45 protein-coding genes, 1 tRNA gene, 2 pseudogenes and 1 riboswitch (1 of these 49 cut by a window edge) are annotated in these 43,891 nt (G+C 50.3%); of the genes and pseudogenes, 29 read left to right on the forward strand and 19 right to left on the reverse strand.

Annotated features, from left to right (window positions below; translation table 11 throughout):
- From CV945_RS05545 to CV945_RS05565, 5 genes are all read right to left on the reverse strand, one after another.
- On the reverse strand, positions 1–665 hold the 5' end (the start) of the coding sequence (locus CV945_RS05545; RefSeq protein WP_100659308.1) for a glycosyltransferase family 4 protein. 949 nt of this gene lie to the left of the window's left edge; only the first 665 of its 1,614 coding nucleotides appear in the window; the start codon lies at positions 663–665; the stop codon falls past the left edge of the window.
- The gene (locus tag CV945_RS05550) at positions 662–1,762 is read right to left on the reverse strand and encodes a CotS family spore coat protein (protein WP_100659309.1); all 1,101 of its coding nucleotides are present in this window, start codon (positions 1,760–1,762) and stop codon (positions 662–664) included. Before CV945_RS05550 ends, CV945_RS05545 begins: the two co-directional genes overlap by 4 nt.
- 264 nt (positions 1,763–2,026) lie before the next feature.
- The gene (locus CV945_RS05555) at positions 2,027–3,181 is read right to left on the reverse strand and encodes a glycosyltransferase family 4 protein (RefSeq protein ID WP_100659310.1); all 1,155 of its coding nucleotides are present in this window, start codon (positions 3,179–3,181) and stop codon (positions 2,027–2,029) included.
- Entirely contained in the window at positions 3,178–4,134 is a 957-nt protein-coding gene (locus CV945_RS05560; protein ID WP_100659311.1) for an NAD-dependent epimerase/dehydratase family protein, read from the reverse strand. The genes CV945_RS05555 and CV945_RS05560 overlap by 4 nt, the downstream gene beginning before the upstream one ends.
- Positions 4,131–5,414 (reverse strand): UDP-glucose dehydrogenase family protein, encoded by a 1,284-nt coding sequence (locus CV945_RS05565; protein ID WP_100659312.1) that lies wholly within the window; start codon positions 5,412–5,414, stop codon positions 4,131–4,133. The genes CV945_RS05560 and CV945_RS05565 overlap by 4 nt, the downstream gene beginning before the upstream one ends.
- A 183-nt stretch (positions 5,415–5,597) precedes the next feature.
- Between CV945_RS05565 and CV945_RS05570 the strand changes: the two are divergent.
- Positions 5,598–6,026: pseudogene (locus CV945_RS05570) on the forward strand (sugar phosphate nucleotidyltransferase); the annotation flags it as partial.
- A gap of 72 nt (positions 6,027–6,098) precedes the next feature.
- Here CV945_RS05570 and CV945_RS05575 read toward each other — a convergent pair.
- The 3 genes from CV945_RS05575 to CV945_RS05585 all read right to left on the reverse strand — a co-directional run bounded on the left by CV945_RS05575 (position 6,099) and on the right by CV945_RS05585 (position 8,673).
- On the reverse strand, positions 6,099–7,214 hold the full coding sequence (locus tag CV945_RS05575) for a glycosyltransferase (protein WP_100659314.1): 1,116 nt from the start codon (positions 7,212–7,214) through the stop codon (positions 6,099–6,101).
- Positions 7,211–8,215, reverse strand: a complete 1,005-nt coding sequence (locus tag CV945_RS05580; RefSeq protein ID WP_100659315.1) for a phosphotransferase — start codon at positions 8,213–8,215, stop codon at positions 7,211–7,213. Before CV945_RS05580 ends, CV945_RS05575 begins: the two co-directional genes overlap by 4 nt.
- A gap of 155 nt (positions 8,216–8,370) precedes the next feature.
- Positions 8,371–8,673: a hypothetical protein gene (locus tag CV945_RS05585; RefSeq protein ID WP_100659316.1), complete on the reverse strand. Its 303-nt coding sequence runs from the start codon at positions 8,671–8,673 to the stop codon at positions 8,371–8,373.
- Positions 8,674–8,852: 179 nt separating this feature from the next.
- On the opposite strand from CV945_RS05585, the gene CV945_RS05590 reads away from it, so the two are divergent.
- Positions 8,853–9,203 (forward strand): DUF1360 domain-containing protein, encoded by a 351-nt coding sequence (locus CV945_RS05590; protein ID WP_033015715.1) that lies wholly within the window; start codon positions 8,853–8,855, stop codon positions 9,201–9,203.
- A 411-nt stretch (positions 9,204–9,614) separates the two neighbouring features.
- On the opposite strand, the gene CV945_RS05595 is transcribed toward CV945_RS05590, so the two are convergent.
- Together CV945_RS05595 and CV945_RS05600 are read right to left on the reverse strand one after the other, a co-directional pair.
- Positions 9,615–10,382 (reverse strand): tropomyosin, encoded by a 768-nt coding sequence (locus tag CV945_RS05595; protein WP_033015674.1) that lies wholly within the window; start codon positions 10,380–10,382, stop codon positions 9,615–9,617.
- A 102-nt stretch (positions 10,383–10,484) separates the two neighbouring features.
- On the reverse strand, positions 10,485–11,201 hold the full coding sequence (locus tag CV945_RS05600; RefSeq protein WP_094239721.1) for a BMQ_0737 family morphogenetic spore coat protein: 717 nt from the start codon (positions 11,199–11,201) through the stop codon (positions 10,485–10,487).
- 154 nt (positions 11,202–11,355) lie between these two features.
- On the opposite strand from CV945_RS05600, the gene CV945_RS05605 reads away from it, so the two are divergent.
- The 11 genes from CV945_RS05605 to CV945_RS17215 all read left to right on the forward strand — a co-directional run bounded on the left by CV945_RS05605 (position 11,356) and on the right by CV945_RS17215 (position 16,500).
- Positions 11,356–11,685 carry a spore coat protein regulator protein YlbO gene (locus CV945_RS05605; protein ID WP_047817949.1) on the forward strand — a complete coding sequence of 110 codons (330 nt, stop codon included), beginning with the start codon at positions 11,356–11,358 and terminating at the stop codon, positions 11,683–11,685.
- Positions 11,686–11,959: 274 nt separating this feature from the next.
- A complete protein-coding gene (locus CV945_RS05610; RefSeq protein ID WP_047817950.1) occupies positions 11,960–12,184 on the forward strand; it encodes a hypothetical protein in 225 nt (74 codons plus the stop codon).
- Positions 12,185–12,211: 27 nt separating this feature from the next.
- Positions 12,212–12,415, forward strand: a complete 204-nt coding sequence (locus CV945_RS05615; RefSeq protein ID WP_100659317.1) for a holin — start codon at positions 12,212–12,214, stop codon at positions 12,413–12,415.
- A 160-nt stretch (positions 12,416–12,575) separates the two neighbouring features.
- Positions 12,576–12,782 (forward strand): DUF1657 domain-containing protein, encoded by a 207-nt coding sequence (locus CV945_RS05620; protein WP_033010468.1) that lies wholly within the window; start codon positions 12,576–12,578, stop codon positions 12,780–12,782.
- A 102-nt stretch (positions 12,783–12,884) separates the two neighbouring features.
- Positions 12,885–13,355, forward strand: coding sequence for a YhcN/YlaJ family sporulation lipoprotein (locus CV945_RS05625; RefSeq protein WP_232722021.1), 471 nt, complete (start codon positions 12,885–12,887; stop codon positions 13,353–13,355).
- A gap of 11 nt (positions 13,356–13,366) precedes the next feature.
- On the forward strand, positions 13,367–13,846 hold the full coding sequence (spoVAC, locus tag CV945_RS05630) for a stage V sporulation protein AC (RefSeq protein ID WP_033010470.1): 480 nt from the start codon (positions 13,367–13,369) through the stop codon (positions 13,844–13,846).
- Complete coding sequence (gene spoVAD, locus CV945_RS05635) at positions 13,846–14,859, forward strand: stage V sporulation protein AD (RefSeq protein WP_100659319.1); 1,014 nt, start codon at positions 13,846–13,848, stop codon at positions 14,857–14,859. The genes spoVAC and spoVAD overlap by 1 nt, the downstream gene beginning before the upstream one ends.
- 1 nt (position 14,860) lies before the next feature.
- Positions 14,861–15,217 (forward strand): stage V sporulation protein AE, encoded by a 357-nt coding sequence (gene spoVAE, locus CV945_RS05640; protein WP_100659320.1) that lies wholly within the window; start codon positions 14,861–14,863, stop codon positions 15,215–15,217.
- Positions 15,218–15,229: 12 nt separating this feature from the next.
- Positions 15,230–15,436: a DUF1657 domain-containing protein gene (locus tag CV945_RS05645; RefSeq protein WP_100659321.1), complete on the forward strand. Its 207-nt coding sequence runs from the start codon at positions 15,230–15,232 to the stop codon at positions 15,434–15,436.
- 12 nt (positions 15,437–15,448) lie between these two features.
- Positions 15,449–16,309: a DUF421 domain-containing protein gene (locus CV945_RS05650; RefSeq protein WP_100659322.1), complete on the forward strand. Its 861-nt coding sequence runs from the start codon at positions 15,449–15,451 to the stop codon at positions 16,307–16,309.
- A 20-nt stretch (positions 16,310–16,329) separates the two neighbouring features.
- Entirely contained in the window at positions 16,330–16,500 is a 171-nt protein-coding gene (locus tag CV945_RS17215; RefSeq protein ID WP_193443533.1) for a hypothetical protein, read from the forward strand.
- A gap of 138 nt (positions 16,501–16,638) precedes the next feature.
- Here the strand turns inward: CV945_RS17215 and CV945_RS05655 are convergent.
- A pseudogene (locus CV945_RS05655) lies at positions 16,639–16,974 on the reverse strand (thioredoxin family protein); the annotation flags it as partial.
- Between the two features lie 113 nt (positions 16,975–17,087).
- Between CV945_RS05655 and CV945_RS05660 the strand changes: the two are divergent.
- The 3 genes from CV945_RS05660 (at position 17,088) to spoVIF (ending at position 17,913) form a co-directional block, all read left to right on the forward strand.
- Positions 17,088–17,324 (forward strand): hypothetical protein, encoded by a 237-nt coding sequence (locus CV945_RS05660; RefSeq protein ID WP_015374185.1) that lies wholly within the window; start codon positions 17,088–17,090, stop codon positions 17,322–17,324.
- 76 nt (positions 17,325–17,400) lie between these two features.
- Positions 17,401–17,529: a YjcZ family sporulation protein gene (locus CV945_RS05665; protein ID WP_013146038.1), complete on the forward strand. Its 129-nt coding sequence runs from the start codon at positions 17,401–17,403 to the stop codon at positions 17,527–17,529.
- A 126-nt stretch (positions 17,530–17,655) separates the two neighbouring features.
- A complete protein-coding gene (gene spoVIF, locus CV945_RS05670) occupies positions 17,656–17,913 on the forward strand; it encodes a sporulation-specific transcription regulator SpoVIF (RefSeq protein ID WP_033015693.1) in 258 nt (85 codons plus the stop codon).
- A gap of 117 nt (positions 17,914–18,030) precedes the next feature.
- On the opposite strand, the gene CV945_RS05675 is transcribed toward spoVIF, so the two are convergent.
- From CV945_RS05675 to CV945_RS05685, 3 genes are read right to left on the reverse strand one after another with little or no spacing between them, the layout of a single operon-like run.
- Positions 18,031–18,465, reverse strand: a complete 435-nt coding sequence (locus CV945_RS05675; protein ID WP_100659323.1) for a GNAT family N-acetyltransferase — start codon at positions 18,463–18,465, stop codon at positions 18,031–18,033.
- Positions 18,462–18,986: a YjcG family protein gene (locus CV945_RS05680; RefSeq protein ID WP_033010483.1), complete on the reverse strand. Its 525-nt coding sequence runs from the start codon at positions 18,984–18,986 to the stop codon at positions 18,462–18,464. The genes CV945_RS05675 and CV945_RS05680 overlap by 4 nt, the downstream gene beginning before the upstream one ends.
- Before the next feature lie 38 nt (positions 18,987–19,024).
- Positions 19,025–19,753 carry an alpha/beta hydrolase gene (locus CV945_RS05685; protein ID WP_100659324.1) on the reverse strand — a complete coding sequence of 243 codons (729 nt, stop codon included), beginning with the start codon at positions 19,751–19,753 and terminating at the stop codon, positions 19,025–19,027.
- A gap of 192 nt (positions 19,754–19,945) precedes the next feature.
- Positions 19,946–20,056: riboswitch (SAM riboswitch) on the forward strand.
- 199 nt (positions 20,057–20,255) lie between these two features.
- On the opposite strand from CV945_RS05685, the gene CV945_RS05690 reads away from it, so the two are divergent.
- The gene (locus tag CV945_RS05690; RefSeq protein ID WP_100659325.1) at positions 20,256–21,359 is read left to right on the forward strand and encodes a methionine biosynthesis PLP-dependent protein; all 1,104 of its coding nucleotides are present in this window, start codon (positions 20,256–20,258) and stop codon (positions 21,357–21,359) included.
- 3 nt (positions 21,360–21,362) lie between these two features.
- A complete protein-coding gene (gene metC / locus CV945_RS05695; protein ID WP_100659326.1) occupies positions 21,363–22,541 on the forward strand; it encodes a cystathionine beta-lyase in 1,179 nt (392 codons plus the stop codon).
- Positions 22,542–22,579: 38 nt separating this feature from the next.
- Here the strand turns inward: metC and CV945_RS05700 are convergent, their stop codons facing one another.
- A complete protein-coding gene (locus CV945_RS05700; protein WP_232722023.1) occupies positions 22,580–23,584 on the reverse strand; it encodes an HD-GYP domain-containing protein in 1,005 nt (334 codons plus the stop codon).
- A 192-nt stretch (positions 23,585–23,776) separates the two neighbouring features.
- On the opposite strand from CV945_RS05700, the gene CV945_RS05705 reads away from it, so the two are divergent.
- The 5 genes from CV945_RS05705 to CV945_RS05725 all read left to right on the forward strand — a co-directional run bounded on the left by CV945_RS05705 (position 23,777) and on the right by CV945_RS05725 (position 31,060).
- A tRNA-Val gene (locus tag CV945_RS05705) sits at positions 23,777–23,849 on the forward strand.
- A gap of 278 nt (positions 23,850–24,127) precedes the next feature.
- Entirely contained in the window at positions 24,128–24,673 is a 546-nt protein-coding gene (locus CV945_RS05710; protein WP_014195200.1) for a P-loop nucleotide/nucleoside kinase family protein, read from the forward strand.
- Between the two features lie 206 nt (positions 24,674–24,879).
- A complete protein-coding gene (gene hsdR, locus CV945_RS05715) occupies positions 24,880–28,122 on the forward strand; it encodes a type I restriction-modification system endonuclease (RefSeq protein WP_100659328.1) in 3,243 nt (1,080 codons plus the stop codon).
- Positions 28,123–28,124: 2 nt separating this feature from the next.
- The gene (locus tag CV945_RS05720; RefSeq protein WP_033010489.1) at positions 28,125–29,606 is read left to right on the forward strand and encodes a class I SAM-dependent DNA methyltransferase; all 1,482 of its coding nucleotides are present in this window, start codon (positions 28,125–28,127) and stop codon (positions 29,604–29,606) included.
- Positions 29,603–31,060 (forward strand): restriction endonuclease subunit S, encoded by a 1,458-nt coding sequence (locus CV945_RS05725; RefSeq protein ID WP_033027996.1) that lies wholly within the window; start codon positions 29,603–29,605, stop codon positions 31,058–31,060. Before CV945_RS05720 ends, CV945_RS05725 begins: the two co-directional genes overlap by 4 nt.
- A gap of 331 nt (positions 31,061–31,391) precedes the next feature.
- On the opposite strand, the gene CV945_RS05730 is transcribed toward CV945_RS05725, so the two are convergent.
- On the reverse strand, positions 31,392–33,110 hold the full coding sequence (locus CV945_RS05730) for a methyl-accepting chemotaxis protein (protein WP_100659329.1): 1,719 nt from the start codon (positions 33,108–33,110) through the stop codon (positions 31,392–31,394).
- 264 nt (positions 33,111–33,374) lie between these two features.
- On the opposite strand from CV945_RS05730, the gene CV945_RS05735 reads away from it, so the two are divergent.
- The 6 genes from CV945_RS05735 (at position 33,375) to CV945_RS05760 (ending at position 40,706) form a co-directional block, all read left to right on the forward strand.
- Positions 33,375–34,367: a galactan degradation operon transcriptional regulator GanR gene (locus CV945_RS05735; protein ID WP_157807511.1), complete on the forward strand. Its 993-nt coding sequence runs from the start codon at positions 33,375–33,377 to the stop codon at positions 34,365–34,367.
- Positions 34,368–34,494: 127 nt separating this feature from the next.
- Complete coding sequence (gene ganS, locus CV945_RS05740; RefSeq protein ID WP_100659335.1) at positions 34,495–35,781, forward strand: arabinogalactan oligomer ABC transporter substrate-binding protein GanS; 1,287 nt, start codon at positions 34,495–34,497, stop codon at positions 35,779–35,781.
- 145 nt (positions 35,782–35,926) lie between these two features.
- Complete coding sequence (ganP, locus tag CV945_RS05745) at positions 35,927–37,183, forward strand: carbohydrate ABC transporter permease (protein ID WP_014195207.1); 1,257 nt, start codon at positions 35,927–35,929, stop codon at positions 37,181–37,183.
- A 3-nt stretch (positions 37,184–37,186) separates the two neighbouring features.
- A complete protein-coding gene (ganQ, locus tag CV945_RS05750) occupies positions 37,187–38,038 on the forward strand; it encodes a galactooligosaccharide ABC transporter permease GanQ (RefSeq protein ID WP_060788551.1) in 852 nt (283 codons plus the stop codon).
- Between the two features lie 19 nt (positions 38,039–38,057).
- The gene (locus CV945_RS05755) at positions 38,058–40,121 is read left to right on the forward strand and encodes a beta-galactosidase GanA (RefSeq protein ID WP_100659336.1); all 2,064 of its coding nucleotides are present in this window, start codon (positions 38,058–38,060) and stop codon (positions 40,119–40,121) included.
- Between the two features lie 42 nt (positions 40,122–40,163).
- Entirely contained in the window at positions 40,164–40,706 is a 543-nt protein-coding gene (locus CV945_RS05760) for a hypothetical protein (protein ID WP_232722027.1), read from the forward strand.
- Between the two features lie 125 nt (positions 40,707–40,831).
- Here the strand turns inward: CV945_RS05760 and CV945_RS05765 are convergent, their stop codons facing one another.
- The 3 genes from CV945_RS05765 to CV945_RS05780 all read right to left on the reverse strand — a co-directional run bounded on the left by CV945_RS05765 (position 40,832) and on the right by CV945_RS05780 (position 43,655).
- Complete coding sequence (locus CV945_RS05765; protein WP_014195211.1) at positions 40,832–41,086, reverse strand: GlsB/YeaQ/YmgE family stress response membrane protein; 255 nt, start codon at positions 41,084–41,086, stop codon at positions 40,832–40,834.
- A gap of 322 nt (positions 41,087–41,408) precedes the next feature.
- Complete coding sequence (locus tag CV945_RS05770; RefSeq protein WP_100659331.1) at positions 41,409–41,690, reverse strand: hypothetical protein; 282 nt, start codon at positions 41,688–41,690, stop codon at positions 41,409–41,411.
- A 744-nt stretch (positions 41,691–42,434) separates the two neighbouring features.
- The gene (locus CV945_RS05780) at positions 42,435–43,655 is read right to left on the reverse strand and encodes an IS110 family RNA-guided transposase (protein ID WP_049624520.1); all 1,221 of its coding nucleotides are present in this window, start codon (positions 43,653–43,655) and stop codon (positions 42,435–42,437) included.
- Between the last annotated feature and the right edge of the window lie 236 nt (positions 43,656–43,891).

Consider the following 43,891-nt stretch of genomic DNA (forward strand, 5'->3'; position numbering starts at 1 on the left):
TTTTTGGCCAGCTCCGGCAATGCCAAAACGAGTTTGTCGACTCCCTTATTGCGCGACAGGCGGCCGGCGAACAAAATGACCGTTTTGTTTTCGAGTCCATACGCCCGTCGGATGTCGCTGCGGATTTTTTGCATTTTGGGATGGTTCCCCGGCAAAAATCGTTCACTGTCCACCCCTGAATAAATCGTGCGCAATTTTGGCGATGCCTGCGGGTATAGGCTGCGGATGACATGGCCGATATAATCGCTGACCGTTACGATGGAGGCTGCTTCTGCGATGGCTGCCGCTGCCTCATCCGGGTCGATTTTTTCCGGATGAAACATATCGTTGTGCATGCTTAACGTAATTTTGGCGTAAGGAGCCGCCTGCCGGATCGGAAGGACAAGGCGGGGGCGGTTAAAGATGTGGATGAGATCGAACTCGTTCGCTTCCACATAACGAACAACGTTTTCCCGGTATATTTCAAATACTTTGCCCGGTACGCGCACGTAATGAACCCCGTTGATCGTTTCCTCTTCGGGTAGCGATGAATCGCTGATGCCCAAAATGGTGATATCATGGAAGCGGCTTACATGTGGGAGAATGCCGGCAATATACGTTTGGATCGCCCCGCCGAGCACAGGGGGAACGGGGAGTTTTTCTGTGCAAACCATCAAAATCTTCACGTTGGCCCCACTCCTTTCCAGTCTTTTTCGATCTCCGCCAATACGGGCCATTTTGACTGGTCAGTTTCGACGATTGTTCGAGTTAATTGCGCTGTTTGTTCATTGAGGAAGATTTCGGGCTCGTAGACCATTTCTTTGATGTTTTTGTAAAATTCGTTTGGCATGGCCAAGTCAATCATCAAAATCTCGTACAATTCAGGCGTGATCGGGTTCGCTTCATGGTACGCGAGAATCATTTCCCGAACCCATTTTGCATCCCACCGGTATAAATCCGCCATGGTGCCGCTGATGAGTTTTCGCAAATCGCGAATGGGAAGGTCAAACGCCACTCCATCAAGGTCAATAATCCACATTCCGTCCGCTCCCATTTGGCCGTTGGACCAACCATAGTCTTGATGAGCCAATCCCCAACCAGTCGTCCCTTGTCCGACTAGCTCCCAATATTTCGATTGACGGAATCGTTCCATGCCTTTTCGCGCCTGTTCTTCAAATTGATCGATGACCTCCAGCAATGGCGAGCTTGCCGGCATTTCACGGTAACAGTGGGCAATGTTCCGAAACCAGCTCATTTTGGTGATCATCTTTTCATAGTTTTTTGGCCATTTGTGTAGCCGTGAGGCCATTTCTGCCTTCTGCGGAGGGATGTATCCTTTGCTTAGGCGATGGAATTCGCCAAGGGCGTAACAAAGCTGCTTGGCCCCTTCCAAATCTTTTGTGACTGGCGTCAACGGTTCAATCCATTCGGCCACAAACCACAGTTTTCCGCCTGCTTCCACATAATTGTTCCCGCTCTTCGTTTTGACAATCGGCGGCACTCTCGCCTTGCGCACCTCTGCCAGGTATTCTTGCGCTCCCAAGCTGAATAAGCTTCTTGTTGGCCTTCGGTGCAGCAGTTTCAAACTTTTCGGGCCAGATTTTGTTTCGAGTTTCCAAATCGCCCCCCCTTTATCCGGTTTGGTTGTGACGATTTGCATATTTTGAACGGATAAATCGTAGTGTTTCAGCACCTCTTCTGCCAGCTGGATAATATAATCAGGGACAAAAAATTCATGGGTCGTTTCATCAACAGGCCACGGTTCAATGACGATCGGCTTCACGCTATCCCTCCTGCCGGGTATTTCAGATGGTTTCCTCAAAAGATGAGGGATTGCTACTAGGGTATGTATGTAGAAGGAAATTGGATTGGGTAAGCTCATTACTGTAAGGATATTTCTTCTATGCCTCGGTTGCGGCTGCTGACGCCGGATGCGGCGGGAGGTCATTAACGGGGGCGGCGACGGCCAAAAAAGCGGTGTGGCCGGTTTTGCCGAAGCGGGCTGGGGACAAAAGAAAAGACCGCCTTAAAAAACCATTAGGCAGCCTTATTGGTCTGAAAAAAGAGAGGAGTGTGCTTCCGTATAAACAGTTTCAAACCGCTGGGCCACATGTTCGAATTGAAATTGCTCTTCAACGAGCTTTCGTGCGTTTTTTGCCATGGTTTCCGCCTCCTGTTTGTTTGAAAGGATGTAATCGATCGCCTCCAAAAAAGCGTGCGGGTTTGGATAGTCGTCGATGACTAGTCCGGTTTCGCCATGGCGGACGATTTCGGCGTTGCCGCCGCGGTTGGTCGTGATGACCGGAATGCCGGCGGCCATCGCCTCGTAATGAACGCGGGCGAGCGGCTCGTGCCATTGCGAGCTGCACACAAACACGTCGGCCATTAAGAACAGTTTCGGAATGCGACTGTGCGGGATGTAGTTTGTGAAGATGACGTGCTCCACAAACGGTGCCGCCAGCTCATGCAGCCAGTCGATATATTCGCTTCGGCTGTTGTCGCTAAACCACTTCCCGCCGGCAATGACGAGCACTGTTTCCGGATGGCGGGCCAACAGGGACGGCAAGCATTGCAGAAGCAAATGCGGTCCTTTTGTTTTGCTGAGCCGGCCGAGAAACAGGATGACTGGTTGGTCGGCAAGCCCGTACGCTTGCCGTTCGGCCCGGCGGATGCGCTTTCCTTCTTCCGTCCAGGCAGGAACGTATGGCGCCAGATCGACTCCGGAATAAATGACCTTGACTTTCCGAGGATCGACTTGGTAACGGCCGGTTACCGTCCGTTTGATGTATTCGCTGACAGCCGTCAGCAAGGTGCAGGCGTTGAGCGCCCGCTCTGCCTGCTCTGCTGTGATTTTCAGAGGCGAAAACATATCGTTATGGAGGCTCAATACAAAGGCGCTGTGCGGCGCCGCGGCGTGGTAATCGGCGAGCGCAACGGGCCGGTTGAAGACGTGGACGACATCAAACTTGCACGCCGAAAGCGCACGGGCTACGTCTGTTTCATAAGTGGCCTTTGGAAAACGGATGTAGCGGATGCGTCCGTTTGTCTCTTCTGACGGCAAAAGCGGATCATCAATGGAAAAAATCGTCAGATCATGGCGGCGGGCGATCAAGGGGGCAATCCCGTCGATCATCACTTGAATGGCCCCGCCCCGCACCGCCGGGGCAGGCAGTTTTTCTGTGCAAACGTAAGCGATGTTCATGAACGTTCATCCCCATACAATGAACGGATGTATTCGATTTCTTTTTGCAGGCCGTTCTCAAGTGTCACAACCGGCTTGTACCCGAGCAGCTGCTCCGCTTTCGTTAAGTCGGCCCACGTTTGTTTCGGCTCCCCGCGGGCGGCCGGCGCATAGTGGATGGTCGCCTGTTTTCCCGTCAGCGACTCCAGCAGGTGAATCACGTCATGAACCGATGCCCGTTCTTTCCCTCCGATATTGATCGTTTGCCCGACAGCTTCCTTGCGCTCGAGGGCGGCTGCCGTTCCGGAAATGCAGTCGGAAATATACGTAAAATCGCGCGATTGCGTTCCGTCGCCAAAGACGGTCAATGGCTGGCCGGCCAGCAGCTGGCGGATAAAGCGGTGGAATGACATGTCCGGGCGCTGGCGCGGGCCATAGACGGTGAAATAGCGCAAAATGACGATCGGTACGGCGAACTCGCGAAAATAGACGCGGCATAAATGCTCGCCGGTCAGCTTTGTAATGCCGTACGGGGAGAGCGGAAGCGGTTCGAGAGATTCTGACAGCCTGCCGCTCTGCTCGCCGTAAACAGACGAGGTCGAAGCATAGATGAACCGCTCAAGCGGTAAGTCTTTGCACGCTTCAAGCAGCCGCTGGGTGGCGGAAATGTTATGGACGGCATAGGCGGCAAAGTCTGTTCCCCAGCTCGTACGCACACCGGGCATGCCGGCTAGGTGGTACACCGCATCCACCCCTTGCAGCAGCGCCGGCAAATCGGCAGTCAGCAAATCGGCTTCAACTAACGCAAACCGCGGATGGGCTTGCAGGCCGGCGATGTTTTTCGCCTTGAGCGGCGCCGGCGTTGGTCCGATGAAGCTGTCAACGCCGATCACCTGGTGTTGGCCATCTTCGAGCAATTTTTCACATAAATGGGAGCCGATAAACCCGGCTGCCCCGGTGACGAGAATGTTCATCCGCGCCCCACCCCCATATAGCATAAACCGCTTTGTTCGACAGCGCGGCGGTCCAAACAATTTCGGCCATCAAACACGAGCGTCCCGTTCATCATCGTTTTCACTTGCGACCAGTCAAGCGTTCGGAATTCGTCCCAATCGGTGGCGATCACTAAACCATCCGCTTCCCGAACCGCTTCGTAAACAGACTTTGCCTGTTTGACATTGGCGGGGGGAGCCGTGAGCTTTGCCTTCGGATCATAGGCGGCGACCGTGCACCCGCTTTCGCTTAAGCGGCGGATGAGCGATTCGGCGGGGGAAAACCGCGTATCATCCGTATTGGGCTTAAAGGCGATGCCAAGCACGGCGATTTTTTTGCCGGCCAGTGGGGCGAGCTGCTCATGCAGCTTCTGAAGACATAGATCGAGTTGGGTGGTGTTGACGGTCTGCACGGCCTTCAGTAAATGAGGTTCCACTTGCCGTGAACGCGCTGCATGTTCGAGCGCTTTCACATCTTTTGGAAAACAGGAGCCGCCGTAACCGAGTCCGGCTTGCAAAAAGTGCGGGCTGATGCGAGGATCCAAGCCGATCCCATAGGCGACGTCGTTGACATCGACCGCAAACGCGTCACAAATGCGCGCCATTTCGTTAATAAATGAGATTTTCATTGCTAGAAAGGCGTTGGCGGCGTATTTGATCAGTTCAGCGCCGGTCAAACTCGTTGTGACGTACGGGGCGTTGATGCCGGCATACATTCCTTGAATGACGGCGAGCGATCGGTCATCGTCCGGTTCGAGCCCGACGACGATTTTATCGGGGTGAAACATATCATAAACGGCTGATCCTTCCCGCAAAAACTCCGGATTGGACACGATGCGAAACAAATGCGGCGCCGTTCCTTTTCCGATGAGCTCCGCCCGCATCCATTCGTTTGTTCCCGGAGGGACCGTGCTTTTCGTGACGATCGTTTTGTACGATTCTACTGTCGCCGCTAGGCGGTCGAGCACGGCTTCAATATAGCGCAAATCGGTGCTGCCGTCCGGCCGCGGCGGGGTGCCGACGCAAATGACAATGACGGCTGCCCGTTTGATGTAGTCCCAGCGGCCGCTGAATGTTAAATAATTAGAGTTTTTGGTGATCAGTTCCTCCAATCCTGGCTCATAAAACGGGATCTTTCCGTCATTGAGCAGGCGGATTTTCTGTTCGTCATGATCGATGCAATGCACCTCATGCCCCAGTTCGGCAAGGACGGCTGCAGTGGTCAGTCCGACGTAGCCAGCACCGATGATGCAAATGTTCATGACTTATAGACCTCCTTCGCGAAATGTCCGGCTTTTATAGCGTATTAATGGACAAGCTTTGTTTGCCATATGGCAAGCGCCTAAAACGCTGGAAATGACATGGCCTATTTTCGCCGGACAACCTTCCCTGCCATTCGAAAGCGAATACGATAAGGTATAAAAAGAAGACAAGGGGGGACAACGATGGTCAAAAAAGCGATCATCCCCGCGGCCGGATATGGGACAAGAAGCTTGCCGGTGACGAAAGTGATTCCGAAAGAGATGTTTCCAATCGGCGCCAAACCGGCGATCCAATACATTGTCGAAGAGGCGTTTGCCTCCGGAATCGAAGAGCTGCTCATGATCGTATCGAGGACGAAAAATTTAATTGTCGACTATTTTGACCGCTCCTTGGAGCTTGAAGCGTTTTTAGAGCGGCAAAACAAAGCGCACTTGCTAAAAGATGAGTTCGTTCCGCCAGGACGGCTGTATTATACGCGCCAGCCATACGCGAGAGGATTGGGAGATGCAATCCGGCTTGACAAGTCATTTGTCGGGAGCGAACCGTTGGCCGTACTGTTGCCTGACGACATCGTGCTGCCTAACGGCGTTCCAGCCATTCGGCAGCTGATCGAGTCCCTTCGTTCCGAAGGTGTCCGTTCTAACCAGATTTTATCCTATTCGTTGGCTAACGCCAACCGACATTCATCTCCCACTTTCACTTCGCTTAGAAGTGGGAGACTTCTTTCGGGAAGATATTAAATCATACAGCCGCTCTTGTTCCTTCATTTGCTTAGCAAGGTTAAACCGTTGTTCGATCACCTTGCGCGCCTGTTTGGTAAACAAGGGGGCTTGCTCCGGATGTTCGAGGAAAAAGCAGATGCCGTTCGCGAGCTCTTTGTCGTCTTTTTCTGGGGCGAGGTAGCCGGTGCGTCTGTGTTCGATCAATTCAGGGATGCCGGCATGGTTGGTTGAGACAACGGGCAGCCCGCTTGCCATCGCTTCTTTCAGGACGTTCGGAATGCCTTCGATGTCTCCGTCCGGAGCTGTCTCGCTTGCCAAGCAAAACAGATGGGCGCGGTCCATTTCTTGGGCAATGGCGGCGGCATCCATAGCGCCGGGCAATTCGACAAACGGAGCGAGACCGAGCTCATTGACAAGCCGGCGGATGTTTTCTTCCTCTTTTCCGGCGCCGATAATGCGGAGACGGCAGCGCGGGTGTTTCGCCCGCACGCGCCAAAAGGCGCGCACGAGCGTTAAAAACCCTTTTTTCTCGACGAGCCGGCCGATTGAGAGAATGATGATATCCCCGCTTGCTGGAATGGTCCGTTCGCGGTACGGAAATAAATCAAGCTCAATGCCGCCGTAGAGGACATGGATTTTTTCTGGGGGAAATCCTAACGTAACGAGTTCGTCAGCCAGGTAACGGCAAACGGGAAGAAAGAGCGCTCCGTGCTCTTTAAGCAGGCTGTACCGCTTTTGGTTGCGCCGGAAGCTGTTATATTTCGCCGACCCGTCGCGGCCGCGGATGCTGACAATAAGGGGAATGCCATGGGCAACACAAAGCGGAAGAATTTCAACGGCGTGTTTTCCATGATGGGCGTGAATGGCGACGATGTTTTGCTTTTTGGCGAAGCGGCCGAAATGGCCAATATCGTTAAGATGGTAATAATTGACAAGCGGAAACGGATGGCTGCCGTCATCGGCGAACGATCCGATAATGATCGGCCGGTATTTTTTCAAACGAACCATTTGGTTGTAAATAAACCGTTGGTTAATTTTCATTTTTTCATGGATAAAATGGGCGATCGTTCGTTTCATGTTCTTGATCCCTCGCTTTTCGACAAGTCGGACAAAAAAGCGAACTTTTTCCTTTCCTGCTCAGCGAGGCGGATGAGCAAGTCCAACGGCGGCTGGCTGCCTGTCGCCCGCTTTCGCGTCTCTTGGCCGATGATTTCGCTGTAAAACACATGCGGAAACATGGCATCAGCTAAGTAGACGCTTTGATACGAAGCGTAGAGCGGACAAATGGAGAAATAGATTTCAAATAATGACCGAAGTCTTTTGACCACGTTGTTTTTCGGGTTTCTTGTTAAGGAAATGAGCAAAAAGCGAAAATCATCGAGCGGGAGGCCGTAGTAAGCGCGGTCAAAATCAATCATCATCACGTTATTGTTTTCGGCCAATAAAAGATTGTTGCTGTTATAATCCCCATGGCAAATGGCTTTCCGTTTCGCCGCTTCACGGCAAAAGTCAGCGACATCGCTTTTTTCAAGCAGCGCATAGCTTTTGGCCGCAAGCTGGGCCATCTGTTTCATTATATGAGAAAGAGAGGTCCCATTATTAACGGTCTCTGCCTGTTTCTGTAAATACGCCGTCTTTTCCTGGTGTGCATCCAGTATGTCGGTCGGTTCGGGGAAGGACGGCGGATGGGGATCGATCCAATCGTCGAATAGGCTGTGTTTGTGAAAACGGGCCAACCATTCAATCCGTTGCTGGAATGAGGGCTTGCTTCCGCTTGAGGGAACGTACTCCATCAAGTAGTAATAGTGGTTTTTTCGTTGAACGTAAAGTTGCTTTGTTTTTGTCCGGATCATTTTTGGGACGTGAAATCCAGTTTCATACAGTTTGGAATGAAGCAAAATCGGGAAAGGTGTTTTATCCTCATTCAGCCGTTTTAGTACGCACCGCTCACCCGTTTTTTTGTTTTGCAGAAGCCATACTTTTTCCTTTTTTAGCTCGCCGGCGATATCCACCTCGGTTTCCGACAGGCCGTAGCTGTGCAACACTTCAAACAACAAGCGGGATCGTTTTGAGGCCACGATCAGTTCCTCCTAGCGCCAATGGTCGGTTAATAAGAGTGTATGTAAAGGGAAACGAGTTGGTATAGACAGGTGCACTAGGCCATGGCGAAAAGGGGCGGCAAAAAATAAGGCCGACCGCGCTCTTTGGCGCTGGCCGGCAAGGCTTTTCTTGATTATTCTTCCTCGTCCTCGAGCTGTTTTTGTGAATCGGAACGCATGGAAGCGGGGAGATCGATCGAGGTGATGGCGGCCGCATTGATGGCCAGCGTGCGCCCTCCCTCTTCATAAAAGCGGTCAACAAGCAGCGAAACAGTGTTGGTTCGCGGTTTAAAACCGAGAAAAACTGCATTGTAGTATGTTTCCTTGACCGTGTGCACGTTCACTTCTGTGTTGGGCGGGAGCGCCGTCAGCTGGTCGTACAGGGCGCGGGAAAGGCGGGGGCGGGTCGGCCGCCGCTCAAAAAAGACACGGTACATTGTGTCGCCTCCTTTCTTGTCTCTTGTGTTAAAAACCTATACTCCATCATATGATTGGCGTAGGAGAGCGTTTGGGTAAACGTCCGCACCGGAGCAGGTTCGCCTGCTGCCGGGCCGAGGAGGCGGAAAAAGCGCACGCCTCCTTTTGCGGCCGCGGCGAGCGGAAAGGGGAGAGGAACGTGGATGACCCGTTTTCCTTTATTCTTCTTTGTTTAGCCAGCTTTCGCCTGACGAGGCTCATCGTATACGATACGATCACCGCCTGGCTTCGCCGGCCTTTCCATGAATGGGTGGAGGAGGAGCTTCCGGACGGAAGAAAAGAAGTATTTCTCATTTTGAAGGGCAGCGGATTGCGGCGCTGGATCGGCGAACTGCTAAGTTGCTACTGGTGCACCGGGATATGGTGTGCAGCGTTTTGTTATATTGGGGTTGTTGCTTGGCCGGCCGTTTTCCAGCCGCTGATCGTGCTGCTCGCAGTCGCCGGCGGGGCGGCGCTGATTGAAACGGTTGTCAGCAAGTGGCTATCGTAAGGGGAGAGACGCTATATAGATGCAACAAAGAAGTTTAACATATCCTTGACAGAAAAGTGGTTTGCCCATTTTCGACTGTCGAAGGCAAGCGTGTGGCTTGCCTCCGTCACGCGGCGTTGTTCGGTCACTCGACAGTCGGATGCAATGACCGGCAAAGACGAAAAATGTTAAAGCTTTAAATTGCATCTATATAGCTTGCGTCATCCGGACCGGCTGCAGCGGAAAGCTGCCGCCTGGATGGCTGGCCGACGGCTTCCGCCGGCGGGAGATTGTCTTTCGGTTGGTCTTGGACACTTGAAGCATCATGCCCCCGCTGCTGCTGTCAAGCAAAGATCGTTGCTGCCGACAAGACGAGGCCGGCTGAAGCCGGCCGGGAAAAGCAGCCGCTCCATTGGATGGGGCGGGCTCCGTTTACCATTGGACGGCGATGCGGTTGGCCGCGGCGGCGCCTTTGGGCAGTTCAGCGCCATATACGAAGCCGTCGACTGTCAGGGAGCGGACGTTGCCGGACGGTCGAACCGCAATCTCAAACTGGGAAAAGCGCCGTTCTTCACCTGGTTCAATGGGGACGCCATGGAGCGGGGCAATCCAATATTCGCCGTTTTGCCGCACTTTTTCCCGCCAGTTTTCTTGGATGAACGTCCAACCTTCGGCGCCGCTGTCAGCCAGCCCCTCCTGTGCGGCGCGCCCGCTTTGGGGGAGCGCAATTTTTCCGCTCAGCACCGCTGCTTTCGGCGGCGAGATGCGGAGGCAGACGACCGGATGGTGAAGCGGCGCGGTTCCGCTGTTGCGGATGATGAAGTCGCCAATCACGACAATTTCTTCTTCATCAAGGTGCGTCGGGATCATAACCGAGTAATGAAACAGCGCCAGCACGGAAGCGGCTGGATCGGCGCCGGTGGTTTGTTGCGGTCCGGAGACGCGATGCTCTGCCTCTTCGAGCGCGATTTCATACAACAAAAGCTGGCGCTCCAAGGCCGCGATCTTTTTCTTGTACATTTCGGCGTTGACTGTTTCGGCTTCACGCAATTTTTCTTTTAGATAGGCGCTGCGCATTTTTTCTTTTTCCAGTTCGGCCTCAAGCTGCTTGATCTGTTGCCTGCACGAGGCGGCTTCAGACCGGTAGTGAATAATTTGCTGCTGCAGGCGGAGGTGCCGGTCATCATTCGCATTTTTCACTCGTTTTCCACCCCTTCCATTTTTATCTTATGTATACGCGGAAGGCAAATGCCATATAAAAAAGGCTGTTGTTGAGAACAACAGCCTAAGCGGTGCGGGACGTTACATTGCTGGGAATACGTCCGGGCATTGTGGCGGGAATTTGGTTGTCGGGCACAGCGCAGCTTCGGCAAGTTCTTCGCGCGGTTGGCAGAAGCGGGCTTCAACTTCGATTTTGACGTCAGCTTCCACTTGGACTTCAAGGCATAAGGTGATGGAAACGTCGAGTTGAGTGAAGTTGTCCGTGCAAACTAAGCTTGTATCGCATTCAAAGAAGGAAATATGGCAATTGAGCTGCGTGCCTTCCGGAGCGCATAAGATGAATGTTTGCGCCGTGGCAAACGGAATCGGCGCCGATTGGCTAATCACCGTGCCGGTCGGGCTGACAATTTGCACAACGACGTGTCCTTTGACGAGCGCTTTGACTTTTTGCAATGTCACGGTCTCCCCGGAAGGAAGGGTGACGTTGACGGGCTGCCGGCCGTTTGGCTGCATGATTTCTTGGCAAATCAGCGCATCCTGGTCAACAACCGGATCGATTGGATTTCCGGCAGCGTCTGTCAAGAAACAACGAATGGCAAAGTTTTGCGGGTCCATGTTTTGCGCCGCCAAAAAGTCGCAAATCGTCCCGTCTCCCGGACAAGTGTCCGATGGGAAAATCGTTTCCAAATCATCGCCGCTGAAGCTTTTTAATGGCACGTCGATTTGCCGCGTCACCCAGTCATAAATTTTGCGTGTTCTGATGCATACCCTTTCCGTATCGCGACGGTAATGGCCCATTTTCTCGTTCCTCCTATCGTTCATTTGTTCCCCAACGCCTAATGGTTTGGGACTACTGTATACTATGAATGATATAGGTAAATGTGTTGGGACAGATGCGGATTTTTTGTCGGCAGGCGTCTGCCGGACGATGAAATAAAGGGGGAGATGACGAATGAGAGAACAACGGGGAGCGGCGAAGGCAGGAACAAAAGGGATAGATGAACGGCGGCTGGCTGAGCGGATTGCTGAGCTGGAGCGCCGGCTCGAAGAAGCAGAGGCAGAAAATGTAGTGTTAAGGGAACTGGCTTACCAAAGCAAGCAACGTTATGAGCAAATAAAGCAGCTGATGAAACAAAACGACGAACTTCGCCGCCAGCTGCAGCAGCTGCAAGGAGAGACGGGAGGAGTACGTGACGAAGAACGGCCGGACAGCTGGTTTTTCCGTACGCTGCGCCAAGAAAACGCGATTGTGCCCCACCCGGACGAGCGCAAGGAAAAATGAGGCGCACCCTTGGCCGATAGGGCCATACAATAGCAGTAGCCATACATTTTTTTCATCTGGAGGGATGAGGCCATGACGAAACCAATCTCGCCCAAACCGACGGCTTGGGCGCTCACTTCAACAACCCAGCCAGTGCGGCGCCCGAGAGGCTGCGGCTGCGGCCGGCCGCCGGTCGTAAAGAAATAGCACAAATCCGTGAGAAGCGCCTATACTCCGCTTCCTCTCCTTGCATAGTCTAACAGTGCAACGTAGGCGAAAGGAAGGGGGGATGGGCATGTCGGATCGAAAAAAAGCAAAAGTCATTCATGTCGACAAGCTGATCATTCACGCTGATGATGTTGTGATTGCGCCGCGCGGACGAATCCGCGACCCATGGCTGTTCCCGCATCGCATGGACGATGAGGACGAAGCGGTCGAAGATGTGCGGGATGAAGAAAAGCATCATGAAGAAGGCCATGACCGGGACGAAGGGGAGCGGAGACCATTCTCATGGATTTAGCCATGGAGCAAGTGGGGGACAGAAACGGTGGAGCGTTTTAAAAACTACGGGCTTTGGCTCGGGATCGGGTCGTTTGTCGTACTGGCGCTGGAGACGTTTGGCGTCGACATCGACCTTGGCAAGTACGAACATCTGTATCATGCGTTGTTAAGCATTTTGGTGATGGCCGGCATTTTAAACAACCCGTCGCTCGGCCGCGGTTATTTTGATAAAATCGATAAAAAATCATGAACGATCAGGGCGCCTCGAGCAAAGGCGCCCTTTTTGCGCTTAAAGGAGCAGGAAACATGACTGGTTGTTTTACAGAAAATTACAATTATAATTCAGCGGCAAAAAAAACATTCTAATGATTGTCACCAACAATTCCACACCATTAAGGAGGACATAAGTCATGACTGTTGCTACACAAGTGAAACAAACGTTAGCGGGATTAAAAGCCGCTCAAGCCAGCTTTGAAACGTTTGCGTTGCAAACGGAAAACCAAGCCGCTAAACAGCTTTACCAACAAGCTGCTCAACAAACGCAAGCCGTCATCGATTTAGTGAACTCACGCGTGCAAGAAATTCAAAACGAAGAGCCACAATATAAACAACAATAACATTTGCTGAGGCGGATGTTATGTTGGGGGCGGGAAGGTTGGCAGCACGCCAACCTTTTCCCCCGCTTCAAGGAAATACATAAAACGAATGGGTTGATGGCGATGAAAACATGGTGGTTGGTCGTTGTCGCCGTGGTGATCGCGGTCAGCGGCTGCGCAAAAGAGGAAACCGAACAAAAGCAATCGCTGCAAGGGGCAAACTTGCTTCGGGCGCACACATCCGGGACGACGAAGAACGCCGAGCTTGACCAAGGGCCGGCCGAGCGGGCCGCCTCCTATTTGCGCCAACGCGACGACGTCCGGGATGTTGTCGCGGTCAACACGGGCGAGAAGTTGCTCGTTGCTTATCAAATTCCGCATTTGCAGCGGTGGAATCGAAAGAAGATTGAAAAGGACGTCGATAGCCGATTGCGCAACATGTTTCCTGGTTATGACATCATTTCTTCCAGTGATTTGAAAATTTTTTGGAAAACGAAGGAGTTAAAAGCGAACATGGGGAAACGGCATTGGGATGGGCGAAAAGTCAACCGCGAAATCGGGCGCATTAAGGCGCTGAGCAAAGAGCAAACATAAGAGGTGTCGTTATGGCGAATGAAAAGCGAAAAAAATTGACTCCAGTCCAACAAGAGTATCACTTATTTGAAAAAGAGCGGGAAACGAAGCGCCCGATCGTCCGCAACTGCGCCTGCGCGTTTCTCGTCGGCGGCATCATTTGCGTGATTGGACAGGCGATTTCTTATTTTTACATGTACTTTTTTGACTTCACCGAACAAACAGCAGGGAACCCAACGGTTGCGACGATGGTGTTTTTGTCAATGATTTTAACTGGCCTCGGCGTCTATGACCGGATCGCTCAATTCGCCGGGGCGGGGAGCGCTGTGCCGGTGACGGGATTTGGCAACGCCGTCATTTCCGCTGCTATTGAGCATCGGACAGAAGGGTTTGTGCTCGGCGTCGGGTCGAACATGTTTAAACTGGCCGGCTCGGTCATTTTGTTCGGCACGTTTGCCGCGTTTGTCATCGCCCTTGTCAAAACGATTGCGACCCAGTGGGGGGGATTGTAATGCTCAAAGGGCACCGAACATGGGTGTTTGCCAACAAGCCGGCGATTATCGCGACCGCTGCCGTCGGCGGGCCGTTTGAAGCGAACGGCCGCCTCGCTGATGATTTCGATCTTTTGCATGAAGATTTATGGCTTGGCGAGGAATCGTATGAGAAGGCGCACCGCGTGTTGCTTGAGGAGGCGGCGTTTCAGGCGATGGAAAAGGCCGGATTAGAGAAGGAAAACGTGCAGTTTCTCATCGCCGGCGATTTGATCAACCAGATGACGCCGACAAGTTTTGCCGCCCGGACGCTCGGCATGCCGTATCTTGGCATTTTTGGCGCCTGCTCAACCTCCATGGAAGGGCTTGCGCTCAGCGCTTTTATTACCAACTATGGCGGGGCAGACTATATCTTAACCGGTGCGTCAAGCCATAACACCGCTGTCGAAAAGCAGTTCCGCTATCCAACCGAATACGGCGGGCAAAAGCCGCCGACAGCGCAGTGGACGGTAACGGGAGCTGGCGTGGCGATCGTCAGCCCGAAAGGGGACGGGCCGCGCGTGACGGCAGCGACGATCGGCCGCGTTGTGGATATGGGGCTTGCCGACCCGTTCAACATGGGCGGGGCGATGGCGCCGGCGGCGGTCGATACGATTGAGGCGCATTTGCGCGACATGCAAATCGATGCATCGTATTACGATTTGATCGTCACCGGCGATCTAGGGCGAATCGGACGCCAAGTCTCCCTTGACTTGCTGCGTCAGCACGGCATTGACATCGATGAAGAGCGCTACCAAGATTGCGGACTTCTCATTTACCGTGACGGACAGCCGGTTTTATCCGGAGCGAGCGGGGCGGCTTGTTCCGCTGTCGTCGTTTACGGGCATCTCATCAAACGGATGCGCCGCGGCGAACTGAAGCGCATTTTGGCGGTGGCGACAGGGGCGCTGTTGTCGCCATTGTCGTTTCAGCAAAACGAAACGATCCCGTGCATCGCCCATGCGGTGGCGATCGAGTACGGAGGTGAGGCGTAGCGTGTTGGCCATGTTTTTTTGGGCGTTTGTCGTCGGCGGGCTGATTTGCGTGATCGGGCAAATTTTGATGGATGTGTTTAAACTGACACCTGCGCATACGTTGACGAGTCTCGTCGTCGTCGGGGCGATTTTGGATGGATTCGGTTTGTATGAGCCGCTCATTGATTTTGCCGGCGCCGGGGCGACGATTCCGATTACAAGCTTCGGCAACGCGCTCGTTCACGGCGCGATGCAAGAGGCGGAAAAACACGGCATTGTCGGCGTGTTGACCGGCATGTTTGAAGTGACAAGCGCCGGCATTTCCGCCGCTATTGTGTTCGGGTTTATCGGAGCGCTCTTGTTCCGCCCGAAAGGATAAGGAGGGACGCGGATGACTGTTGCCTCGCAAGTGAAACAAACGTTGGCGAGCCTAAAAGGCATTCACGCTGGGCTGCAACAGCTGGCGCTCACTTCCCAGGATGAAACGGCGCAGCGGACGTTTCATGAGGCGATGCTTTCCACTGAGGAGATCATCGCCGAACTGAAAGACCGGATCGGCCGGCTCGAGTTCGAGGAGCCGCAATATCACGGAAAGTAAGGAGCATGATCGATGCCTATATGGTTAGAAACCGCCATTCGTTCGATTTGCATTTTAATCGGGTTGTTTGTGATCACCCGCATTCTCGGCAAAAAGCAATTATCAAAATTGTCGTTTTTTGAATACATCGTCGGCATTACCGTCGGCGATATCGCTGGAACGATGTCGGTCGACTTAGGAATTTCGCTGCAAGAAGGCATCACCAGCATTTTGATTTGGTCGCTGTTTCCAGTGGCTGTCGCTCGACTCTCGCTGCGCAACAAGAAATTTCGCGATTTTGTCGAGGGCAACTCCACGGTTTTTATTAAAAACGGCAAAATTTTAGAGGAAAATTTGAAACGGGAGAAATATACGGTTGACGAGCTGCTCGAACAGCTGCGCAAAAAAGATGTGTTTCGCGTCGCCGACGTCGAGTTTGCGGTGCTTGAGCCGAACGGCGACTTGAACGTGTTGCTGAAGCGGGAAAAGCAGCCGCTCACTGTCGGCGACGTGTTCCCAAACCCGCCGCGGGAAAAAGAGCCGCAGACGGTCATCATGGACGGCATGATTTTGGATGAGCCGCTCGCTACGATGGGGCTTGGCCGCGGCTGGCTGAAGGAACAGCTTGACAAGCAAGGAGTGGCAGTGGAAAACGTCTTTCTTGCCCAAGTGGATTCGTATGGGCAGCTGACGGTCGATTTGTATGACGACAAAATTCAAGTGGCGGAACCGCAAGAGAAAAAGCTGCTGTTGGCTGCGATGAAAAAAGTGCAAGCTGATTTCGAATTGTACGCACTGCAAACCGATTCGCAAGAGGCAAAAGTGCTCTATGAAAAACAGGCGGCAAAAATGACGGAGCTCATTCAAAAAGTCCAGCCGCTGCTGCGAAACTAACGTTGAGGAGGACAAAAACAATGGAAAACAAACGAACGAAAACAACCGATGAGGAAATCCAAATCCAATTAAAAACGAACGGCCGTCCGGAGCGAACGCGGACGACCGATGAGGAAATTTCGATTGAATTTATGTTTGATAATCCGCAATTGACGCGCCAGCCGAAAGATTACGACGAGATTGAATACTAAGTCTGCCGTCTGGATGTGTACGGGCACGTGTGGAAAATACAATCAAATACGCTCTGGAGTGAAAACCGCCGCCCGAAGCGTGGGCGGCGGTTTTCATGCCGTGCCTTAGGCAGAGCCGTGGGAGGCGCGGCAGGGCTATCAAGCCGGCAGCGATTGCAAAAAGGCGCGCACTTCTTCCGGCGTTTTCGCATCGGCGCTATGCAGATGGGCGATTTTTTCCCCGTTTCGGAACACAAGAAGACTTGGAATGCCAAGCACTTGGTACTTCTCACCAAGATCTGGAAACTGGTCTCGGTCGATTTCGAACCAGTCGTACTGCCCGTAATCGCGGATGATGTCATCGATGAACATGTTCAGGCGCACGCAGTCTGGACACCAAGTTGTGTAAAACTTCATAATCGCTGGCTTATCGCCGGAAATGGCCGCCTCGAATTGCTCAACTGTTTCAATTTGTCTCACATTCGTTCCCTCCCTTTCATGTTGCCGTTCATCTTTACTTTACCATATGGCAAGGCAAAAAAAGAACGGGGACGCCTTCACCTCGGGCAGTCGTTTTTGCATACAACAGTAAGAAAGGAGGGGAAAGTGTGAGCAAAGAGTTGGAAAAAGCGCTCGAAAATTGGGTTGCGTCGCGCAAAGAAGGGCATGAAACGTTCATCCGCCTGTTTGAACAATGGGGAAAGGACTTTAACAAACAGCTGCAAGAAATCGAAAAATTGAACAATGGATTTTTAAAAAGTGTACAAGGCAACTTGGACTACATCGAGCAATGGTTTGCGAAGAAGGAGCGGGAATTTGCCGAGCTGTTCCGCCGATTTGGATGACAAAATGGCCTTTGCGCCCATACGCTCCGCTAAGCCGGTGAATACGATACAGTAAACGGAGAAGGAGGTGCACATTATGATGGGCTTCTGCGGTTATGGTTATCCTTACGGCTACGGCTATGGCGGTGGCTATGGCGGTGGCTTTGTGCTGATTGTCGTGTTGTTCATCTTGTTGATTATTGTCGGCGCGGCATTTGTCGCCTAACGGAAAAAGCGAATGGGATACGGGCCGTTTCGGCGCCACGGAGCGGCTCGTATTTTTCTTTCCCTAATTTGATGCACGCCGAGGCGGGAGCATCATACGATATAGCAGGGAGAAGGAGGCGGAACGATGGATCAGCAATTTTTTAAAAACATCGAACAGAAAACAGGTGTCAATATGAAAGACGTTTTTGAGCTCGCCAACTCGCTGCAAAACGCCAATTTCAGCGATGAAAAAACGGTGCGCCAAGTGGTGAAGCGGGTGGCGCAAATTGCCAACCGGAAAGTGCCAAAAGAACTTGAGGATCAAATCGTCAAGGCGATCGTCCATAACGGCAAACAAATTGATTTGAACACGATCGCCAATATGTTGAACAACAAAAAGTAAGCAAAAGGGAGCTTGCGTGCGCAAAGCTCCCTTTTGCTCTGCTTGGCTCAGGAGAGCGAAACGATGTTCGATGATCCCAAGCCTTGGATCAGTGTAGACGAGGCTGTTCTATGGCCATCATTCGAGCGATTTCACCATCGTGACATGTGGGATGCCGGCGTCCATAAACACGCCGGATATCGTCTCATAGCCGAGCTTCTTATAAAACGGTTCGGCGTGCGTCTGGGCGTTCAGCTTCACTTTTTTCGCCCCTTTTGTTTTCGCAAGCTGCTCCAACGCCTCCATCACCATCCGGCCGACGCCGCGGCCGCGGTAAGCCGGCAAAACGCAGATGCGCTCCGCTTTGCCAACCCCTTCATCGACCAGGCGAAACCGGCCGGCTGCGATTGCTTGTTCGCCATCGTATAGGACGAGATGGAACGATTCATGTTCAAATACATCGATTTCTTCTTCTTCCGGCACGTTTTGCTCTTCGATGAATACAATCCGACGGACGCGCAACGCGTCTTCATACAACGCGCGGTCTTCCGTTGTTCCAATGGCGACGTTCATTCTCCCGTTTCCTTTCCTCCAACGATAAAGGTTTCATAGACAGTCCATGATCCGTTCTCGAGCTGGTAAAGAAGGTGGAACCGGTCGACCGTCTCTTCAAAATGGACGTTTTGCAGCCGCAGTTGGCTGTAGACGTCAGCGTATTCCGCATTCGGCAAATCGCGGCCGATTGTAATGTGCGGCACGAACACGAATTCCGGCTCCCCGGCAAACAAGCCGCTGTGCAGCTGCTCGTGCAACCGTTCCAGCACTTCGTTTGGCTCGACTTTCAAATAAATGATGTGGCTTGTCGGGTAAAACGAGCTGAATTTCGTCACTTTGATCGGAATCGGCTCCGTTTCCGCTGCGATGCGGCGCAGCTCTTTCGTCATTTCTTTGATTTGCTCCTCATCCGCCTCAAACGGGTATTTCAATGTAATGTGCGGCGGGATGAGGGCGTAATGGCTGTCGTACCGCTTCCGGTACGAGTTGGCGAAGTCTTGAATCCGCTTTGGCGGAAAAATGACAATGCCGTACTTCATTCCGCTTTCCCTCCTTTAGATGGTTCGTTTGCCGTTATTTACAGCGACAAAATGGCCGATACCGCCCGGGGCACATCCGGCTGCCAATACGTCCATGCATGCCCGCCGGCAAATTCATGGTACGTGTAGGGAAACCGCTTTTCGATCAATAAGTCCCGTGCGGCCCGGTTCGGGGTGATAAAATCGCGTACATGGCCGTCCGTCGTTTTGACCGCCATTTCTTCTGCGCCGACGGAATGGTAAAGGGAAAGAAGCGACGGGTCGCGGAACGCGCGGATGCGTTCGAGCACCGAGTCGTCAATGTAAGGAGACTGCATGGCGATTTTTCCAAATGTATGCGGATACAACAGCCCGGCTAGAAGCGAAACGGTTCCTCCCAGCGAATCGCCAATCAGCGCTCGTCCTTTGCCCATTTGATACGTCGGCAGCTCGCGATCCAAAAACGGCGCGAGCTCATGGGCCAAAAAGCGGATATAGGCTTCGTTTTTTCGACCGGCCGGGTGGTATTTCTCGTAGCGGTCGCTGACGTTCCGGTACGGGATGCCGACAACGATCGTTCGGTCGATCGTTCCTTCGTCCATGAGCGTCTCGATCACGGTTTTGATTTTTCCGTACATAAAATAATCCTTGCCGTCTTGCGCGATTAATAAAGAATATTTATGCAACGGAGAAAAATTGCTTGGCAAGTAGACAAGCAACCCGATTTCTTCTTGCAGCTCCCTGCTGTAAAGCGTATAATCGCGCATCGTTCCTGTTGCTGTCGCCATGATCATCCTCCATGAAAGCGCAAGTTCACTTGTTATTGTAACATATTTAGGCAAAAAGATGTTAACGAAGGGCTCGAATTTTTCGTGAACTTGCCGAACATTGGCGCCGGCAAAAAAATGACTTGCAAAAATGGCCGGAATGCGTTACATTTTTTAATAAATTAACAATTAACAAAATTAAATACGCAGCGGTTCTTATCAAGAGAAGCGGAGGGAACTGGCCCAATGAAGCTTCAGCAACCAGCCGCCCGACGGCCAGGTGCTAAATCCAGCGAATTGAGCATTCAATTCGGCAGATAAGAAGAAGCATGACCATGTGCGTATGGAAAAGTCTTCTTCTTAGAAGACTTTTTTTATTTGCTCAAGCGGCTGCTCCCTCAACCGAGAGGCGTCGAGGATCAAGGCCCTCAGCCGCTGCTTGACCAACAGCGGCGCTTCGTTGGGCGTTAAGTGGTTGGCTGTTGATCCATGATGGAATTTTCAACAGAAGGAGAGAGATGAGATGGAGAAACTAGAGACGCTGTTAGCGCAAATTGGCAACCGGAGCGAAACGGTGACGGGGACGGTCAACCCGCCAGTTTATTTTTCCACCGCCTACCGCCATGCCGGCATCGGGGAGTCGACCGGGTTTGACTATATCCGCACCGGCAACCCGACGCGCAAAATCGTCGAAGAAGCGATCGCGAGACTGGAAGGCGGCGACCAAGGCTATGCGTTCAGCTCCGGCATGGCCGCCATTCAGACAGTGCTCGCCTTGTTTGAGAGCGGAGACGAGTTTCTCGTATCGGCCGACCTTTACGGCGGGACGTACCGCCTGTTTGAGCGCGGCTGGCGCAAGTACGGTCTCGGCTTTCATTACGTCGATTTTGCCGATCTTGATGCTGTGGAAGAAAAAATCACGGAAAAAACGAAAGCCATCTTTTTGGAAACGCCGACGAACCCATTGATGCAGGAGGCGGATATTTCGGCGGTCGCCAAGCTCGCCAAACGGCATGGGCTGCTGCTGATCGTCGATAACACGTTTTACACGCCGGTGCTCCAACGCCCGATCGAACAAGGCGCCGATATTGTCATCCACAGCGCCACGAAATATTTAGGCGGCCATAACGACGTGTTGGCTGGCCTTGTCGTCGCCAAGGGCGAGGAGCTCTGTCAACGCCTGGCCGAGTATCAGAACGCCATCGGCGCGGTTTTGTCGCCGTTTGATTCGTGGCTGTTGATTCGCGGGATGAAAACGCTGGCGCTAAGGATGCGCCAGCATGAAGAAAACGCCAAGCGCATCAGCGCCTTTTTGCGCGAACATGAAGATGTTACAGACGTCTTATATCCAGGAAGAGGCGGGATGCTGTCGTTCCGGATTGCCGATGAAAAGTGGGTGAACGGGTTTTTAAAAAGCTTGCGCCTCATTACATTCGCGGAAAGCTTAGGCGGAGTCGAAAGCTTCATCACGTACCCGGCGACGCAGACGCACGCCGACATTCCGGAAGAAATCCGCATCCAAAACGGCGTCTGCAACCGACTGCTCCGCTTCTCGGTCGGCATCGAACATGCGGATGATTTAATCGCCGACTTGGCGCAAGCGTTCAAACACATGAAAGAGGTGTAAGCGATGGAACGGGAATGGTCGTTTTCAACGAAACTGCTCCATAATGAATGGAAAGTCGATCGCGAAACGGGGGCGGTGAGCGTGCCGATCCAGCACGCCTCCACGTTCCATCAGTTCGATTTCGATTCATTCGGCAAATACGACTACAGCCGCTCCGGCAACCCGACGCGCGAGGCGCTTGAGGAAACGATCGCGGCGTTAGAAGGCGGAACGCGCGGGTTTGCGTTCGCTTCTGGCATGGCGGCTATTTCAACGGCGTTTTTGCTTCTCTCAAAAGGCGACCACGTCCTCGTGACCGAAGACGTCTACGGCGGCACGTACCGGATGATTACGGAGGTGCTCGGCCGCTTTGGCATTGAATATACGTTTGTCGATATGACCGATTTAAACGCAGTGGCGGAAAACATCCGGCCGAACACGAAAGTCATTTATATGGAAACGCCGTCCAACCCATTGTTAAAAGTGACCGACATTCAAGGCGTCGTCAAGCTGGCGAAGGCGCATGGCTGTTTGACGTTCTTGGATAATACGTTCATGACGCCGGCGTTGCAGCGGCCGCTTGATCTTGGAGTCGATGTCATCCTTCACAGCGCCACGAAATTTTTAGCCGGCCATAGCGACGTCGTCGCCGGGCTGGCGGTCGTGAAAGACGAGGAATTGGGAAAAGAATTGTACAAACTGCAAAACGCGTTTGGCGCCGTCCTTGGCGTCCAAGATGCGTGGCTTGTGCTGCGGGGATTAAAAACGCTCCACGTTCGGCTGAAGCAGTCGTCCGAATCCGCCCTGGCCATCGCTGAGTATTTGGCGCGCCATCCGAAAGTGGAAGATGTGTATTATCCAGGGCTTTCGCACCACCCAGGCCATGACATCCAGCGCCATCAGGCGGCCGGGTTTGGCGCTGTGCTGTCGTTCCGCCTAGCCGATGAAGAAGCGGCTCGGACGTTCGTCCGAAACGTCCGCCTGCCGGTGTTTGCTGTCAGCCTTGGGGCGGTCGAGTCAATTTTATCGCACCCAGCGAAAATGTCGCATGCGGCGATGCCAAAAGAAGAGAGGCTCCGGCGCGGCATTACCGACGGCTTGTTGCGGCTGAGCGTCGGGCTTGAGGATGTCAACGATTTGATCGCCGATTTCGAGCGGGCGCTGTCGTTTGTGAAAGAGCGGCCGTCAGTTTCAACGCCATAGCAATCAGCCCGCCAAGCCTTCAAAGCTTGGCGGGCGGGTCAAGATGCCGCTGAGGTTGACAACAGCTTCTCCTCTTGTAAGTGTTTCAAAAAGAGGTCGACGAGTTCGCTGTCCCACTGCGTTCCCTTTCCTTTTCTCAAGATGTCCGCCGCTTGACGAATATCCATGCCTTTTCGGTACGGGCGATCGGAAGTCATGGCGTCAAACGCATCGGCCACGGCGATGATTTTGCCAAACAACGGAATCTCGTCGCCTGCTAAGCCATCCGGATATCCCTTGCCATCGATGCGTTCGTGATGGGAGCGAATTCCAGCTAGCAGCGGCTCAATCGGTTCGATTGGCCTAACCTCGCGCAAAATGGCTTCTCCAAGGGCGGGGTGTTTTTTGATCCAGGCAAATTCATCATCGCTTAGCTTTCCCTCTTTAAGCAAAATGGCATCGGGGACGCCGATCTTTCCGATGTCATGCAGCAGAGCGGAACGATACAAGGCATCAAGCTGTTCATTCGGCAGAGAAAGCTGCTTGCCGATCGCCAGCGCGTAGCGGGCCACGCGCAGCGAGTGCCCCGCTGTATAAGGATCGCGGGCGTCAAGCGCCGCTGTCAGGACAGTGATGAAACTGTTGAGCAGCTCTTTGTTCGTTCGATCGCGCCGATGCACAGCATCGATCATATGATTGAATCCGCGAAGCAAATACGCAAATTCGTCCGTATAGACATTGTGAGCGATCAGCTCATACATTTCGTTTTCCGCCCGTTTCATATGACTTAACAGCACACTGACCGGCTCATGGATCTCATCGACCAACAAGCGGGTCAAAAAAACGGAGAAGGCGGTCGAAAACAACAAAATCACGGCTGCCCAGGGCCAATACGACCAGTGGGATGCACTCGGTCCGGCGAGCGACCATTTGATTTCCATCGCTAAGCTGAACAATAAAACAGGAAATGTGCTGCTGAACAAGACCGTCAGCTGCAGTTTCATTTTGAGCGGCACCGGAAGCGGCGGGCGTTTTTCATCAATTCCGCCAGCCTTTGCAAGCAAATTCCCGTTTGATAGAACAATCAGAATGTAGAAAAAATACGATGTCGAACCGTTCCAACACGCATTATTCCTTTCGGGGAAGTCACCTTTCCTTTTTTCATCATGAACAGCGATTTTTTTAAAAAAGTTGTTGACAAACAACTTGCCCGTTTATATAATTAAAAATGTGTTCGATAGCGGACAATAAAATATGATTCCGTAGCTCAGCTGGGAGAGCGCCACCTTGACAGGGTGGAGGTCGCTGGTTCGAGCCCAGTCGGAATCATCGAGTGAAATCCCTTGAGCTAGAAGGCTTCAAGGGATTTTTTGTTTATCCCGAATCTGTGACAGAAGTGTATCCAAAATGCTGGGAAGCCCAATCGTGCCGAGACTTCGACTCCATTTCGAATGTTCACCTATTAGGTGAAAAACCCCGAGTGCAATATTTTGTTGATTGATCCAGTTTTCTTGGCAGCTTTGAACGCGTCTTTATCACGGATTCAGGTTTATGTTGTCGTTTTTATTACCACGGGTAATAAAACTATATTGAGCAGGTAAAAAGGGATGCATATGAAAAATCATCAAACAAGAACAGTCTATGTCATATCAGGCCCCGCTGGAGTTGGCAAATCAACAATTTCAACAGCATTGGCGAACAAGTTGGAGCGTAGTGCGTATATTTCCGGCGATGACATCAGCCATATGCATATCAATGGACGGAAAAAACCGTGGGAAAGTAAAGAAGAGCTTTCATTAATTTGGGATAATATTCTAAGTCTTGCAAGAAATTTTGTAAAATACGGCAATGATGTGGTAGTGGATTATATTGCCTTTCCCCAAGAAGCGATATGGTTGTATGAAAATGTAAAGGATTTAAACGTAACGGTTATGTATGTTGTTTTGTGGGCAGATGGGAAAACGTTAAGGCAAAGGGATGAGATGAGGGCCCCCGAGCAACAAATGGGGGAACGCTGCCTCATTTTGCTGAATGAGTTCCATGCATCAGGATTCGATCGAAAGCATCTTTTGGATACTAGCGGGAAACGTAAGGATGACATAGATGAGATGATTGATGAAATCATGAGCAATCAAAGATTTCGAATTGGTTAAAAGATGTTTCATTGGCGCTGCTCTTTCCTTGCCATCGCGAGTTGATTCTCACATCAGCAATGACACTGAGGACAGCAACCGCCCTTGTTCGCTTTTTTATGGTCCTGTCTGGGAACACAAACAGCCCGTTTTCAGCGGGCTTTTTTTCATGATATGATAATGGCAAAAGAAGAAAGTTGCAAAAGAGACAAAGATGAGGGATGGACATGGCGCATAACTTTCAATTTCTAGAAGGAAAATGGGATGTGCTTGCCCGAGTAGGGGAGACGGCCGAGCGGCATGTGCATCAAAACCCAAACGTGGCGATCAGCGAGCTGCGAAAGTTGGCCGAGGCGATGACGAAATACATATTGGCGCTCGAAGGCATTCGCGAAGAGCGCGGCACCGATCAGCAAGACCGCCTCAAGGTGCTGCTGTATGAACAAATCATCCCAAAAGAGATATATGACATCTTCACGATGATCCGCTTAAAAGGCAATCAAGCGGTGCATGATCCCCATTATGGGGACGTGCATGAGGCAAAGACGCTATTGCACATGGCGTTTCGCCTAGCTGTATGGTTTATGGAAGTGTACGGTGACTGGTCGTTCGAAGCTCCCCAGTATCGAGAGCCGCTGCCGCCATCATTTGAATCGACGGATGAACTGAATCGGCTCATCGAATCGTATAAACAGCGGCTTGCCGACTTGGAAGCGGAGCTTTCGCACATCCGCGAGACGGGGCTGTATACGAGTGCCGAGGAAAAACAAAAGCGGCGTGACTATTCGCGGCGGGCGGTGGCGAATTTCGAACTGACTGAGGCAGAGACGCGCCTCATCATCGATGAACAGCTGCGGGCGGCTGGCTGGGAGGCTGATTCGGAAAAACTGCGCTTTGCCAAAGGCGCGCGGCCAGAGAAGGGGCGGAATTTGGCGATTGCCGAATGGCCGCTTCGGCACGGGGTTGCCGATTATGCTCTTTTTATCGGCTTGGAGCTGGTCGGCCTCATTGAAGCGAAACGCGCAAGCAAAGACATCCCCGCCGATATCGAACAGGCAAAACAATACGCCCGTCTCGTTGTGCGCCATGGGCAAGAAGTGATTCACGAGCCGTGGGGGGAGTATTTCGTTCCATTTTTGTTCACCACCAACGGCCGTCCGTACGTGAAACAGCTTGAACAAAAGTCCGGCATTTGGTTTTTGGACGCCCGGAAATCGACGAACCATCCGCGCCCGCTGCAAGGCTGGTATACGCCGGACGGGTTGAAACAGCTGCTGGAACAAGACATTGAACGATCCGAACAGCGGCTGCGTGATGAAACGTTTGATTATTTGAAACTGCGGCCGTACCAAGTGCGGGCGATTCAGGCTGTTGAGCGGGCGCTTGAAGACAAGCGCCGGAGCGTGCTTGTCGCCATGGCGACGGGAACGGGAAAAACGCGCATGGCGATCGGCTTGATTTACCGCTTGCTCAAAGCGAAACGGTTTCGGCGCATTTTGTTTCTCGTTGATCGAAAAGCGCTCGCCGAACAAGCGGAAGCGGCGTTTAAAGAAAGCCGAATGGAGCACTTTCAGACGTTTGCCGAGATTTACGGTTTGCAGTCGCTGTACGACCAAAAGCCCGATCCGGAGACGAAAGTGCATATCGCCACCGTTCAAGGAATGTTGAAGCGCATTTTTTACAACGACCGTCCCGAAGACGTTCCGCCGATTGACCAGTATGACTGCATCATCGTCGACGAAGCCCACCGCGGCTATACGTTGGATAAAGAAATGAACGAAATCGAGCTGGAGTTTAAAGACCATCGCGATTATGTAAGCAAGTATCGGCAAGTGCTCGATTACTTCGATGCCGTCCGCATCGGTTTGACCGCGACGCCCGCCTTGCATACGACGGACATTTTCGGCCCGCCCGTGTTTACGTATTCGTATCGCGAGGCGGTCATCGACGGGTATTTGGTCGACCATGAGCCGCCGTATCAGTTTGATACGGTGCTGAAACGGGAAGGGATTACGTGGGCGAAAGGAGAGACGGTTGATGTCTACGACGCCGTATCCCATACGGTGTCGCAAGAGTATTTGGAGGATGAACTGAACATTGATGTTTCGCACTTTAACACGAAAGTCGTAACGGAAAGCTTTAACCGCGTCATCATTCGCGAGCTCGTCAACTATATCGCTCCGGATGATGAAGGGAAGACGCTCATTTTTGCCGCGACGGACGATCACGCTGATCTCGTCGTCCGACTGCTGAAAGAAGAATTTGCGCGCGTATACGGAGAGTTCGATGACAATGCGGTCATGAAAATCACCGGATCGATCAAAGACCCGTCAGGAGCGATCCGCAGGTTTAAAAACGAAAAATACCCGACAATCGCGGTGACGGTCGATTTGTTAACGACAGGGGTCGATGTGCCGGCGATTACGAACCTCGTCTTTTTGCGCCGCGTTCGCTCGCGCATTTTGTATGAACAAATGCTCGGCCGGGCGACAAGGCGGTGCGATGAGATTGGGAAAGACCATTTCAACATCTTTGACGCCGTCGGCATTTACGAAACGTTAAAGCCGTATACAAGCATGAAACCGATCGTCGCCCGTCCGCAGGCGACGCTGACGGAGCTGTTCGATGAACTCGAACAGCTTGAACAGACCGCCCATCTGGAATACCAAAAAGAACAAATCATTGCGAAGATGCAACGGAAAAAGCGGACGTGGTCCGACAGGCAACACGAAGATTTCCGCGTGCTTTCCGGCGGAAAAACGGTCGATGAATTCATCGACTGGCTGAAATCGCTGCCGTCTGATGAACTGAAAGACGGGCTGAAAGAATATAAATCGATGTTCCGCTATTTGGACGAAAACCGGTACCGCGAGCGCAAGCAATACATTTCCCACCATGAAGACAAGCTGCTTGGCGTCAAACGAGGCTACGGCAATGCGGAAAAACCGGACGACTATTTAGAGGCGTTCGGTGAATTTATCCGCACGAACATGAATAAAATCCCGGCGCTGATGATTGTCTGCCAGCGGCCGTCCGAACTGACGAGGGAAGAGTTGAAACAACTGCGATTGGAACTTGACCGAAGAGGCTTTTCCGAGAAAAAACTGCAGGCGGCATGGCGGGAGGCGAAAAATGAGGACATCGCCGCCGACATTATCGCCTTCATCCGCCAACAGGCGCTCGGCGACCCGCTCATCAGTCATGAAGAACGAATTCGCCGCGCCATGAACGCCATTTACCGGATGAAACCATGGCCGCCGCTGCAAAAGAAATGGCTTGAGCGGATCGAAAAACAGCTGCTGCAAGAATACGTCCTCCATCCCGACCCGGAAAAAGCGTTTGACTACGAACCGTTTAAAAGCCACGGCGGCTTTAAGCAGCTGAACAATATTTTCGGCGGTCAATTGCCGCAAATCGTGCGCGAAATTAATGAAAACTTGTACAACTACGCCAAGAAGGAGCAAGCCTAGAGATGAACAACCGAGAAATTGTCCAAAAGCTGTGGAACTTGTGCAACGTCTTGCGCGACGACGGCATCACGTACCACCAATATGTCACCGAGCTGACGTATTTGCTGTTTTTGAAAATGATGAAAGAAACCGGGCAAGAATACATCATCCCCGAGCCATACCGTTGGGACGTGCTCGCCAAAAAGGATGGAATCGAGCTGAAAACGTATTACCAACAGCTGCTCATGGCGCTTGGGCAGGAAGAGAACGAACTGTTAAGGCAAATTTACACCGAAGCGACGTCCAACATCCGTGAGCCGAAAAACTTGGAAAAAATCATCCGCACCATCGACGCGCTTGACTGGTACAACGCGAAAGAAGAAGGGCTCGGCGCCTTGTACGAAGGGCTGCTCGAGAAAAACGCGAGCGAATTGAAATCAGGCGCGGGGCAATATTTCACCCCCCGCGTGCTGATTGACGTCATCGTCGAACTCGTTGACCCGAAGCCCGGCGAGCGCTGCCACGACCCGGCGGCGGGGACGTTCGGCTTTATGATCGCCGCCAGCCGCCACGTCCGGGCGAAAACGGACGACTATTTTGATTTATCGGAAGAAGAAATTCGGTTCCAGAAATATGAAGCGTTCTCCGGGGTCGAGCTCGTCCGCGACACGCACCGCCTCGCGGTCATGAACGCCCTCTTGCATGATGTGCACGGCGACATTTTGCTTGGCGACACGCTCTCTCCCCTTGGCGAGCGGCTGAAAGGGTATGACGTCATTTTGACAAACCCGCCGTTTGGCACAAAAAAAGGCGGGGAACGGGCGACACGGACCGACTTTACGTTTATGACGTCAAACAAGCAGCTGAACTTCCTCCAGCACATTTACCGGGCGCTCAGACCAAACGGCAAGGCGCGCGCCGCGGTCGTTGTGCCCGACAACGTGCTGTTTGAAGGCGGCGTCGGCGCCGACATCCGCCGCGACTTGATGGACAAATGCAACGTCCATACGATCTTGCGCTTGCCGACCGGCATTTTCTACGCCCAAGGGGTGAAAACGAACGTCTTGTTCTTCACCCGCGGGGAAACAGACACGGGCAACACGAAAGAAGTATGGGTGTATGATCTTCGCACGAACATGCCGTCGTTTGGCAAGCGCAATCCGTTGACGAAAGACCATTTCGCCGGATTTACGAAAGCCTACACCGCCGAAGACCGCCATCAAGTCGACGATGAACGGTGGAACGTCTTCACCCGCGACGACATCGCCAAAAAAGGCGACAGCCTCGACATCGGTCTCATCGCCGACGAATCGCTGTCCGTGTACGACAACTTGCCCGACCCGATCGACTCGGCTGAAGAAGCGGTGGAGAAATTAGAGCTCGCCATCTCGCTGCTCCATGAAGTCATTGCCGAACTGAAAGCGGCCGAACACCCGACCCGCTACGAACCGGCCAAAACCGAAATGCTCCACGTCGCTGAACGACTCGAGGTGTCAGAACGATGAGCAAGGCCAAACCAAAATCGATGGAACAGCTGCTCGAAGAAGCGCTCGTGCCCAAAGACGAGCAGCCGTACGAAGTGCCGGGGAATTGGGTGTGGGTGAGGTTGGGGCGTATCGTGAAGATTAATCCACCTAAGCCTAAACTGGAGTATGGTGATGATCATATTTGCAGTTTTCTCCCAATGAGTGCGGTTGATCCAGTAGAGGGGAAGATTGCTTATTTGGAGGAACGACCTTTTCATTCTGTCAAAAAGGGGTACACGTATTTTGAAGAAAATGATATATTATTTGCAAAAATCACCCCTTGTATGGAAAACGGCAATAGCGTCATTACCGAAGGGTTATTAAATGGATTTGGTTTCGGTTCTACAGAGTTTTATGTCATTCGAACTCCTAAAACGGTTGATAATCGTTATATCTATTATCTAGTTCGGTCTGAACGGTTTCGAAAGCAAGCGAAAAATGTAATGGCCGGTGCAGTAGGCCAGCAACGCGTCCCGAAGTTTTTCTTAGAGGAGTATCCGATCGCCTTGCCTCCCCTAAACGAACAAAAACGCATCGCTGATAAAATTGAGCGGCTGTTTGCGAAAATCGACGAAGCAAAGCGGCTGATTGAAGAAGTGAAGGAGTCGATCGAACGGCGGCGGGCGGTCATGTTGGAGAAGGCGTTTAAAGGGCAATTAGGGACAAATGACCCGAGCGAGAAAAGTATATTGGAAACATCCGATGATCTAAGTGAAAAAGACGTCATTCCGAAAGAACAATGGCCTTATGAGGTGCCGGGGAATTGGGTGTGGGTTCGTTTAAAACATTTGGTTGATTTTTTTAGTGGTTCAGCATTTCCGAATCAGTATCAAGGATATAATGATTTAGAAATCCCGTTTTATAAGGTAGGGAATCTTAAAGATACTGATTCTAATTACTATATTTACAGTGAAGAAAATACTATTTCTGAAGAAATAAGAGTCAAGTTAAAAGCAAAAAAAGTTCCAAAAGACACTATTCTGTTTGCTAAAATTGGAGAAGCTATAAGACTGAATAGACGCGGTTTAGTTCCGAAGCCAGCATGTATTGATAACAACTTAATGGGGGTTAAATCGAATGAGAATATACTTGACAATAAACTTTTATTATACTGGTCTCTTAAAGAAGATTTTTACAAATATTCTCAAGCTACTGCAGTGCCATCAATTAGAAAAAGCACGTTAGAAGCAATCGCTTTCCCACTGCCTCCCCTAAACGAACAAAAACGCATCGCCAAGAAACTCGACAACTTATTAGAAAAATTAGAGAACGAAAAACAACTCGTTTTGGCAGCGGAGGAAAAGCTCGATTTAGTAAAACAATCCGTTCTCCAGAAAGCCTTCCGCGGCGAGTTGGGGACGAATGACCCGAACGATGGACACGCGATGGAGTTGGTCAAAGAAGCGTTGCTCTCGTCAAGCGGACAGCGGTGACGCTGTTCGCTTGATCGAATCATGATTTTGCATTGTGGGGGATGATGAAAGCTGCGGGGGATTGTGGAAGCGCGCAGAACGATTTCAGTTGTTCATGAACCAAACTGACGGTCAAATAAGCGCAGTGCTTTACAGATTTGGGACTGAAGTCCTCTTTGAACATTTTTCATAAATAACCATATGACTAAAATGCCTCCCAACCTTTCTGTCTCAAAGGATGAGAGGCATTTTATCTGTCCGGCTGCTGTCGAACCCGGTTGAATCAGAGTGATCAAAAATAGCTTATTTTAGTAAAGAAAAAGAGTGAATGTAAAACATATACATTTTTTGCTTACCCGTTTGAATCAAGCGAGTGTTTTGATGCAATCGTAAACTTTTGCACCATTTCTTGCAACATTTCGGATACATTCGCCAATGAAGCGGCTGCTGACGCAATCTCTTCCATGGAAGCGAGCTGTTCTTCGGTGGAATGGGCCATTGTTTTGGACGTCTCCATCGTCTTTTCGGCTGCAGCGGCGAGTTCCGCAACGGCTGAATCCAGTTCTTGAATACCGGCTGACAGCTGCTGTACGGATGCTGATACGTCTTCCAATTGGGTTGAGATGGTTTGCGAGTTTGCGAAAATTGTGTTGAATTTCGCTGCTGTTTCTTGGGAAGCATCGATGCCGTCTTGAACATTTTGCATCACATCTTCCATGCTCGTTGATGTGTTCTCTACATCTTGATGGATGCTAGACAACAAATGGGTAATTTGTTTTGTCGCTGCTTGCGTTTGTTCGGCCAATTTTCTCACTTCATCGGCCACGACGGCAAATCCCGCCCCATGTTCTCCTGCTCTCGCCGCTTCTATGGCGGCGTTTAAGGAAAGGAGATTCGTCTGCTCCGCGATTTGATGAATCGTGTGGACGACCGCTTCGATTTCTTTTGACCGCTCCTGCAACGTGTGAATCAGTTGTTCTGACCGGAGCACGGCTTGATGAATGTCCTGCATCTGCTCGGCATTTTTTTCGACCGATGTTTTCCCGTCTTCGGCTAAGTTTGTCATATGGACGGCCAAGTGGGCGATGGCTGTCGTACGCTCCGCGATTTGCGAGACGCCCTGCGTCATTTGCTCCATGGCGGCGGCGATTTCATTGGTTTGGCTGCTTTGGCTGTCCGCTCTGCTGGCGACCTCTTGGATGCCGACAGAAACTTGTTCCGTTGACAAGGCTGTTTGCTCCGCGCTCGCTGTCAGTTCCTCTGCAGCCGCGGCGACTTGCTCTGATGCATCCGCGACTCGGGTCAGCATTTGAGAAAGATCGTCTTTCATTTTGTTATAGCTTTCGACAATTTGTCCAATTTCATCACGAGTTTGGTCATTGATGGCAACCGTAAAGTCTCCATTCCCTGCTCGCTGGAGGGCGCTGGAGACGGCGGCCAATCGAGCATGGATGCGACGCGAGAACCATATTGTGGCTGCTGATGCCATCACGAGTATGATGACGGCAGAAAGGATCAATGTTTTCAAAAGGGAAGACACGGCTGTGTCCACATATGTTTGGGGAATCCCCACATAAAACATCCCGATCGTTTCTCCGCGATCGTTTTTGATCGGCATATATGCAGCTTGATACCATTGATGCAAAATATTCACTTCACGGAAGAAGGTGTTCCCTTTCTTTAACACTTGTTCCACCACTTCTGGAGGCGCGGTTGTGCCAACAGCCCGTCGATTGTTCACGATAATGTTGGTGGCAACCCGTGTTTCATTTTGAAAGATCGTGGCCGTTCCGCCCGTTAGGTTTCCGATTTCGTCAACGAGTTGATTGTTGCCATTGATTTTCTCGCTTCCTTTATAAAGCGCTCCGTTTTTGACAGCCCAACTCCCTTCATATTTTTCGTCAAGATAGTGATAGGCCAAGGAAAGACTGGATTTGACTCTTTCAAGCGTTTCTTTTTGGATTCCTTTTTTGATTTGGATGATGGCAGCAGCCGTCAAAACAATGGTTAATAGAATAATGATGCAAAAAATCAAAATATTGATTTTTGTTCCTAGCTTCAACGTTTTCAATGAGCGCTCCCCCTCTCTATTCTTTGTCAAACATATCCATTATTATAGTAATAAAAGAGGAATTCATAAATAGTGTATTGTTCCTAATTCGAATTCTAAAAATGGTAGAGTGGGGAATACTGTCTAGCAAGAATGCCAATAATTTAGCTCAATAAGAAGGAAGTTGCCATGATTCAGGATCATATAGTAAATAATTTTAGTAAAAATATTGCGTATTTGTTATAATACTCATGGATACAACCTAAGCAGAATGGGGTAATGCATATGGCCACGATTCGCGACATTGCTAAACAAGCAGGCTATTCCATTTCAACTGTCTCGCGGGTATTGAACAATGATCCAGGTCTTTCGGTATCCGAGGAGACGCGGGAGAAAATTTATGAAGCAGCAGAAAAGTTGAACTACCGCAAGAAAACCATCAGAAAAGTGATTCGCAATATTGCTTTTTTATATTGGTTGACGGATAAAGAGGAATTAGAAGACGTGTATTACAAAACAATGAGGATGGAAATGGAAAAGCTGGCGAAAGAGTTTAATCTAGAACTGCAAATGTATAAAATTTCAGATGGCATTGACCAAATTCCAGAGAACATTGAGGGGTTTATTGCCGTTGGAATTTTTTCGGATCGGGAGCTTGAACGTCTGCGATCGATGACGACAAATGGGGTGTTTATTGATTTGTCGCCCGACCCGCGCTGTTTTGATTCGGTGCGCCCGGATTTAACACAGATCACTGAGCGAGCGATCGACTTCTTTCTTGAGAAAGGGCATACGGACATCGGCTTTATTGGCGGGACGTATCCGAATCCGAATACAGGAAAGGATGAGATGGACTCGCGCGAGCGGGCGTTTCGACATTATATGAAAGCAAAGGGGTTGCTCAACGAAGAGTATATTTTTTGCCACCGGGGATTCTCATTTGACAATGGCTATGAACTCATGACCAAGGCCATTGAAACCCTAGGGGATCGATTGCCTACCGCGTTTTTTGTAGCGGCGGATCCCATTGCTGTCGGTTGTCTGCAGGCGTTGAATGAGCATCGCATTCCCATCCCTGAGCGTGTGAGCGTCATCAGTGTCAATAACATCAGCATTACCAAATACGTATCACCGCCATTGACGACATTCCATATTGATATTCATGAAATTTGCAAAAGTGCGATCGAGTTGTTGCTCGAGCGGATACAAAGAAAGAGAAACATTGTGAAGACATTGCTGTTAGGGGCTGAGCTTATCGTACGGAAAAGTACGAACTAGCCCTCTTTTTTTGTTTCGTAAATATTTTTATTAATTTTAGTAAAAAGTTGTTTACATTTTTTATTGTCGATGCTATATTGAAGATAATTAAGCGTTTCCAAAACGAGAAGGGAGAATGGGGGAAATGATGAGGAGTATTAGTAAACATCTTGCGCTTATGAGTGTGATGGCTTTTAGTTTGTCTTTAGCTGCATGTGGGCCTAAAGAAAATGCTAATCAAGGATCTCGTGCAGGAGAAAACAAAGAGAACAATGAAAAAGTAGAGCTCGTCGTTTGGGAAGACATTCAAAAAGGCGTGGGAATTAAAGATGCCATTGCCCAATTTGAAAAGGAAAACAATGTGACAGTAAAAATCATTGAGAAGCCGTATGCGAAACAAATTGAGGATTTGCGTTTAGACGGGCCGGCTGGCACTGGACCGGATGTATTGACGATGCCGAGCGACCAGATTGGGACAGCCGTGACGGAAGGGATCATTAAAGAATTGAATGTTGAGGAAGACATTCAATCCATCTATACGGAAGCCGCCATGCAGTCGCAAAAAGTAAACAACAAAGTGTATGGTTTGCCAAAAGCGGTCGAGACAACGATGCTTTACTACAATAAAGATCTTATTTCCGAAGAGGAATTGCCGAAAACGCTTGAGGAATGGTATGAGTATTCCAAAAAAGTAACAGATGGCAAAAAATTTGGCTTTTTGGCTCTGTTTGACCAGATTTACTATGCCCAAAGTGTGATGAGTGCGTATGGAGGCTACATTTTTGGCAAGGACGAAAACGGAAATTACAATCCGAACGATATTGGATTGAATAATGCCGGCGCTGTCGAAGGGGCTAAAATGATTCAAAAATTTTATAAAGAACGTCTATTTCCGTCAGGAATGATTGGCGAGCAGGGTATTAATGTACTCGAATCGCTGTTTACGGAAGGCAAAGCAGCAGCGATCATTTCTGGTCCGTGGAATATTGAGCCGTTTACAAAAGCGGGAATCAACTTTGGAGTGACGAAACTTCCAGCGTTACAGAACGGAAAAAATATGAGCGCATTTATTGGAGTAAAAAGCTACAACGTAAGCGCCTACTCGAAACATCCAGATCTTGCTGAAAAATTGGTGATCTTTCTGGCGAATGAAGAAAATTCGAAAAAACGTTATGAAGTGACAAAAGAGGTTCCGGCTGTCAAAGCGTTGGCGGATGATCCGGTGGTGAAAAACAGTGAGGTGGCACGGGCGGTTGCGGAGCAATCTCAATTTTCTGAAATGATCCCGAATATTCCGGAAATGAATGAGGTGTGGAAGCCGGCCGATTCGGCATTGCAAACGATTGCGACTGGAAAAGCAGATCCGAAAGCGGCATTAGATCAAGCCGTGAAAACGATCAAAGGGCAAATTAAGGCGAAACATAGCGGCAAATAAGGGGAGAGAACAAGGTCCTTGCGCTTTCGTTTCTAACAAGGTGCAAGGACCTACAATAAATCGATCGTGATGGTGTGAAACGATCTTTTTGTTTGATGCGTTTTGTGTTGAAAAAATGTGTTCTTCAAGGAAAGAAGGGGAGTCCATGTCACACCGGAAAATGGCCTTATGTTTATCGATTATTCCTGGCCTAGGTCAATGGTATAACCGACAATGGGCGAAGGGAGTTTTGTTTCTTGTTTTCGCTGCCTCTTTTTTGACGGCGTTTGCCGATCTGTTCAACATGGGGTTTTGGGGGATTGTGACGCTTGGAACAGAAGTGCAACGCGATAATTCGATTTTTCTTTTGGCAGAAGGGATTATTGCGGTCATTGTCGCTTTGTTTGGATTGGCTTTTTATTGTTTCAATTTGTGGGACGCCTATAAAAATGGTGAGCGGAGGGATAGGGGGGATCGGTTGAATACTCTGAAAGAAGAGTACCATCAACTTGTGGAACAAGGATACCCGTATGTTGTTAGCAGCCCTGCTTTTTTTCTTTTGGTTTTTTCTGTTATTTTTCCAGTGTTGTTCAGTTTTGCTTTAGCTTTCACCAACTATGATTTATATCATACTCCTCCTGCCAAGTTGGTCGATTGGGTTGGGTTCGATACATTCCTCAAAATTTTTACGGTTGATATTTGGCGCTCAACCTTTTTTGATGTGTTGTCATGGACGGTCATTTGGACACTCGTTGCTTCCACTCTTCAAGTGGCGGCAGGTATTTTATTGGCGGTGATCGTCAACCAAAAAGACCTTCGGTTGAAGAAATTGTATCGAACCATTTTCGTATTGCCGTGGGCTGTGCCGGGATTTGTGACGATTTTAGTGTTTGCTGGCTTATTTAATGACAGTTTTGGAGCCATCAATCATACAATTTTAGCGGCGCTTGGCATCGATCCAATCCCTTGGATGACTGATGAGCATTGGACGAGGGTGGCGCTCATCCTCATGCAAGGATGGTTGGGATTCCCATATGTGTTTGTCGTGACGACGGGTGTTTTGCAGTCGATTCCTGAAGAATTGTATGAAGCAGCGACGATTGACGGAGCTTCCATGTTTGCCAAATTTCGATATATTACATTGCCGATGGTGCTGTTGGCGATGGCCCCGATTATTATTACACAGTTTACCTTTAACTTTAATAACTTCAACATTATTTATCTGTTTAATGGAGGCGGACCGGCTGTTCCGGGATCGACAGCGGGAGGAACGGATATCCTTGTGTCTTGGATTTATAAATTGACGATGCAATCAAGCCAATATGCGTTGGCTGCCGCTTTAACAATTTTGTTATCTTTGTTTGTCATGGGGATTGCGTTATGGCAATTTCGACGGACCAATTCTTTTAAAGAGGGAGTATAGAACATGAGATCCAGTGTCAGGTCAAAAAAATTCCTTCGCCTCTTCGTATCCTATGCCATTTTAACGTTTGTCGCCGTGGCAATCATCTATCCGCTGCTTTGGACTATTGGTGCCAGCCTGAATCCGGGGAACAGTTTAATCAGCACCACCCTTATCCCCAAAAAACCGACGCTTGATCATTATCGCGAGTTGTTTGCGGGCAAAGAAAGCTTACTGTACGAACGCTGGTATTGGAATTCGATGAAAATTAGCTTTTTTACGATGCTTGGTTCCGTGATTAGTGTTTCATTTACTGCGTATGCATTTTCGCGTTTTCGATTTAAGGGGAGAAAAAATGCTTTAACGTTGTTTTTGCTGTTGCAAATGGTGCCGCAGTTTTCTGCGTTGATCGCTTTGTTTGTTTTGGCGCAAATGCTTGGGATGCTCAATAGTCACTGGCTATTAATTTTGCTTTATATCGGCGGGCAAATTCCGATGAATACGTACTTGATGAAGGGATATATGGATTCGATCCCGAGAGATCTGGACGAAAGCGCCAAAATCGATGGAGCGAGCAATACGAGGATCTTTTTCCAAATTCTTTTGCCGTTGTCTAAACCAATGATTGCGGTCGTGGCGATGAATGGATTTACCGGACCGCTTGGTGATTTTGTGTTGTCATCGGCCATTCTCCGAACTCCTGATGCTTATACGCTTCCGATCGGGCTGTATAATCTCGTTAACGAAGTGATGGGGGCGAGCTATACAACGTTTGCAGCCGGGGCGCTTCTGATTAGCATTCCGGTAGCGATTGTCTTTTTGATGTTGCAACGGAACTTTGTGTCCGGATTGACATTGGGTGGAATCAAAGGATGATGCAGGGAAAGGAGACGACATAATGCCAAAATATGAACGAACGTATATAACACAAGCGAACTTCATTCTTCATGGAGGAGATTACAACCCTGATCAATGGTTGGATCGGCCGGATCTTTTGCAGGCGGATCTTGAGTTGATGAAACTCTCCCACACAAACACATTCACGATTGGTGTATTTGCTTGGTCTGCTCTCGAACCGGAAGAAGGGGTTTATCGTTTTGAATGGCTCGATAAAGTGTTTGACGACATTTACCGTATTGGCGGGCGGGTGATTTTGGCTACGCCAAGCGGTGCTCGACCAGCATGGTTGTCGCAAAAGTATCCGGAAGTGTTGCGGGTGAATGCGGCGCGTGTTCGACAGTTGCATGGCGGGCGTCATAATCATTGTTTTACCTCGAGCGTATACCGTGAAAAAACTCAACATATCAATCGATTGCTGGCGGAACGGTACGGAGATCATCCTGCTTTGCTCATGTGGCACGTTTCCAATGAATACGGCGGGGAATGCCATTGTAATTTGTGCCAAGAAGCGTTTCGTGAATGGTTGAAAAACAGATACAATCATGATCTTGACGCGCTGAATGCCGCTTGGTGGACGTCATTTTGGAGCCATACGTACACCGACTGGTCGCAAATCGAGTCGCCGTCTCCGATTGGTGAGCATACGATTCATGGGTTGAATCTTGATTGGAAACGGTTTGTGACAGATCAGACGATTTCCTTTTTTGAAAACGAGATCATTCCGCTTCGGGAGTTGACGCCTCATATTCCGATTACAACGAATTTTATGGCGGATACGCATGACTTAATTCCTTTTCAAGGACTTGACTACAGCAAGTTTGCGAAGCATCTTGACGTCATTAGTTGGGACGCCTATCCTGCTTGGCACAATGATTGGGAGAGCACTGCCGATTTGGCTATGAAAGTCGGTTTTATCAATGATTTGTATCGAAGTTTGAAGCAGCAGCCATTTTTACTGATGGAATGCACGCCGAGTTTGGTGAACTGGCATAAAGTGAACAAAGCGAAGCGGCCAGGCATGCACTTTTTATCTTCGATGCAAATGATCGCTCATGGTTCCGACAGCATCCTCTATTTTCAATGGCGCAAGTCGCGAGGGGCGTTTGAGAAACTTCACGGTGCGGTCGTCGACCATGACAATCGCACGGATAACCGTGTATTTCAAGAAGTTTCTAAAGTTGGGAAAGCACTCGAGAAAATGTCTGGCATCGTCGGAACCAATCGGTCGGCGGAAGTGGCCATTTTGTATGATTGGGAAAACAATTGGGCGTTAAATGATGCGCAAGGATTTGCGACTGAAACGAAACGGTATCCACAAACGCTCGTACAGCATTATCGCCCCTTTTGGGAGCGGGATATCCCTGTTGATGTCATCACGAAGGAACAAGACTTTTCCCGCTACAAATTGCTGATTGCGCCGATGCTTTACTTAGTGAGCGAAGAGACGATTGCTCGTTTGAAACAGTTTGTAGGGAGCGGTGGAACGCTTGTCATGACTTATATAAGTGGAATGGTCAATGAATGTGATTTAGCGTATTTAGGTGGCTGGCATCCCGATTTGAGGAAAACATTCGGCATCGAACCGATCGAAACGGATACTCTTTATCCACGCGATCGAAATTCGGTTCATTATCGTGGACAGTCTTACGAGTTGAAAGACTATGCAACGGTGATCAAGGTGTATACTGCAACAGTCGAAGGAGTTTATGAAGATGATTTTTATGCGGGTACGCCCGCTGTGACGAGCAACCAATACGGGAAAGGTCAAGCCTATTATATTGGCGGCCGCCTAGAGGATCAATTCCATAGAGATTTTTATCAAGAATTGATGGAAAAGCTCGATTTGAGGCCTGTCTTGTTTGTAAAGCATGGAAAAGGAGTATCCGTCCAAGCGCGGCAAGCCCCGGAATGTGATTATGTGTTTATTATGAATTTTACGGAGGAGAAACAGGCTGTTGTTGTTGAGGAAAAGGTGAAGGATCTGTTCACTGGCGAGGAAATCGAAGGGGAGATCACGCTAGGCAAATACGAGGTGCGAGTCGTGGAGAAAAGGAGATAAAGGAGCCAACGCTCTGTTTCTGTGAAATGGGATCAGGACGAGTTGGATCAAGCGCTGAGAATTGGCATCGGAACACATGTGATTCAAGGTATAGTGGAGGGTGGAGAGACGGTAAAAGCCTATCTTGACATTACACCGAAAAACTATGTAGTGAATCCGAGCTTCGAGGATCAAGATAGAACGATGTGGACCATCATTTATCGAAACGGCACTTCTCCACATACGGATTATTTGGAGAAAGCTGCGGATGCGAAATCGGGAAACTATTCCCTTCACTTCTATTCGAGCGAGGCTGTTGATTTCCAGGTAGAACAGACGATCACCGGATTAGAGCCGGGATATTATGATTTATCGATGTTTTTGCAAGGTGGAGATGCCTCCAATGCGGAATTATACTTGTATGCGAAAACAGGAGGTAAAGAGTATCGGGCAGCTGCCACGGTGAATGGTTGGTTGAATTGGAGTCATCCTGAGATTCATGATATTTATATTGGTGATGGAACTGTGACGATCGGAGTGAGCATCAAGGCAAATGGCGGCGCTTGGGGAACGCTGGACGATTTTCAATTATATCGAACTAAATGATGAACTTGTAAAACCGGGCTGAGAAGGGCCCGGTTCCTTCATGTGTGAGCATGAATTTGGAGATGGAAGATTGCGCTATGAGTCTTGCATAAGCGGAATCCATTGCGACCCTAAGGTTTTTGGAATCACGCCGTCCTGTGCCATCTGCGAATGACAAAACTTGCAAGCAAAATGAGGATAACGGAACCGATCAGTGCGGGGATGATGTCAAATCCGCCGATGGTCGGCCCCCAGTTGCCAAAGAGCGCCGTTCCAAGCCAGGCTCCGATAAACCCAGCAATAATGTTGCCAATGATTCCTCCTGGAATATCGCGGCCCGTCAGAAGACCTCCCAGCCAACCGATGACGCCCCCGACGATTAAGCTCCAAAGAAACGACATGGATGATTCCTCCCTCAAATCATGAAAAGGATTCTTTCGTATTTATATTGTGCGTCAAAAGGAGCAGCAATTATGCACGCAAAAGCCCCGTCAACTTTATCGGAGCTCGTTCTCTGTTTTTGGCGTTTTGTCCGGGGACAGAGTTTTGGTTGCGTATTGGAAACCAATTGTGTTCATGATGACGGATAAATCATCAGCTTCTCTTCCGCCCTCGTGCACGGTCGGGCAGGGAGGGATTTGATCCGGGATCAAAGAAGCCGAGATGCAAAAATCAAAGCCGCGCTTGACTTGCAGTCAAACGCGGCTTTCGGATGAAGGAAAACTAGCGAATGGATTCAAGCTGTTTGGCCAAATGGTGGAGTTTTTTCTCGTGCTGGATGGTTTTGGACGCGAGGAAATGGACGGTTTCTTGCGTTTCGGTCAGCTCCACGCGCAAGCCAGCGAATTTTTGTTCGAGTCGGTCGAACCGCTCGTTCACCTCGGCGCGAAATTGCTGCATCTCCGCTCTCAGCTGGCTTCCCATTTCGTCAATTTGGGTGCGGATGTCGCGGGAAAATATTTTCAGCGCCTCGACCACTTCTTTCACCACCGTGTCGCGTTCCATGCTTGTTCACCTCCTCTTTTTTGATTATACGACGTGAAGCAGGGAAAAGAAAAGGACGTTTTGAATAAGATTTTTCTCTGTTAATGGATGGTTGGCTTGAGTTGCGGCGTCGTGATTGGTCCATGATCATGGTGGCGTTTTGAGGGAACAGGTGGCTCGGCTTATTTTTTGTAATTTTTAACAAATATAACCCGAGTTCGACAGTTTTGAGGCCATTTTAGGCAAATGGAAATGATCAAAATGCTGTTATATCAAGCACTTCGTGGTGCGGATCCTAGAAAAAACTTCGAATTTCACAGGCACACGATTTATTCATTTATTCTTTTAAAAACGGAGACCTTTCTCAACGAACCGAGCTGACGTCCAAGCAAGCTATTGCCGTATCTCCGTGAGCGGATGGGCAGCATGCATCGCCCGAATCATCCGCACCGTCCGGCTGCGGCGCATAAGTAACCGTGGGTGCATTCTTGAAACGGGTGCGAACTCCCTCTTGAACGGCTGCTTCTTTCCATATGGAGGGAGCGGCCGTTCGTTTTGTTCACTGGCGGCGAGTGATTGAGTATATTTTTTTGAAAAAGTGTTTTATCTTTGATTGGATCGCGTTAGTTGAGTGTTAAAACAATATTAATATCATTTTTATTATCTATCCTGAAAACACCATTTAAGACAAAAAACGGARCCCRCCTASCCTTCGGAATYGGATTCCAAAGGARGGTATTTCAGTATATATATGGTTAATAAGTGCTATGCACTCGTTTTTTCTAGTTTCACTTCGTACCCTAACCCCTCTAATCGTTTCACCGTTTGACGCACGATGCTCGCTTCTCGCTGCCGATCCCAGTAGTCGGCTCCCAACTCTCTATACGGTTCCTTTCGAGTTAAGATATAATAGATCATTTCTAAAATCGTTCTCCCGACCGCGACACTCGCTCGATTCGCTCCTCTTCGTTTGGCGATCCGATGATACTTGGCCGATAGGTACGTGTTCTTCGTTCGGGCGGCGGCACGGGCGCATTCCACGAGGCACGACCTCAGCTTCTTGTTCCCTTTCCTCGTTCGACCTGACAACCGTTTCCCTGCACTCTCATGATTCCCGGGAGCCATTCCGGCCCATGAGGCCAAGTGCGCGGCGGTAGGGAACCGGCTCATATCCGTCCCGATTTCCGCTACAATTTGTTCCGCGCTTTGCCGCCCCACTCCCGGGATCGTATCGATGAGCTCCAGCGCTTCATGAAAAGGGCTCGTTCGTTCCTCGATTTCCCGATCCAACCGGGCAATCGCTTCATCTAAATACTCCACATGACGCCATTGCTCGGCCAGCATCATGCGTTGATGCGGCCCCATCACTCCTTTCAACGCGCGCCGGAGCTCTTCCGTTTTTTGTTTCAGCCGCCCTTTGGCGAGCTGGGCGAGGGCCGCCGGATCGTCCTTTCCTTCGATAAGGGCGCGAATGATGAGCCGGGCCGACATCCCGTTGATGTCGGATACGACCGAAGAAAGCTTGATATTGGCTCCTTCCAGCACTTTTTGGATGCGGTTGAGCTCCCGTGCCCGTTCCTCGATCAAACTGCGCCGATAACGGACCAGTTCCCGGAGCTCCCGCTGAGCCCGATGAGGGATATAACTCCCTTTTAGCAATCCATGGCGAAGCAAGTCCGCGATCCATTCGGCATCTTTGACATCGGTCTTTCGCCCGGGAACCGCTTTGATGTGTTGGGCATTGACGACAAGCACTTCGATCGGCTCTGCTTCGAGGAGATTATACACTGGCTTCCAATATACGCCCGTCGACTCCATGGCAACGTGCGTCACCTTTTTTTCTTTCAGCCAATCCACCAACTCCTCGAGATCGTCGGTCAGCGTACCAAACGTGCGAATCTCTTTTCCTTCAGGGGTAAGGGCGCAAGCCGTAATCGATTGCTTATGCACGTCCAATCCGCAACAGCGTTCATACAAGACGCGCATCGGTCTTCCTCCCTGCTTCGTTCTCAAAAACAGCTGGTGCAGCAGCCTTTGTTCAAGCATTCTATCCTGCGTGCTTCCCTCAAGGGAGCGACATTCCGTGGTGCACCAGACTACTGGGGTCCGTCTATATATCGGACTTTTACGTACCATAGATACAACGACCTCATGACCCCAGCTGCAAGGAGACCATTCGACAGAAGGTTGTTTTCATCCTTCCGATGGTGACGAAATTTTTT

Origin of the sequence: Geobacillus sp. Manikaran-105 (assembly GCF_002809955.1) — a bacterium.
Taxonomy (GTDB): Bacteria; Bacillota; Bacilli; order Bacillales; family Anoxybacillaceae; genus Geobacillus; species Geobacillus thermophilus.

What these genes read in the sequence shown, in the direction of transcription:
- ganS (WP_100659335.1), top strand. Translation starts at nt 34,495, where the DNA reads ATGAGGAGTATTAGTAAACATCTTGCGCTTATGAGTGTGATGGCTTTT.
- CV945_RS05665 (WP_013146038.1), top strand. Translation starts at nt 17,401, where the DNA reads ATGATGGGCTTCTGCGGTTATGGTTATCCTTACGGCTACGGCTATGGC.
- CV945_RS05680 (WP_033010483.1), bottom strand. Translation starts at nt 18,986, where the DNA reads ATGAAGTACGGCATTGTCATTTTTCCGCCAAAGCGGATTCAAGACTTC.
- CV945_RS05650 (WP_100659322.1), top strand. Translation starts at nt 15,449, where the DNA reads ATGCCTATATGGTTAGAAACCGCCATTCGTTCGATTTGCATTTTAATC.
- CV945_RS05610 (WP_047817950.1), top strand. Translation starts at nt 11,960, where the DNA reads ATGTCGGATCGAAAAAAAGCAAAAGTCATTCATGTCGACAAGCTGATC.
- CV945_RS05620 (WP_033010468.1), top strand. Translation starts at nt 12,576, where the DNA reads ATGACTGTTGCTACACAAGTGAAACAAACGTTAGCGGGATTAAAAGCC.
- CV945_RS05690 (WP_100659325.1), top strand. Translation starts at nt 20,256, where the DNA reads ATGGAGAAACTAGAGACGCTGTTAGCGCAAATTGGCAACCGGAGCGAA.
- CV945_RS05720 (WP_033010489.1), top strand. Translation starts at nt 28,125, where the DNA reads ATGAACAACCGAGAAATTGTCCAAAAGCTGTGGAACTTGTGCAACGTC.
- CV945_RS05565 (WP_100659312.1), bottom strand. Translation starts at nt 5,414, where the DNA reads ATGAACATTTGCATCATCGGTGCTGGCTACGTCGGACTGACCACTGCA.
- hsdR (WP_100659328.1), top strand. Translation starts at nt 24,880, where the DNA reads ATGGCGCATAACTTTCAATTTCTAGAAGGAAAATGGGATGTGCTTGCC.
- CV945_RS05685 (WP_100659324.1), bottom strand. Translation starts at nt 19,753, where the DNA reads ATGGCGACAGCAACAGGAACGATGCGCGATTATACGCTTTACAGCAGG.
- CV945_RS05645 (WP_100659321.1), top strand. Translation starts at nt 15,230, where the DNA reads ATGACTGTTGCCTCGCAAGTGAAACAAACGTTGGCGAGCCTAAAAGGC.
- CV945_RS05600 (WP_094239721.1), bottom strand. Translation starts at nt 11,201, where the DNA reads ATGGGCCATTACCGTCGCGATACGGAAAGGGTATGCATCAGAACACGC.
- spoVIF (WP_033015693.1), top strand. Translation starts at nt 17,656, where the DNA reads ATGGATCAGCAATTTTTTAAAAACATCGAACAGAAAACAGGTGTCAAT.
- CV945_RS05675 (WP_100659323.1), bottom strand. Translation starts at nt 18,465, where the DNA reads ATGAACGTCGCCATTGGAACAACGGAAGACCGCGCGTTGTATGAAGAC.
- CV945_RS05585 (WP_100659316.1), bottom strand. Translation starts at nt 8,673, where the DNA reads ATGTACCGTGTCTTTTTTGAGCGGCGGCCGACCCGCCCCCGCCTTTCC.
- CV945_RS17215 (WP_193443533.1), top strand. Translation starts at nt 16,330, where the DNA reads ATGGAAAACAAACGAACGAAAACAACCGATGAGGAAATCCAAATCCAA.
- spoVAC (WP_033010470.1), top strand. Translation starts at nt 13,367, where the DNA reads ATGGCGAATGAAAAGCGAAAAAAATTGACTCCAGTCCAACAAGAGTAT.
- CV945_RS05555 (WP_100659310.1), bottom strand. Translation starts at nt 3,181, where the DNA reads ATGAACATCGCTTACGTTTGCACAGAAAAACTGCCTGCCCCGGCGGTG.
- CV945_RS05710 (WP_014195200.1), top strand. Translation starts at nt 24,128, where the DNA reads ATGCATATGAAAAATCATCAAACAAGAACAGTCTATGTCATATCAGGC.
- CV945_RS05560 (WP_100659311.1), bottom strand. Translation starts at nt 4,134, where the DNA reads ATGAACATTCTCGTCACCGGGGCAGCCGGGTTTATCGGCTCCCATTTA.
- metC (WP_100659326.1), top strand. Translation starts at nt 21,363, where the DNA reads ATGGAACGGGAATGGTCGTTTTCAACGAAACTGCTCCATAATGAATGG.
- CV945_RS05625 (WP_232722021.1), top strand. Translation starts at nt 12,885, where the DNA reads ATGAAAACATGGTGGTTGGTCGTTGTCGCCGTGGTGATCGCGGTCAGC.
- ganQ (WP_060788551.1), top strand. Translation starts at nt 37,187, where the DNA reads ATGAGATCCAGTGTCAGGTCAAAAAAATTCCTTCGCCTCTTCGTATCC.
- CV945_RS05765 (WP_014195211.1), bottom strand. Translation starts at nt 41,086, where the DNA reads ATGTCGTTTCTTTGGAGCTTAATCGTCGGGGGCGTCATCGGTTGGCTG.
- CV945_RS05780 (WP_049624520.1), bottom strand. Translation starts at nt 43,655, where the DNA reads ATGCGCGTCTTGTATGAACGCTGTTGCGGATTGGACGTGCATAAGCAA.
- CV945_RS05605 (WP_047817949.1), top strand. Translation starts at nt 11,356, where the DNA reads ATGAGAGAACAACGGGGAGCGGCGAAGGCAGGAACAAAAGGGATAGAT.
- CV945_RS05725 (WP_033027996.1), top strand. Translation starts at nt 29,603, where the DNA reads ATGAGCAAGGCCAAACCAAAATCGATGGAACAGCTGCTCGAAGAAGCG.
- CV945_RS05735 (WP_157807511.1), top strand. Translation starts at nt 33,375, where the DNA reads ATGGCCACGATTCGCGACATTGCTAAACAAGCAGGCTATTCCATTTCA.
- spoVAD (WP_100659319.1), top strand. Translation starts at nt 13,846, where the DNA reads ATGCTCAAAGGGCACCGAACATGGGTGTTTGCCAACAAGCCGGCGATT.
- CV945_RS05770 (WP_100659331.1), bottom strand. Translation starts at nt 41,690, where the DNA reads ATGGAACGCGACACGGTGGTGAAAGAAGTGGTCGAGGCGCTGAAAATA.
- ganP (WP_014195207.1), top strand. Translation starts at nt 35,927, where the DNA reads ATGTCACACCGGAAAATGGCCTTATGTTTATCGATTATTCCTGGCCTA.
- CV945_RS05575 (WP_100659314.1), bottom strand. Translation starts at nt 7,214, where the DNA reads ATGAAACGAACGATCGCCCATTTTATCCATGAAAAAATGAAAATTAAC.